Source organism: Streptomyces sp. NPDC045778, assembly GCF_056431945.1.
Map to the genome: position 1 here is coordinate 1 of NZ_JBWKJZ010000015.1, position 55,557 is coordinate 55,557.

Genomic DNA, 55,557 nt, shown 5'->3' on the forward strand with positions numbered 1-55,557 from the left:
CCGACCCAGTCCCAGAACTCGAACATGTTCGCCGTGTCGATCCCGAAGTCCGCCACCTTCTCGGCATTCGTCGACAGCGCCACGAAGTGCTTGGCGACCGCGCTCTGGTCGGCGCGCAGCTCGGTCAGGAGCCAGTCCCGCGCGGAGGTGGCATTGGTGATCGTCTCGATCGTGGTGAACGTCTTGGAGGCGATGACGAACAGCGTCTCCGCCGCGTCCAGGTCACGGACGGCCTCGTGCAGGTCGGCGCCGTCCACGTTCGACACGAAGCGGACCGTCAGGTCGCGGTCCGTATAGGCACGCAGCACCTCGTACGCCATGGCGGGGCCGAGGTCGGAACCGCCGATGCCGACGTTCACCACGTTCTTGATGCGCCGGCCCGTGTGGCCCGTCCATTCACCCGTACGGACCTTCTCCGCGAAGGCCGCCATCTTGCCGAGCACCGCGTGCACCTTCGGCACGACGTTCTCACCATCGACCTCGATCACGGCGTCGGCGGGCGCGCGCAGCGCGGTGTGCAGCACCGCGCGCCCCTCCGTGGTGTTGATCTTCTCACCGCGGAACATGGCGTCCCGCAGCCCGAAGACGTCGGTGGCGGCGGCCAGTTCCTGGAGGAGCGCGAGGGTCTCGTCGGTCACCAGGTGCTTGGAGTAGTCGATGTGCAGGTCGCCGACCTGGAGGGTGTACGCGGTGCCGCGCGCCGGGTCCGCGTCGAACAGCTCCCGAAGGCGTACCTCCCCCAGCTGCTCCCGGTGCTTGGCCAGGGCCGTCCACTCGGCCGTCCGGTTGAGCCTGGTGCGGCCACTTGCGTTCATCTGTACTTCCGCCCTCTCTCGTACAACGTGCGTGCGTACGCCCCACTGCGCTCCCAACCTAGTTGATCAGCGTGCGGCACGAGGTGCCTGTCCGCTGTCCGCCGGCTTGAGCGCGGGGGCCAGTACGGCGACCGAGAGCGCGAACAGGACGGCCGCGAGCAGCATCGGTGCGCTGGGCCCCAGGAGCGCGGCCACGGCCCCGCCGAGCATCGCCCCGAGCGGCGCCCCCGCGACACCCAGGGTCCGGAACGCCGCGCTGATGCGGCCGAGGGCGGCGGCGGGGGCGCGCTCCTGCATCAGGGTGTGGGTGCTGACGGTCCACACCATCCCCATGGCTCCGAACAGGGCCATGCTCGCGGTCAGGGCCGTGAGGTCGCGGACCGTGCCCATGGCCAGGAGCGCGGCGATCTGGGCCGTGCCGGCGGCGAGCGCCCCGCCCACGCGCCCGAGCCGCCGCGCGAGGCGCCCGGCGAGCGCCCCGCCCACGAGGCTTCCGGCGGCGTACGCGGTCATGGCCGCCGCGTATCCGCCGCTGCCCGCGTGCAGCCAGTCGGTGACGAGGACGACGAGGGTGGCGAGGAGCGCGCCTATGCCGACGTTGCCCACCGCGGTGGCCGCGCACAGACCACGCAGCACCCGGTCCCGCCCCAGGGCCCGCAGCCCGTGCGCGATGTCGGACCGCAGGGTGGCCCCGGCGGGTCTGGGCGGACGCTCGGGCGCGGGCACCCGCAGGGAGGCCACGAGCGCGGCCGCCACCAGGTACGTCACCGCGTCGGCCGCGTACGGAAGGCCGGGGCCCGCGGCGATCAGGAAGGGCACCACGGGTGCGGCGAGGAGGCCGCCGGCGAGCTGCTGGCCGGTCAGCAGTCGCGCGTTCGCACTGCCCAGGGCGTCGTGGGGCACCAGGGCGGGCAGCAGGGCCGTGGCGGCGTTGTCGAACAGCGTCTGGAGCGTCGTGAGCACCAGGGCGAGCGCGATGAGCAGGCCGATCGAGGCGTGGCCGAGCGCCACGGCGAGGGCGAAGGCCGCGACGAGCACACCGCGCGCCACGTCGACCCGCCACATGGCGCGCCGCTGGTCCACGCGGTCGGCCACGGCGCCGCCGAGCAGTCCGAAGGCGAGCCACGGCAGATAGCCGCAGGCGGTCACGGAGGCTATGAGCAGCGGATCGTCGGTGAGCGACGCGGCGAGGAGCGGCAGCGCCGCCTTGCGCAGCGAGTCCCCGAAGCTGGAGAGCACGGCGGCGCTCCACAGCCGCCCGAATCCCCCGCGCCAGACGAGGCTCCGCGCGCTGTCGGCGCCGGCCTCAGCGGTCTCCGCAGCCGTCACAACTCCCCCCGTCCGCCGCGTGGTTCACGATCGTCCACCACGGTAGGGGGCACCACTGACAACCGCCGGTGAAGACCGCGCTGACCTGCGTGTCCAGGGCCGACGGGGGGACGCGGCGGGGCGACGCCGAAACGGATCCGGCCGGACACCTCAGGGTGTCCGGCCGGTTCTCAACTTCTAGATCTCGCCCCGCAGTTTGGCCAGCGCCTCGGCGAGGATGGCCTCGCCGTCCGCGTCGCTGCGCCGCTCGCGCACATACGCGAGGTGGGTTTTGTACGGCTCGGTGCGCGGCGGGTCCGGGGGGTTGTCCCGGTCCTGACCTGCCGGAAAGCCGCAGCGAGGGCAGTCCCATGTGTCGGGGACCTGCGCGTCGCTGGCGAAGCTCGGCTGCGTCTCGTGCCCGTTGGAGCACCAGAAGGAGATGCGCAGTCGCGGCGCGGACTCACCGCGCTCGGCCTCGCCCATCGGCCCCGCCCCGACCCGACTGCCTCGGATCGCGTTGCCACTTGCCACGGTCGTAACTCCCTGCGTGATGGTGCTGCCTGTTCGAACGGCGGCTGCGCCGCGGGGTCGACTGCCGGCTCCGCTGCGGGCGCCTCAGTCTACGTAAGGCCCAACGCGCGTCCAGTGTTGGGAGTTACACCCCACCCCGACACGCAAGCCCCATGATAAGCCGCGCGCGCGGGCGCGTACGGAACATGGGGCTATGAGCGGGACTTCAGGGCGTGGCCGCCGTGGCGTGGCGAGCGGCCGGTGCCTGTTGTCAGTTGTTGACCTTCATCAGGATGCCGAGCACGACGATGCTCGCGAACCAGAGCAGACCGACCACGACGGTGATGCGGTCCAGGTTGCGCTCGGCGACCGAGGAGCCACCGACCGACGACTGCATTCCGCCACCGAACATGTCGGAAAGGCCGCCGCCCTTGCCCTTGTGCATCAGCACCAGCAGCATCAGCAGCGCGCTGAAGACGATCAGGGCGATCGAGAACCCCATAACCACGGCTGGACCAACTTCCTCGGATCTGAATCGACGACGGGGGCCGAAGCTTACTCCGCGAGCGTGTCCCGCTCACTTCTCAAGCCCCGACCCCCGCAAGGGTACGTCGTAACGGCGTTAGCGCATACTCACTGCTCGGTGAAGCGAACGATCTTGACGAACTCGTCCGTGTCCAGGCTCGCGCCGCCCACCAGGGCGCCGTCGATGTCGGGCTTCGCCATGATCTCCGCGACGTTGCCGGACTTCACGGAGCCGCCGTACTGGATGCGGACCTGGTCCGCCAGCTCCTGCGAGTACAGCTCGGCGAGCTTGCCGCGGATGGCCGCGCAGACCTCCTGCGCGTCGTCGGCGCCGCAGACCTTGCCGGTGCCGATGGCCCAGACGGGCTCGTACGCGATCACGATCGACTCGGCCTGCTCGGCCGGGACGTCCTTGAGGCCGCCCTCGACCTGGGCGAGCGTGTGCGCGACGGCGTTGCCCGCCTCACGGACCTCCAGCTCCTCGCCGACGCAGAGGATCGGCGTGATGCCGTGCTTGAAGGCCGCCTTCACCTTGGCGTTGCAGATCTCGTCGGTCTCGTTGTGGTACTGACGGCGCTCGGAGTGGCCCACGGCCACGTACGTGCACTTCAGCTTCGAGAGCATCGGGCCCGAGATCTCACCGGTGTACGCGCCGGAGTCGTACGCCGAGATGTCCTGGGCACCGTACTTGATCTTGAGCTTGTCCCCGTCGACCAGGGTCTGCACGGAGCGCAGATCGGTGAAGGGCGGCAGGACGGCGACCTCGACGGTCTCGTAGTCCTTGTCGGCGAGCGCGAACGCGAGCTTCTGGACGTGCGCGATGGCCTCGAGGTGGTTGAGGTTCATCTTCCAGTTGCCCGCCATCAGCGGCGTGCGCGTGCTCATTGAGGTCAGTCCTCCAGTGCGGCGAGGCCGGGGAGCGTCTTGCCCTCGAGGTATTCGAGGGAGGCGCCGCCACCGGTCGAGATGTGGCCGAATGCGGTTTCGTCGAAGCCCAGGTTACGGACGGCCGCGGCGGAGTCTCCGCCGCCCACCACCGTGAAGCCGTCGCAGTTGAGCAGCGCCCGGGCGACGGCGGCGGTGCCACCGGCGTAGTCGGGGTGCTCGGCGACGCCCACCGGTCCGTTCCAGAAGACCGTCTCGGCGTCGGCGATCTTCTCGGCGAACAGCTCGCGGGTCTTGGGGCCGATGTCCAGGCCCTCCTTGTCCGCCGGGATGCTGTCGGCGTCGACCGTCTCGAAGTCGGCCGGGGCCTTCGTCTTCAGGTCGGGGAAGTCGGCGGAGACCAGGACGTCCACGGGGAGCACCAGCTCGACGCCGTTCTTCTCGGCGCGCTCCATGTACTCGGTGACGACCGGGAGCTGGTCCTCCTGAAGGAGGGAGATCCCGACCTCGTGGCCCTTGGCCTTGAGGAAGGTGTACGCCATGCCGCCGCCGATCAGGAGGCGGTCGGCCTTGCCGAGCAGCTCGTCGATGACGGCGAGCTTGTCGGAGACCTTGGCGCCGCCGAGGATGACGGTGTAGGGGCGCTTGACGTCCTCGGTGAGCTTCTTCAGGACGCCGACCTCGGTGGCGATGAGGTAGCCCGCGTAGTGCGGCAGCTTGCCCGGCAGGTCGAAGACGGAGGCGTGCTTGCGGTGCACGGCGCCGAAGCCGTCGCCCACGTACACGTCGGCAAGCTCGGCGAGCTGCGCCGCGAAGGCGCCGCGCTCGGCGTCGTCCTTGGCCGTCTCGCCCGCGTTGAAGCGCAGGTTCTCCACGACGGCGACCTGGCCGTCGGCCAGGCCCGCGACGGTGGCCTTGGCGGAGTCGCCGACCGTGTCGGTGGCGAACCGCACGTCCGCGCCCAGGAGTTCACCGAGACGGGTGGCGGCGGGGGCAAGCGAGAAGGCGGGGTCCGGGGCGCCCTTGGGGCGGCCCAGGTGCGAGGCGACGACCACGCGGGCGCCCGCGCCGGCGAGGGCCTTGACGGTGGGCAGGACGGCGCGGATGCGGCCGTCGTCGGTGATCGTGGTGCCGTCGAGCGGCACGTTCAGGTCCGCGCGGACGAAGACCCGCTTGCCCGCGACACCGCCGGCGAGCAGTTCATCGATCGTCTTCATAGAGGGGGACTCCTTGAGAAGGGGCTCCGAAGAGGGCTTTGACATGCTGCAGGGTCCGGACGTTAACGGTCCGGACCCTGCTGCTCACATCTGGGTGCCTGCTCTAAGCGCGCTCGCGGCTCAGAGCTGACCGCCGACGAAGACCGTGAGGTCGACGAGGCGGTTGGAGTAGCCCCACTCGTTGTCGTACCAGCCGAGGATCTTCACCGACTTGCCCTCCTGGACCATGGTCAGGGAGGAGTCGAAGGTGCAGGAGGCCGGGTCGCTGACGATGTCGGACGACACGATCGGGTCCTCGGTGTAGAAGAGGATGCCCTTCAGGTCCCCGTCCTCGGCGGCCTTCTTGAACGCGGCGTTGACCTCGTCCTTGGTGACCTCGCGCTGCAACTCGACGACCAGGTCCGTGGCGGAGCCGGTGGGGACCGGGACGCGCATGGCGATGCCGTCCAGCTTGCCCTTGAGCTGCGGCAGGACCAGGGCGGTGGCCTTGGCGGCGCCGGTGGTGGTCGGGATGATGTTCTCGGCGGCGGCGCGGGCGCGGCGCAGGTCCGAGTGCGGGAAGTCCAGGATGCGCTGGTCGTTGGTGTACGCGTGGACCGTCGTCATCAGGCCCTTGACGATGCCGAAGTTCTCGTCGAGGACCTTGGCCATCGGCGCCACACAGTTGGTGGTGCAGGAGGCGTTGGAGATGACGTGGTGGTTGGCCGCGTCGTACTTGTCCTGGTTGACGCCCATCACGATGGTGATGTCCTCGTCCTTGGCCGGAGCCGAGATGAGGACCTTCTTCGCGCCACCGGCGATGTGCTTCTCGGCGTCGGCCTTCTTGGTGAAGATGCCGGTCGACTCGATGACGATGTCGACGCCCAGCTGGCCCCACGGGATGTCGGCGGGGTTGCGCTCGGACAGCACCTTGATGGTGTGGCCGTCGACGGTGATGGTGTCCTCGGTGTGGGACACCTCGGCCTTGAGGCGGCCGAGGATGGTGTCGTACTTCAGCAGGTGTGCGGTGGTCGCGGTGTCACCCAGGTCGTTGACAGCCACGATCTCGATGTCCGCACCCTGCTCAAGGAGCGCGCGGAAGTAGTTACGACCGATGCGGCCAAAGCCGTTGATGCCTACGCGGATCGTCACGAACCGATCTCCTCGTTGGTACGCCGGTCTGAGACGCCGGCGAGATGTATTGGGATGTCCCCGACCGCCTCCGACCCTACCTCTCCGAAGGCCTCCGGGTGACATCGAGAACCCCCCTCGAAGGCAATACCGTCCGGTAGTGAGAAGCACCACGCTCACCATGGCGCTCACCCGTTTCACCCCGCGCACGGGTGAGCGCAAAATCCGCGTTTCGGACGCTTCCGGAGGGCCCTTCGGTGGTCGTAGGGGCCCTCCGGCGGTCCCGCGTCAGACCGCGAGGTTGTCCGCCATCTCCTCGGCCATCTCCTCGGCCATCTCCTCGGTCAGATTGGACTCCGTGCCGGGGATGCCCAGGTCCTGGGCCCGCTTGTCGGCCATCGCGAGCAGGCGGCGGATGCGCCCCGCGACGGCGTCCTTGGTCAGCGGCGGGTCGGCGAGCGCGCCCAGCTCCTCCAGGGAGGCCTGCTTGTGCTCCATGCGCAGCCGGCCCGCGGCGGCGAGGTGCTCGGGGACCTCCTCGCCGAGAATCTCCAGGGCGCGCTGCACCCGGGCGCCCGCGGCGACGGCGGCACGGGCCGAGCGGCGCAGATTGGCGTCGTCGAAGTTGGCGAGGCGGTTGGCGGTGGCGCGCACCTCGCGCCGCATCCGCCGCTCCTCCCAGGCGAGCACGGACTCGTGGGCGCCCAGGCGCGTCAAAAGGGCGCCGATCGCGTCGCCGTCACGGACGACGACCCGGTCCACGCCGCGGACCTCACGGGCCTTCGCGGCGATCTGGAGCCGCCGGGCGGCGCCGACCAGGGCGAGGGCGGCCTCAGGGCCCGGGCAGGTCACCTCCAGGGAGGACGAGCGGCCGGGCTCGGTCAGCGAGCCGTGGGCGAGGAAGGCCCCGCGCCAGGCGGCCTCGGCGTCGCAGGTGGCCCCCGAGACCACCTGCGGCGGCAGGCCGCGGATGGGGCGGCCGCGGCCGTCCACCAGGCCGGTCTGGCGGGCCAGCTGATCGCCGCCGGCGACCACGCGGACCACGTAGCGCGAGCCGCGGCGCAGGCCGCCCGGGGCCATCACGATCAGCTCCGAGCCGTGCCCGAAGATCTCCAGGATGTCCCGCTTGAGCCGGCGGGCCGCCATCGCCGTGTCCAGCTCCGCCTCGATCACGATGCGGCCGCTGACCAGGTGCAGGCCGCCGGCGAACCGCAGGATCGCCGAGACCTCCGCCTTCCTGCAGCAGGTCCGGGTGACGGGGAGCCGGGAGATCTCGTCCTTCACCGCTGCCGTCATCGCCATGGGCCGATCCTTCCATGCATCCGAAAAATACGGTCGTACGCGGCGGCAAGCAGCTCCGGGTCGTGCTTGGGGCTGCCGTCCTCGCGGGCCACCGGCGCCAGCTCCACCGTGGCACCGAACCGCTTGGCGGCATCGGTCAGGGACCCACGGTCGGGCACGGCGGCCTCGTCGGCCAGCACCACGTCCAGGGCGAGTTTAGGGGCGTGTCGGGCCAAAACCTCCAAATGACGCTGCGGAGAGAAGCCTTCGGTTTCTCCGGGCTGCGGCGCGAGGTTGAGCGAGAGCACCCGGCGGGCCTTCGTCTCCGTGAGCGCGTCGAGCAGCTCGGGCACGAGCAGGTGCGGGATCACGGAGGAGAACCAGGAGCCGGGGCCGAGGACCACCCAGTCGGCGTCAAGGACGGCGGCGACGGCCTCCGGGACGGCGGGCGGGGCCTGCGGGACCAGGTGCACGGACTGCACCTCGCCGGGGGTGAGCGCCACGGTGGCCTGGCCGCGCACGGTGTCCACGTCGTCCGGGCGCTCCGGGTCGTGGCCCCTGACCAGCGCCTGGAGTTCCAGGGGCACGGCGGACATGGGCAGCACGCGCCCGTGCGCGCCGAGCAGCTTGCCGACCAGGTCGAGCGCCTGGACGTGGTCGCCGAGCTGCTCCCACAGGGCGACGATCAGGACGTTCCCGACCGCGTGCTCGTGCAGGTCGCCGCGGGACTGGAAGCGGTGCTGGATGACGCGGGCCCAGGTCTGGCCCCAGTCGTCGTCGCCGCACAGGGCGGCGAGCGCCTTGCGCAGGTCGCCGGGCGGCAGCACGCCCAGCTCCTGGCGCAGCCGGCCGCTGGAGCCGCCGTCGTCGGCGACGGTGACGACGGCGGTGAGGTCCCCGGTGATGCGGCGCAGGGCGGTGAGCGAGGCGGACAGGCCCATGCCGCCGCCGAGGGCGACGACCTTGGGCTGGGTGCCCCGCTTGCGGCCCAGGCGGTTCAGACGGAGTACCCGGCGGTTGGGCTTCATTCGCGCCCCATGTCCCGGTGGACGATGACCGTCTCGATGCCGGCGGACGACAGGCGCGCGGCGAGCTTCTCGGACGTGGCGACGGAGCGGTGCTTGCCGCCCGTACAGCCCACGGCGATGGTCACGTACCGCTTGCCCTCGCGGCGGTAGCCCGCGGCGATCAGCTGGAGCAGCTCGGTGTAGCGGTCGAGGAACTCCTTGGCGCCCGGCTGGTTGAAGACGTACGCCGACACCTCTTCGTTGAGCCCGGTGTAGGGCCGCAGCTCCGGGACCCAGTGCGGGTTGGGCAGGAAGCGCATGTCGACCACGAGGTCCGCGTCGACCGGCAGGCCGTACTTGAAGCCGAAGGACATCACCGTGGCCCGCAGCTCGGGCTCCTCGTCGCCCGCGAACTGGGCGTCCATCTTGGCGCGCAGCTCGTGCACGTTCAGGCTGGAGGTGTCGATGACCAGGTCGGCGTCACCGCGCAGCTCGCGCAGCAGCTCGCGCTCGGCCGCGATGCCGTCGACGATGCGGCCGTCGCCCTGGAGCGGGTGCGGGCGGCGGACGGACTCGAAGCGGCGCACCAGGGCGTCGTCTGAGGACTCCAGGAAGACGATGCGCCGGGTGACGTGCTTGGACTCCAGGTCCGCGAGGGACTCGCGGAGGTTGTCGAAGAAGCGGCGGCCGCGCACGTCGACGACGACCGCGATGCGGGCGACGTTGCCCTGCGAGCGGGCGCCCAGCTCGACCATGGTGGGGATCAGCGCGGGCGGCAGGTTGTCCACGACGAACCAGCCGAGGTCCTCCAGGCACTTGGCGGCGGTGCTGCGCCCCGCGCCGGACATGCCGGAGATGATCACCAGCTCCGGGATGGCCGCTTCGGCGGCCTCGCCCGGCTCTATGGTCGTGCCCGTACTCACCTGGGTGCCGCCTTCGTCGTGCTCGCTCATGTCTCCATCCCCCGTCGTCGTTCCGAGGCGCCCGCGTGCGGGAACGTCTCGCCTTCGCTCGGGGCCGCGGTCGGTGTGGGCCCCTTGCCGTTGACCGAGTCGCCCGCCGGGGCGGGCTCCTCTCCTTCGTCCGAGTCTCCCGCCCCCACGGGGTCCTCTTCTTCCATGATCTCCCCTGTGGCGGTGTTCACGGCGGGGGGTGCCGGGGCCGCCTGGGCGAAGGCCACGAGGACGGCCTCCGCCGTCTTGCGGCCGATGCCGGGGACTTCGCAGATCTGGTCGATGGTGGCGGACCTGAGCCGCTTGAGCGAGCCGAAATGCTTGATCAGTGTCTGCTTCCTGGACTCGCCCAGACCGGGCACGTCGTCCAGGGGGCTCGCTCTGAAGCGCTTGGTCCGCTTGGTCCGCTGATACCTGATCGCGAAACGGTGCGCCTCGTCTCGTACGCGCTGGAGGAGATACAGCCCCTCGCTGGTGCGCGGCAGGATCACGGGGTCGTCCTCGCCGGGCACCCAGACCTCTTCGAGGCGCTTGGCGAGGCCGCAGACCGCGATGTCGTCGATGCCCAGCTCGTCCAGGGCCCGCTGGGCGGCGGCGACCTGCGGCTGGCCGCCGTCCACGACGACGAGCTGCGGCGGATACGCGAACTTCTTGGGGCGTCCGTCCTGCTCGGTGAGGCCGTCCTGGGCCTCGTCCGGGGACCATTCGCCCGTCCTCTCCTTCTCGACGAGATAGCGCCGGAAGCGCCGCGTGATCACTTCGTGCATGGACCGGACGTCGTCCTGCCCCTCGAAGCCCTTGATCTGGAAGCGGCGGTACTCGCTCTTGCGGGCGAGCCCGTCCTCGAAGACGACCATGGAGGCGACCACGTCGTCGCCCTGGAGGTGGGAGATGTCGTAGCACTCGATGCGCAGCGGTGCGCTGTCCAGCTCCAGGGCCGCGGCGATCTCCTCCAGGGCCCGGGAGCGGGTGGTGAGGTCGGAGGCGCGCTTGGTCTTGTGCAGGACGAGCGACTGCTGGGCATTGCGCGCGACGGTCTCCATGAGGGCCTTCTTGTCGCCGCGCTGCGGGATGCGCAACGACACGTTCGACCCGCGGCGCTGGGTGAGCCACTCCTGGACAGGGGCCACGGGGTCGGGCAGCGCGGGGACGAGCACTTCCTTGGGTACGGCGTCGCCGCTCTCCTCGCCGTAGAGCTGCTGGAGGGCGTGCTCGACGAGGTCGGCGGTGGTGACGGCCTCCACCTTGTCGGTGACCCAGCCGCGCTGGCCGCGCACGCGGCCGCCGCGCACGTGGAAGATCTGGACGGCGGCCTCCAGCTCGTCCTCGGCGACGGCCATCAGGTCGGCGTCGGTGGCGTCGGCGAGGACGACCGCGCTCTTCTCCATCGCCTTCTTCAGGGCGTCTATGTCGTCGCGGAGGCGGGCCGCGCGCTCGTACTCCATCTCCTCGGCCGCGTCCGTCATCTGGCGCTCCAGGCGCCGGATGTAGGTGCCGGTGCGGCCGGTCATGAACTCGCAGAAGTCCTCGGCCAGTTCGCGGTGCTCCTCGGCCGATACGCGGTCCACGCAGGGCGCGGAGCACTTGCCGATGTAGCCGAGCAGGCAGGGGCGGCCGGTGCGGGCGGCGTTCTTGAACACGCCCGCCGAGCACGTCCGCACAGGGAACACGCGCAGCAGCAGGTCCACGGTGTCGCGGATGGCCCAGGCGTGGCCGTACGGACCGAAGTAGCGCACGCCTTTCTTCTTCTGGCCGCGCATCACCTGCACGCGCGGGAACTGCTCGTTCATCGTCACCGCGAGGTACGGATAGCTCTTGTCGTCGCGGTACTTGACGTTGAACCGCGGGTCGTACTCCTTGATCCAGGTGTACTCCAGCTGGAGCGCGGCGGTCTCCGTGGCGACGACGGTCCACTCCACGGAGGCCGCGGTCGTCACCATGGTGGCCGTGCGCGGGTGGAGGTTCGCCAGGTCCTGGAAGTAGCTGGCGAGGCGCTGGCGCAGACTCTTGGCCTTCCCGACGTAGATCACACGGCGGTGCTCGTCACGGAACTTGTAGACCCCGGGCGAGTCGGGGATCTGTCCCGGCTGGGGGCGGTAGCTGGAAGGGTCGGCCATGTCGGACAGCCTACTGGCGGGGTGTGACAGCGGCGTGGACCCGCCCGCCCCTCACGGGACGGGCGGGAGCGGTCCGGCCCGGGGCCGGTCCTGCTCAGCCGAGGCGGCGCGAGCGACGCCGGACGAGCGCGGCCCCGGACAGGCCGAGCGCGAGGGCGGCGCCGGCGGCGGCCACCGAGGAGACCACGGTCACCGGCCCGTCCGCGCCTTCCGCGGCGGAAGCGGTCCTGCCGGCGGAGCCGGGCGCGGGCGCGGCCTTGTCGTAGCCACCGGCCTTGCCGGACTTCGCGTACGCGGACCCCGGCAGCTTGTCCCCGTAGGCCTTGTGGACCCGCCGCTGGTAGGCAGCGGCCGTGGTGCCCTGCTTGCCGACGGCACGGATCGCGTCCCGGTCGAGCGGAAGGACCCGCTGGCCCTTCTGCACGTACCAGGCGTTGATCTGCGGTTCGAGGAAGACGGTGCCTCCGGGGAGCTTGTCGGCGCCCACGCGCGCGTAGTGCGTCTCATCGTTCCCGGTGGCGATGTTCACCACCTGCCAGGAGCCGGCCTGCCGGGCGGTCCACAGCGACGCCTTCTGGCCGTCGGAGGAGACCGCCTCGCTGGCGAGGAACTCCATGCGGGCGATCGGGGCGCCCCGTTTGCCCGCGACGAAGTCGGCCGACAGGTAGTAGACGGGTACGGCGTGCTCCCCCTTCACACGCGGCGCGGCCTTCGCCTTGCTGACGGCTCCGTCGCGGGCGAAGAACCGGGAGAGCGTGTCGAGGGTCTTCGGGGCCTGGGCGGCGTCGTGGGCGTCGGCCCGGGTGTCCGCGGCGGGCGCGGCGGGCGCGGCGGGCGCGGGGGGCACCGCCGGTCCCGAGCCGGCGGTGGCGTGCGGCGCCGCGAGCCCGAGCAGCAGCGCGGCGGCGGACCCGGCGAGCGTGGCCTTCAGGAGACGGCCACGGGCGTAACGGCTCTCTACGGAGACGTGGGGCAGGTGACGGGTCATCGCGCTCACGCCCCTATCCGGTACAGCGAGTGGGTCCAGGAGAAGGTGTTGTTGTTGACGTACCAGGAGTGCGACGCCCAGTTGTACCGGTCGTTCGACGGCCACGGGTCGCCCCAGTACACCCAGCTGTTGGCGGTGTCGTAGCCGTAGAGGGTGTGCATGTGGCCGCCGCCGTTGGACCACTGGATGCGGGTCTCGACGGGGCGGTTGGCGTTGATCTCGGCCTGCACGGTGTCGTAGCGCAGCCAGCCGGTGACGTACGAGCCGCGGTTGATGCCCATCCAGCCCAGGGCGTTCTGGACGTTGCCCAGGGTGGCCTGGTTGTTGGGGCACTCGGTGTTCTGGCTGCGGTTGAAGGCGGCGTTGCAGAACTGGTTCTGGGAGTAGTTCTTGCCCAGGTAGGTGGCGATGGTGTTGCCCGCCGCCGCCCAGCACCAGTTGCTCTTCTGCTGCGCCTGCATGGTGAGGTTCAGGCGCTTGGCGGCGAGGACGGACGGGCCGTCGGCCGCGGGGGACGACACGGAGGACGCCGCGGAGCGCGGCGCGGCGGTGTCGTGCGGGGCCGCCGCGGCCGTGGCCGTCGGCACGGACAGCAGGGCTGTCACGGCGACGGCGAGGGCGGAAAGCCGTCTCCGCCGACTGGAGTTGCTGGATCTGTGGTGCATCGCGGTCCTCCCGAGCGCAGTGGGGGTTTGAGGTGGAGGAACGCGTCCGGACGCTGGATTGAGCATCAAGCCTTGTTGACTTCCGGTCAACACGCTTCAATGCGGGGTTAATGGAACCGTGAACAAGAGCCCACCCCTGTGAACACCGGCCGTACGCTCACCTGGTCGCCCGCTCCGATCAGCGCGTACACACCCACGGTCTGTGTGAACGTTCACAGAAAGGATCCGCGGTGCGGCCCGCGCCCTCCCCCACGCATCCCCCCACCCGTCCGTCCGCCTCTCCCCTCGCGGACCCCGCCCCTACGGAGCTGGCCTCCGCCTTGCGTACCGGCCCCTTCCATGTCGCCCTGCGCGCGGCGATCGCCGCGCGCAGGCTGCCCCTGCAACGCGTGCGCCACCACCTCGCGCGCCACGGCGTCAGCGTCGGCGTGACCAGCCTCAGCTACTGGCAGCAGGGCGCGCGCCGCCCGCAGCGCGCCGAGTCGCTGCGGGCCGTCCGTGCGCTGGAGGAGATACTCGACCTCCCCGAGGAGTCACTGATCCGGCTGCTCGCCCGCGCCGACGAGCGCCCCGACGGCGAACGGCCCCCCGCCCGTTCGTACCGCTCGCTGATGGAGGCCGCCGACGTCCTGCAATCCCTCCTGGCCGAGTTGGGGTCCCCGCTCGACGGCGGCCTGCACACGGTGGGCCACCACGAGCGCGTCCGCATCGGCGCGGACCGTGAGCTGCTCGGCCGCGACTCGGAGCACATCGTGCGCGCCCACCGGGACGGCGTGGACCGCTACGTCGCCATCCACCACGGCGACCCCGGCTGCGCGCCCGAGCGCACCCGCGTCCTCGCCCTGGACAACTGCCGCACCGGGCGCGTCCGCTGGCACCACGACACCGGCGTCCTGGTCGCCGAGCTGCTCTTCGACACGCGCCTGCGCACGGGCGAAACGCATATGTTCCGCTACGCCTTCGAGGACGGCACGGCCGGGCCGAGCGGCGAGTACTTCCGCGCCTTCAGCTTCGCGGGCGGCCAGTACGCCCTCCAGGTCCGCTTCGCCAAGGGCGCCCTGCCGGTGCGCTGCCACCGCTTCACCCAGCACTCGGCGGCGGCGCCGCGCGCGGGCCGCCGGGAGCTGACGCTGAGCGGCAGCCACCGGTCGGTGCACCTCGTGGAGCCGCAGGTGCGGGCCGGGATCGTGGGGATCGAGTGGGACTGGGAGTGAGCACCCCGCACGCCCCCGCCGGCCCGCCCCGGCCCCCGGATCGGGACGCGGCCCCGGTCTCCGCCCGGAGGCTCGCCTCAGGCCCCGGGGCCCGCCACGATCTTGCCGCCCGCGACCTTCACCGGCAGCTCCTCCAGGGGAGCCACCGCGGGCTCGTGCAGCACCTTGCCGTCCCTCGCGTCGAACTGGCTGCCGTGGCACTGGCAGGTCAGCTTGCTGCCCTGGAGCTTGCGGATGGGGCACCTCGCGTGCGTGCAGATCGTGCTGAACGCCTTGTACTCGTCGTCCGCGATCCTGCTGACCACCACGTTGTGGTCGGTGTAGAGCTTCGAGCCGCCCACGGCCACCTCGTCGGCCGCGCCCAGGTCCACCGGCTCGGTCGGCGCCGAGCGGTTGCCCTTGCCGTCGCCGGACGAGCAGGCCGTCAGACCGAGCCCGGCGACCGGGACGAGCGCGGCCGCGCGCAGCACCGCGCGACGGGCGTGAGGGGTGCCGGACATGAGGTCTCCACAGGTCAGGAGGGTTTGGCGACAGGGCAGACCCTACCGTTACGGACCTTCGGGACCGCGCCCGGCACGGGTGTGACCGTGTCGGCCCGTGCCGTGCCCGAGTGCCGCCCGCCCCGGCCGGGGCCCCGGCGCAGGCTCTAGCCTGTCCGGAAGTGGAGCGCGGGAAAGGAACCATCAGTGATAGTCGCCGCAGGTGAAGCCCTCATCGACCTCGTTCCGCAGGCCGCGGGCGCGTCGGCGGACGCGGCCCTCGCCCCGCTCGCGCCCCGCCTCGGCGGTGGCCCCTTCAACACCGCGGTCGCGCTCGGCCGCCTCGGCTCCCCCGCCGGGTTCTGCTCCCGCGTCTCGCGCGACGCGTTCGGTGAGGCGCTGCTCGCGCGGCTGCGGGCGGCGGGCGTCGACGTCTCGCTGGTGCAGCGCGGCGCCGAGCCGACGACGCTGGCCCTGACCTCGATCGCCGCGGACGGCTCGGCCGGCTACTCCTTCTACGTCGACGGCACGGCCGACCGGCTCTTCGCCGCGCCCGCGCGCCTTCCCGACGGTGTACGGGCCATGGCGTTCGGGACCTGCTCCATGGTCCTGGAGCCCGGCGCGAGCGCGTACGAGGAGCTGATGCGGCACGCGGCCGCGGAAGGCGTGTTCACGGCCCTCGACCCCAACATCCGGGCCGGGCTCATCCCCGACGCGGACGCCTACCGCGCCCGCTTCAAGAGCTGGCTGCCGTCGGTGGCGCTCCTGAAGCTGTCGGAGGACGACGCGCGGTGGCTGGGCGGCACTCCCGAGGAGTGGCTGGCGTCCGGGCCCGCCGCCGTCGTGGTGACGCGGGGCGGCGCGGGCCTGTCGGTGCTCACGCGCGCGTGCGGCGAGGTGAGCGTGCCGGGCATCCCCGTGGACGTCGTGGACACGATCGGCGCGGGCGACACGGTCAACGCCGCGCTGCTGCACGGCCTGGCCGCCCGGGACGCGCTGTCGGCGGACGCCGTGGCCGGGCTCGGCGCGAAGGCGTGGGCGGATGTCCTGCGGTTCGCGGCACGCGCGGCGGCCGTGACCTGCTCACGGGCGGGCGCGGAGCCGCCGTACGCCGCGGAGGTGGACGCCTAGCGCGTGCCGACGCGGTGCCCGTGTGCGTGCCGTCTCAGCCGCTGACCGCGCGCAGGCCGCCCGGCTGGCGGCCGTTCAGCCGGTCGAGCGCGGCCGACGTGGCGTCGTCGGCCGGGAGGTGCACCAGGAGGCGCTGGCCGTCGACGTCGGGCATGGCGAGCGACTCGTACGCGAGGCGCAGGGTGCCCTCCTGTGGATGGGTGAGGCGCTGCACGCCACTGCGGCGCGGCACTCCGGGAACGGCGTGGACACGGTCGGCGAAGGGCGCTCCGGCGAGGACCGTCAACTCGTCCACCAGTTGCAGCACATGGGGGTCGATCATCGGCGATTCGCTTCTGAGGTACGCGATCTGCTCGTCGGCGACGCGCTCCCAGTCGGGGAAGGCGGTACGGGCCCGCTCGTCGGTGAAGACGAACCGCAGCAGGTTGGGCCGCTCGCCGTCGAGGAGCCCCAGGGGGCGGGCGACGCGTTCGTAGCCCGTCGTGTACGCGAGGACGTCGCTGAGCCGGTTGAGCAGGACGGCCGGGGTGGGCTCCAGGCGGTCGACGACGGCCCGCACGGTCGGGCGCACCTTGCGGGCCGGGGGCGGGGCCGCCGCGCAGCACGGGTCGTCGGCGCCGTTGCTGGCCTTTTCGAGGCGGCGCAGGTGGATGCGCTCCTCGATGGTCATGCGCAGCGCGTCCGCGAGCGCGCCGAGCACCTGCGCCGACGGGTTGTGGTCACGGCCCTGTTCGAGGCGGGTGAGGTACTCGACGCTGATGCCCGCGAGCGTGGCGACCTCGGAACGGCGAAGGCCGGGGGTCCGCCGGCGCGGCCCGCTCGGCAGGCCGACCTCGGTGGGAGTGACGGCTTCCCGGCGCGCACGCAGGAAGGCGCCCAACTCGTTGTCGCTCACCCCGCGAACGTACCAGGGCGACACGCCGGAGGCTGGCCCCGATCCTGGCCCTGCCACTACCAGTCTCAGCCCGGCCTTCCTCCGCCTCACGGGCCGCCCCACAGTGGTCGGCATGACCTTCGAAACCACTGACGCCGCCCTCGCCGCCGCCCCTCTTCCGCTGCCCGCGGGCCGCTGGACCCTCGATCCGCTGCACTCCGCGGTGAACTTCACGATCCGCCACCTGGGCATCTCCAAGGTGCGGGGCCGCTTCGCCGAGTTCGGCGCGGAACTCGTCGTGGGCGAGACCCTGGAGACCAGCTCCGTGACGGCCACGATCCAGCTGGCGTCGATCGACACCGGCAACGCGGACCGTGACGCGCACGTCCGCGCCTCCGACCTGCTCGATGTGGAGCGCCGTCCCACCATGGCCTTCCGCTCGACGCGTCTGCGGGGCGCGGGCGAGGAGTGGACGATGGAGGGCGAGCTGACCATCGGTGAGGTGACGCGTCCGGTGACGCTCGCCGTGGAGTTCGGCGGGCTCGGTGAGTTCGCCGACGTCCGGCACGCGGGCTTCGAGGCGACGGGCGAGATCCGCCGCAGCGAGTTCGGCCTGTCCTTCGCGCCCGGGATGCTCGGCGAGGTCGTCAAGATCCAGCTGGACATGCAGTTCCTGGAGCCCGGGAAGGGCGAGGCGTAGGGCGGGCCGCCCTTGTCGTTTCCGGTGTCGGTGTCGTTTTCGGTGTCGTTTTCGGTGTCGTTTTCGGTGTCGTTTTCGGTGTCGTTTTCGGTGTCGTTTTCGGTGTCGGTGTCGTTCAGCTGTCGCCGAAGGCGCCGTGCCGTCCCGCTCCCGCGGTGAAACGGGCGGCGCCCTCGGCCGCTTCGGCGAGTGCGTGCAGGCCGTGCCGCAACTCGCCCGCCAGCGCCCGCTGTTCGGGCAGGCCGTGCTGCTCCCGGGCGGAGAGCCGGTCGTGCCGCAGACAGGTCTGCGGGAACGCGGCGATCTCCGCGGCCAGCCGCTCGGCGGCGGCACGGGCGCCGCCCTTCGGGACGACGCGGTTGACGAGGCCCATCCCGAGGGCCTCGGCGGCGTCCACGGGGCGGCCGGTGAGGATCAGGTCCATGGCACGCCCCTCCCCGACGATCCGGGGCAGGCGTACCGTCCCGCCGTCGATGAGCGGCACGCCCCACCGGCGGCAGAACACGCCGAGCACGGCGTCGTCCTCGGCGACCCGCAGATCGCACCAGAGGGCCAGCTCCAGGCCGCCCGCGACGGCGTGCCCCGAGATCGCGGCGATGACGGGCTTGGTCAGCGCGAGCCGGGTGGGGCCCATCGGGCCGTCGTGCGCGCCGTCCACCTCGGCGACCTCGTTGCCGTCCGGGGTGCCCATGGCCTTGAGGTCCGCGCCGGCGCAGAAGGTGCCGCCTTCGCCCCACAGGACGGCGACAGACGCTTCCGGGTCGGCGTCGAAGGCACGGAAGGCTGCGGCCAGGGCGCGGGCGGTGGGCCTGTCGACGGCGTTGCGCACGTCCGGGCGGGAGAGGACCACGGTGGTGACGGGTCCCCTGCGCTCGCTGCGGACGGCGGGGGCTGCGGGCGTGGGCATGGCGTACGTCTCCCTGGTGGTCGTACGGGTCCCGGCACCGGGCACGGTCGGTCCTGGCCGCCCCAGCCGATCACGGGGGCGCGCCGCGCGACAAGCCAGGGGCGCGCCTTCCTCGCGGAGGACGCGCCCCTGGGGTGCGGTCGGGCGTGGTCAGGCCTTGCGGCTGCGCGTCGCCTTCTTCGCGGGTGCCTTCTTCGCAGGCGCCTTCTTGGCGGCCGCCTTCTTGGGGGTGGCCTTGTCGGCGGCGCCCTTGGCGGTGGCCGCCGTCTTCTTCGTGGCGGCGGCCTTGGTCGTCCTGGCCGTCGCCGTCTTCTTCGCGGGGGTGGAGGTGGCCGCCACGGCCGCCTTCTTCCTCGTGCGCCGCGCCGGGGACGGACTCGCGTCGCTGATGCGGTCGGCGGCGACGATGTCCCGCAGGAACTTGCCCGTGTGGCTCGCGGGAACTCCGGCGACCTGCTCGGGCGTGCCTTCGGCGACGACGAGGCCGCCGCCGCTGCCGCCCTCGGGGCCCATGTCGACGACCCAGTCGGCCGTCTTGATCACGTCGAGGTTGTGCTCGATGACGATGACCGTGTTGCCCTTGTCGACGAGGCCGGACAGGACCTTGATGAGCTTGCTGATGTCCTCGAAGTGCAGACCGGTGGTCGGCTCGTCCAGGACGTAGACCGTGCGGCCCGTGGAGCGCTTCTGCAGCTCGCTCGCCAGCTTGACGCGCTGTGCCTCGCCTCCGGAGAGCGTGGGCGCGGGCTGGCCGAGGCGGACGTACCCGAGGCCGACCTCGTGGAGGGTCTTCAGGTGGCGGGCGATGCCGGGGACGGCCTCGAAGAAGTCGAGCGCCTCCTCGATGGGCATGTCGAGGACCTCGGCGATGGACTTGCCCTTGTAGTGCACGTCCAGCGTCTCGCGGTTGTACCGCGCGCCGTGGCAGACCTCGCACGGGACGTACACGTCCGGGAGGAAGTTCATCTCGATCTTGATGGTGCCGTCGCCGGAGCAGTTCTCGCAGCGGCCGCCCTTCACGTTGAACGAGAAGCGGCCGGGGAGGTAGCCGCGGACCTTGGCCTCGGTGGTCTCCGCGAAGAGCTTGCGGACGTGGTCGAAGACTCCGGTGTACGTCGCCGGGTTCGACCGGGGGGTGCGGCCGATGGGCGACTGGTCGACGTGGACGACCTTGTCGACGAGGTCGTCGCCCTCCACGCGCGTGTGGCGGCCGGGGACGGACCTCGCGCCGTTCAGCTCGCGGGCCAGGTGCGTGTACAGGATGTCGTTCACGAGGGTCGACTTGCCGGAGCCGGAGACGCCCGTGACGGCCGTGAGCACGCCGAGGGGGAAGGAGACGTCGATGTCCTGGAGGTTGTTCTCCCGGGCGCCGTGGACCGTGAGCTGGCGGCTCGGGTCGGCCGGACGGCGCACGTCCGGGACGGGGATCGCCTTCTTGCCGGCCAGATACTGGCCCGTCATGGACTTGTCGTTGGCGAGCAGCTCCTTCAGGGAGCCGCTGTGCACGACCTTGCCGCCGTGCTCGCCCGCGCCGGGGCCGATGTCGACGACCCAGTCGGCGACCTTGATGGTGTCCTCGTCGTGCTCGACCACGATGAGGGTGTTGCCCATGTCGCGCAGCCGGACCAGGGTCTCGATGAGGCGGTGGTTGTCCCGCTGGTGCAGGCCGATGGAGGGCTCGTCGAGGACGTAGAGCACGCCGACCAGGCCGGAGCCGATCTGGGTGGCCAGGCGGATGCGCTGGGCCTCGCCGCCGGAGAGGGTGCCCGCGGCGCGGTTCAACGAGAGATAGTCGAGGCCTACGTCGACGAGGAAGCGCAGCCGCTCGTTGACCTCCTTGAGGACGCGCTCGGCGATCTTCTTGTCGCGGGCGGTCAGCTTCAGCTGGGCGAGGAAGTCCGCGCAGTCGCTGATCGACATCGCGGAGACCTCGGCGATGGACTTCCCCATCACCGTGACGGCGAGGACGATCGGCTTCAGGCGCGTGCCCTCACAGGTGGGGCAGGGCACCTCGCGCATATAGCCCTCGAAGCGCTCGCGGCTGGAGTCGCTCTCGGCCTCCGAGTGGCGCCGCTTGACGAAGGGGACGGCGCCTTCGAAGGCGGTGGTGTACACCCGCTCGCGGCCGTACCGGTTGCGGTAGCGGACTTCGATCTGGGTCTTGTGGCCGTACAGCAGGGCCTTCTTGGCGCGCTGCGGGAGGCCTGCCCAGGGCATGTCCATGGAGAAGCCGAGGGCGTCGGCGAGGGCTCCGACGAGACGGCCGAAGTAGTCCTTCGTGTGGCCGTGCGACCAGGGGTGGATGGCGCCCTCGTTGAGCGACTTCTCCTCGTCGGGGACGAGCAGCTCGGGGTCGACCTCCATGCGGGTGCCGATGCCGGTGCAGTCGGGGCAGGCGCCGAAGGGCGAGTTGAAGGAGAAGGAGCGGGGCTCCAGCTCCTCGAAGGACAGGTCGTCGTACGGGCAGTACAGGTGCTCCGAGTACATCCGCTCGCGCTCGGGGTCGTCCTCGGGGAGGTCGACGAAGTCGAGCACGACCATGCCGCCGGAGAGGCCGAGCGCGGTCTCCACGGAGTCGGTCAGGCGGCGCTTGGCGCTCTCCTTGACCGTGAGGCGGTCGACGACCACCTCGATGGTGTGCTTCTCCTGCTTCTTCAGCTTGGGCGGCTCGGAGAGCTGGATGGTGGCGCCGTCGACCCGCGCGCGGCTGTACCCCTTGGTCTGGAGATCGGCGAAGAGGTCGACGAACTCGCCCTTGCGCTCGCGCACCAGCGGCGACAGGACCTGGAAGCGGCTGCCCTCGGGCAGCTCGAGGACCTTGTCGACGATGGCCTGCGGCGACTGGCGGCTGATCGGGCGGCCGCACTCGGGGCAGTGCGGCTTGCCGATGCGCGCGAAGAGCAGGCGCAGATAGTCGTACACCTCGGTGATGGTGCCGACCGTGGAGCGCGGGTTGCGCGAGGTCGACTTCTGGTCGATGGAGACCGCGGGCGAGAGGCCCTCGATGAAGTCGACGTCCGGCTTGTCCATCTGGCCGAGGAACTGGCGCGCGTACGACGAGAGGGACTCGACATACCGGCGCTGGCCCTCGGCGAAGATCGTGTCGAACGCGAGCGAGGACTTGCCGGACCCGGACAGACCGGTGAAGACGATGAGGGAGTCACGCGGGAGGTCGAGCGAGACGTTCTTGAGATTGTGCTCGCGCGCGCCACGGACGATGAGACGGTCGGCCACGCCGGTCCGCACCTTTCTTGAGAGAAGTGACAGGGGCGGGGCCCCCGTCCTTCACAGACTAGGGCGACCCACTGACAACGCCGGGCCGGATGCTGTGGTTGGTGAGATGAAAGACGGCCAGACCACCAAGAGTGCCCGATGCTTCTCTCGAGCGTATAGCACGGACATTCGATTTGAGGGGGTGGTCCACCGCCTTCACCCGAACGTGTGGCGGAGCTATCGTCTGGCCCATGATTGATCATGTGCGCGACCTGGCGTCTGTACGTGACGCGACCGAAAGGCTGCTCAGCGCAGTCTCCGCATGGGACGACGCCGCGGCCGCCGAGCCGTCACGGCTTCCGGGCTGGAGCCGGGGCCACGTCCTCACCCACCTCGCCCGGAACGCCGACGCGCTGGTGAACGTCCTCGCAGGCCGTCCCATGTACACGAGCGCCGAGGCCCGCGACGGCGACATCGAGCGGGGCGCGCCGCGTCCCCTGGCCGAGCAGATCGAGGACCTGCGGCTCTCCGCGGCCCGCTTCCAGGACGAGGCCGACCGGCCCGCGGACTGGTCCCGGACGGTGGAGTTGCGCAACGGCGTCACGGACTCCGCGTCCCGGGTGCCGTTCCGGCGGTGGATCGAGATGGAGCTGCACCACGTGGACCTGGGTGTGGGCTACGAGTTGGAGGACCTGCCCGCCGACTTCGTGGAGCGCGAGATCGACTTCCTCGCGGACCGCTTCCTGGGGAAGGCCGACGTCCCCGCCACCCGGGTGACCGACGGCACGCGCGCGTGGAGCACGGGCCGCGCCCCCCGGAGCCCGGACAAGCCCGAGGTCACCGTCAGCGGCCCGGCGCCGGCCCTGCTCGGCTGGCTCGCGGGCCGCCGCGACCCGGCCGAGCTGGCCGCCGCCCTGACCGTCGAGGGCGGCCCGCTGCCCTCTCTGCCCCCGCTGTAGGACGGATTAGGCTGACTTCCATGACGTACAGCGGAGCGGTGAAGGTCGGCGGACCCGCGGATGTGCACGAGCTGCGGGACCTGATGATCTCGAAGGTCGCGGTCGGGCCGATGAACAACAACGCTTATCTGCTGCGCTGTCGGGCCACCGACGAGCAGCTCCTGATCGACGCGGCGAACGACCCGCGGACCCTGCTGACCCTGATCGGTGACGACGGCCTCGCGGCCGTCGTCACCACGCACCAGCACGGGGACCACTGGCAGGCCCTGGAGGAGGTCGTCGGGGCGACGGGCGCGCGGACGTACGCGGGGCGCGAGGACGCCGAGGGCATCCCGGTGCCGACGCGGGTCCTCGTGGACGACGGCGACACGATCACGTGCGGCCGGATCTCGCTCACCGCGCGCCACCTCGTGGGCCACACGCCGGGCTCGATCGCGCTCGTCTACGACGACCCGCACGGCCATCCGCACGTCTTCACGGGCGACTGCCTCTTCCCCGGGGGCGTGGGCAACACGTGGGAGGACCCGGAGCGCTTCGCGAGCCTCATCGACGACGTCGAGACGAAGATCTTCGGCACGCTTCCGGACGAGACCTGGGTCTACCCCGGGCACGGCGACGACACGACGCTCGGCGCGGAGCGCCCGCACCTGCCGGAGTGGCGCGAGCGCGGCTGGTGACCGGGCGGGCGGCGCCGGCCCCCGGCGCCGCCCTCAGCCCCGCGCGACGAGCGCGGCCACCCGCTCCACCCCGAACACGTACCCCTGCACCCCGCACCCCGCGATGACGCCGTCCGCGCGCCGCGAGACGTAGGAGTGGTGCCGGAAGGCCTCCCGCTGGTGGATGTTGGAGATGTGGACCTCCACCACCGGCATGCCGTCACAGGCGTTGAGCGCGTCCAGGATCGCCACGGACGTGTGGGAGTAGGCGGCGGGGTTGATGACGATGCCCACGTGGTTCTCGCGCGCCTCGTGGATCCAGTCCACCAGTTCGCCCTCGTGGTTGGACTGCCTGAGGTCGACCGTCCCCCCGTGCGCCGCGGCCGCCTCGGCGCACCGGGCCTCGACGTCGGCGAGCGTGTCGGTGCCGTAGATCTCCGGCTGCCGCTTGCCCAGGAGGTTCAGGTTGGGCCCGTTCAGGATCATGATCGGGGCGGTGGCGAGGGTGTGGGGCACAGGGACCTCCGTGCGTCGGGCTGCTGCTCCCAGACGGTCTATCACGGCGCCTCAGGGGCCGGTCGTCGCGGTGCGCGCGCCGGGCGCCCGACGTACGCTGCCGGGCGCGACGCCGCCCCTGGAGCCGTTGTTCCGCGCGCACCCGAAGCTGTCCTTCGGGTTCAGCGACAACACCGTCCTGCCCGCCTTCCTGTGGCGGACAGGCGTCGTCAGCTACCACGGCGCGTCCGTGATGTGCGAGCTGGGCCGCCCGGGGGCCATGGCTCGGCAGACCCGCGCATGACAGTCACGTACTGAGGCCCTTCCCGTAACCGCCCCGCACGGCGGGTGGTTGACGCACCGTGCACACCAGTGACTCTCCGCCAACCACCCGGTCCGGGGCCGCCCCGTCGCTGCCGCGGCTGGCCGCCGCGTCGCTCGCCGGGACCGCCATCGAGTTCTACGACTTCTTCGTCTACGGCACCGCGGCGGCGCTCGTCCTCGGGCCGCTGTTCTTCCCCACGTTCTCGCCCCTGGCGGGGACGCTCGCCGCGTTCGCGACGTTCGGGGTGGGCTTCGTCGCCCGGCCGCTGGGGTCGGTCCTCTTCGGGCACATCGGCGACCGGCACGGCCGACGGCCCGTCCTGGTCGTCTCGCTGCTCGTGACGGGCCTCGTCACCGTCGCCGTCGGCTGCGTGCCGACGTACGAGTCGATCGGTGTCGCCGCGCCCGTCCTGCTGCTCGTCCTGCGGTTCGTGCAGGGCGTGGGGCTCGGCGGCGAGTGGAGCGGGGCCGTGCTCCTGACAGCCGAGCACGCGCCCGCCGAGCGGCGCGGGTTGTGGGCGAGCTTCCCGCAGATCGGCCCTCCGGTCGGGTTCCTGTTCGCCAACGGCATCACCCTGGGGCTCTCGGTGACGCTCACGGAGGCGCAGTTCGCCTCCTGGGGATGGCGGATTCCGTTCTGGGTGGCGGGGCTGCTCGCGGCGGCCGGGCTCGCGTTGCGGGTGTCCCTGGAGGAGAGCCCGGACTTCCTCGGCGTACGCGAGCCCGCGCGCGTGCCGCTCGCCGAGGTGGTGCGCGGCCACTGGCGGCTCGTCCTGCTGACGGCCGGCGCCATCGCCGTCGGGTACGCGGTGTTCTACGCCGTGACGACGTGGTCGCTCGCCTACGGAGTGGAGCGGCTCGGCGTGAGCCGTCCGGTGATGCTGACGTGCGTGATGGCGGCCGTCGTGGCCATGGGGGCGCTGACGCCTGTGTCGGCGCACCTGGGGGACCGCTACGGGCGGCGGCCGCTGTGCCTGGTCGGGTGCGCGGCGACCGCCCTGTGGATGTTCCCGATGGTGGCGCTCCTGGCGACGGGACAGCCGCTGCTGATGTTCCTCGGCTTCCTGGTGGCCCTGGTCGCGTTCACGACGATGTTCGGGGTGGTCTCGGCCTATCTGCCGGAGCTGTACGAGCCGCGTGTGCGCTGCACGGGGGCCGCTGTGGGCTACAACCTCGCCGGGGTGCTCGGCGGCGCCCTCACCCCGCTCGTGGCCACGGCGACGGCACGCGGCGAGGGCCCGCCCTGGGGCGTGGCGGCGTATCTGACGGCGGTGGCGGTGCTGAGCCTCGGCTGCTTCGCGCTGCTGCCGGAGACGCGGCCCGCGGGCCGGGCGGTGCCGGTCACCGGGTGACGGCACCGCCCCGCTCTCACGGGTTCATGGCCAGTTCCAGATAGGCCGCGAAGAGCACCAGGTGGACGCCGCCCTGGAGGAGGGTGGCCCGGCCCGGCACGACGGTGAGCGTGCTGACGCCGACCGTGAGCAGGAGCAGCACCATGTGGGTCGAGCTGAGCCCGAGCACGAGCGGTCCGGTCAGCCACACGGACGCGATGGCGACGGCCGGGATGGTCAGGCCGATGCTGGCCATCGCCGAGCCGAGGGCCAGGTTCAGGCTGGTCTGCACGCGGTCGCGGCGGGCGGCGCGCACGGCCGCGATGGTCTCCGGGAGCAGCACAAGGAGCGCGATGATCACGCCGACGACGGCGTGCGGCAGGCCCGCCGACTCCACGCCCGACTCGATGGTCGGCGACACGCCCTTGGCGAGGCCGACGACGCCGACCAGGGCGAGCGCGAGCAGCCCGAGGCTGATCAGGGCGGTGCGCGACGAGGGCACCTCGGCGTGGTCGTCGGCGTCGCGGACCTCGCCCTCCTTGGTGACGGGCAGGAAGTAGTCGCGGTGGCGCACGGTCTGCGTCGCCACGAAGAGGCCGTACAGGACGAGCGAGGCCAGGGCCGCGAAGGTGAGCTGCGACGTGGAGAACTCCGGGCCCGGCTTGGACGTCGTGAACGTCGGCAGGACCAGGCTCAGCGTGGCCAGCGTGGCGACCGTCGCGAGGGCCGCTCCGGTGCCCTCGGGGTTGAAGACGGCGACCCGGTGCCGCAGGGCCGCGGTGAGCAGGCACAGACCGACTATGCCGTTGCAGGTGATCATCACGGCGGCGAAGACGGTGTCGCGCGCCAGGGTGGAGCTCTTGTCGCCGCCATCGGCCATCAGGGTGACGATCAGGGCCACCTCGATGATCGTCACGGCGACGGCGAGGACGAGCGAGCCGAACGGTTCGCCGACGCGGTGCGCGATGACCTCGGCGTGGTGCACCGCGGCGAGCACGGCTCCGGCGAGGACCACCGTCACCAGGGCGACGATGCCACCGGGCAGGTCCCGCCCCCAGGTGCAGGCGAGCAGGACGACTCCGAGGACGGGCACGGCGGTTGTCCACCGCGAGGCGAGGGCCCGGAGTCTTGGGATCATGCCTTCGATGCTGCCCCGCGCGCGGGTGGGCCGCGACTCCATACGTTCCTCTCTATGCGGAAGCGGTGCACAGTCGTGGACTGTGCACCGCTCCGGTGGTTCCTTTCGGCGGCACCCGCTCCCTACGGAGAGGGGCGCCTTCGTACTGCCTCTCTACGGAGAGGGCGATTACGCCTCGACGCTGTCCTTCGAGGCCTCGTCCTTGCCGGTCGCCGCGGCGGCCGCCTCGCGCTCCTGCTGCTTCTTGGAGGCCATGAGGCTGGTGATCGTCGTGATGATCAGGACACCGCAGATGACGCCGAGCGAGACCGGGATGGAGATCTCGGGGACGTGCACCCCGTTCTCGTGCAGGGCGTGCAGGACGAGCTTCACGCCGATGAAGCCGAGGATCACCGACAGGCCGTAGCTCAGGTGGACCAGCTTCTTCAGGAGGCCACCGATGAGGAAGTACAGCTGTCGCAGACCCATCAGGGCGAACGCGTTGGCGGTGAAGACGATGTACGGGTCCTGGGTGAGGCCGAAGATCGCGGGGATCGAGTCCATCGCGAACAGCACGTCGGTGGTGCCGATGGCGAGCATGACGACCATCAGGGGCGTCATGATCTTCTTGCCGTTCTTCCGGACGAACAGCTTCGTGCCCTCGTACCGGTCCGAGACGCCGAACTTCTTCTCGATGGACTTCAGGAGGCGGTTCTCCTCCCAGTCCTCTTCCTCCTCGTCGGCACGGGCCTCCTGGATGAGCTTCCAGGCGGTGTAGATCAGGAACGCGCCGAAGATGTAGAACACCCAGGAGAAGTTGGCGATGACCGCGGCGCCTGCGGCGATGAAGATCGCTCGCAGGATCAGGGCGATCAGCACGCCGAACAGCAGCACGCGCTGCTGGAGGTGCGAGGGCACCGAGAACTTCGCCATGATCAGGATGAAGACGAAGAGGTTGTCGACGCTCAGCGACTTCTCGGTGATGAAGCCGGCGAAGAACTCGCCCGATGCCTGGGTCTCGCCCGCGATCAGCAGGCCGAGCCCGAAGAGCCCGGCGAGCACGATCCAGACGACCGTCCAGATTCCGGCTTCCTTGATCGACACGTCATGGGGCTTGCGCCCGATGAAGAAGTCGACCGCGATCAGGGCACACAGACCGAGAACGGTCGCCACCCACAGGGTCATAGAAACGTCCACTGCGCCTCCGGCTTCGTACGGCTACTGATCAGCGTCGTCGCTGCCGGAGGTCTCTTCCACCCCGGCACTCTCGGTGCCTGGCGGGCCGACGCCCCGGGACCGATGGCGGTCCGTATTGACGGGCACGTCGCGTATGGGAGTACTCCCCTCCGCACGGAGAAGCCTACGCGAAAGACCAAGGTTTGGTAAAGGCCACGGCAAACGACCGCCAAGTAGCCAGGTCAGGACCTCGCATGGTCACTTAGTCGACATAGGGGTCACTCGTCAGGGGTGCCTCGCGCGCCGGCTCTGGGGCTCAGCGGCTGCCCGTGCGCCGGGCCGTGCCGACGCTCGCCAGGACGTGGTGGAGGACCTCGCTGCCGGACGGCGGCAGCGGCGGCTCATACGTCCACGCGTGGCCCACCCAGGGGTCGGCGAGGTGGTCGTCGGGCACCGGGGTCAGTCGCAGGAGCGCGCGCCACAGCGGGTCGAGCAGGGGGCCGTACTCCCGGGCGTCCTCGCGGTCGGCGACCATCATCAGGTGGACGCCGACGGCCGGCCCCTCGTCGGCCAGGTAGCGCAGCTGGGTCACGGCGCGGTCGTCGAAGCCGTGCGGGAAGTCGTTGACCACCAGGAGGTGCTCGCCCGTGTCGAGGTCCGGCGGCAGGGACGAGGAGACGCCACCGCGCACGGCCATCTGCAACAGGTCCACCCGCTGGGTGAGCTTGGTGAGGACGGCGCCGACGCCCGCGGGCCCGGAGGCGGGCGGCTCGTCGAGGACACCGGAGGTCACGAGCGGGGCGAGCGCGGCGGCGCCGGTGCCCGCCGCGTCGATGACGTGCACGGTGAACTCACCGGGCGGATAGGCGGCCAGCAGGCGTGCCGCGTGCGCGACGGCGCTGTCCAGGGCGAGGCGGCGCAGGGTGTCGGCGTCCGCGAGCGAGTCGGTGCCCGAGCGGCCGCTGTCGATCCACAGGCCCCGCTCAAGGGGCAGCCGCACCAGCATGGGGATGCGCAGATCAGGGCGCTCGGGCAGGCGGAGCCCGCCGAGGCGCACGGCCATGGGGATCTCCATGGGCACGCGGTAGGCGTGCCAGACAGGGCTCGACCAGTCGGCGTACGGCGGCGGCAGCGCGGGCTCCACGACCTCCGACTCGGCGGCGAGCTGGGCCAGGTCGCGGTCGAGCGCGGCCCTGGCCTGGTCGACGAGGTCGCCGTGCTTGGCGCGGGCGGTCTCGCGCGCGGCGTCGCCCGCGCCGCCGATGCGGCTGCGCGGGTCGGAGAGGACCTTGTCCAGCTCCTGCTCCATGCGCGAGTCGGCGAAGTCGACGGCACTGCGGTACGCCGCCGTGGTGCGGGCCAGGTCCTCGAACATGCCCCACACCTGGTTGTAGAGGCGCTCCTCCAGGGACCAGCCGGTGGCGTCGCCCGCGACGGGCTGGGCGGACTGTCCGGGCGGGGCCGCCGGTGCGGCGGGCGGGGGCGGCGGGGGCGCGCTGGTCTGGCGGCGCGGGTGGGTGTAGTCGACGGGGCCGCTGTCGCCGGGCTGGGCCGGGGCGCCGTCGCCCGGCGCGGGCGGGCCCGGCTGCGGCGGGGCGGGCTGCGGCGGGGCGGGGCGGGTGACGGCGGAGTCGCCCTGAGGGGCGGAGGGGCGCTGTCCCGGCGCCGTGTGGCCCTGGGCGGCGGCGCGCACCCGGGCTTCGTCCGCGGGGCGGGGCGGGGGCGCGGCGACGGAGCGGGCGAGGCCTTGGGCCACCGCTTCGTCGATGGTCGCGGCGAGGTCCTGAGCCTGGGGCAGGCCCTGGTCGGCGAGCATCTCGGCGAGGCCGCCCGCGTAGCCCTGGCCGACGGCGCGGACCTTCCAGGCGCCCTGCCTGCGGTACAGCTCCAGGGCGACGACGGCCGACTCGGCGGTGAGGTCCGTGAGGGTGTAGCTGGCGATCTCGGCGCCGTCGAGGCCGGTGACGGCGACGAACGGCGCCGCGACGGCACCGAAGCTGGCCGGGCCCGCGGCGCCGACGGGGAGCGCGAGCAGGACGTTGACCTGGTGGGCGTCGTCCGGCAGCGCGTCGAGGTCGATGGCGAGGCGGTGGTCGGCGGCGGCCTGCCGGGACACTTCGAGGCCCGGCAGGGTGGGGGCTCCGGGGTGGGCGACCCAGGAGACGCCGCGCACCTTGCGCTGGTCGTCGCTGAGCGTGGCGCCGGCGACGACCGGTTGGGCGGCCGACACCCGCACCTCTAGGCGGGTGCCGGGAAGCGGATGGTTCTGCCCCCTGACCAGCTCGGCCGTCATCGCGTTCGTTCCCCCTGTCGGCCCCGCTCGGGGCCTTCGTACGTACGGACCGCCGTCCGGGGACGGCCGAGTCGGGCCTTAGAGGTGCGGCAGGATCGCCGGCATCAGGTCCTGGAAGGTGCGGCCGTTGGCAGGGCTGCCGAGGGCCGTCATCTGCCAGCCGGTGCCCACGCGGTGGACCTTGGCCATGATCTGGGCGGTGTACTGGCCGCCGCCGTCCAGGGTGTAGCGGGCGAGTTCCTGGCCGTTGGTCTCGTCGACCAGGCGGCAGAAGGCGTTCTGCACCTCCTGGAACGTCTGGCCGGTGAAGGAGTTCACCGTGAAGATGATCTGGTCGATGTGGACCGGGACGCGCTGGAGGTCGACGAGGATCGCCTCGTCGTCGCCGCCCTGGCCGACGCCGCCGACCAGATTGTCACCGGTGTGCCGCACGGAGCCGTCGTCGCTGACGAGGTGGCGGAAGAAGACCACGTCCACGGGCTGCTTGTCGGCGAACAGGACGGCCGACGCGTCCAGGTCGACCTCGCGCGTCCGGGTGCCGAACAGGCCGCGCCGCGCGGCCGCCTTCCAGCCGAGGCCCATGCGCACCGCGGTCAGGGCGCCCCCGTCGTTCTTCTGCAGGCTGATGGCCTGGCCCTTGGTCATGTTGACCGTCACGCGCTGTCCCCTTCTCGAACTCCCCAGGGCGACCGCCACCTTCCGGCGGCCGCCCCATCACCCTATGCAGCGGTGTCCAGCGCGCCGCAGCTCGGTCCGCGGATTGTGTCGGTCTTGCAACACACCGCGACACCACGGGCGGTCCGCGCTACGCCAGGCCCGCCTCCTTCATCTGCCGCAGCTCCTTCTTCATCTCCGACACCTCGTCGCGCAGCCGGGCGGCGATCTCGAACTGGAGGTCCGCGGCGGCGGCGCGCATCCGCTCGGTCATCTCCTCGATCTGCGCGGCCAGCTCGGTGGCGGGCTTGTCCGTGGGCGCCTGCTTGTCCTTGGCGGACTTCTTCGCCTTGGCTGCTCCCCCGGCGGCCGCCTTGCCGAGCGAGGGCACGGGGGCCTTGGCGCCCTTGCCGTCCTTCGCCTTGCGGTAGTCCGTGCCGAGGAGCTGCTCGGTGTCGACCTCCTCGCGCGCGATCGCCGACACGATGTCGTTGATCTTCTTGCGGAGGGGCTGCGGGTCGATGCCCCGCTCCGTGTTGTACGCGATCTGCTTCTCGCGGCGGCGGTTGGTCTCGTCGATGGCCTTCGCCATCGCCGGGGTGATCTTGTCGGCGTACATGTGGACCTGACCGGAGACGTTGCGCGCGGCGCGGCCGATGGTCTGGATCAGCGAGGTGCCCGAGCGCAGGAAGCCTTCCTTGTCGGCGTCCAGGATCGCCACCAGGGAGACCTCGGGCAGGTCGAGTCCCTCCCGCAGGAGGTTGATGCCGACCAGGACGTCGAACTCGCCGGCCCGCAGCTCGCGCAGCAGCTCGACGCGGCGCAGGGTGTCGACGTCGCTGTGCAGATAGCGGACCTGGATGCCCAGTTCGAGGAAGTAGTCCGTGAGGTCCTCGGCCATCTTCTTGGTGAGCGTGGTGACGAGGACGCGCTCGTCCTTCTCGGTGCGCTTGCGGATCTCGTGCACCAGGTCGTCGATCTGCCCCTCGGTGGACTTCACGACGACCTCCGGGTCGACGAGTCCGGTGGGGCGGATGATCTGCTCGACGTGCCCGTCCGAACGGGACAGCTCGTACGCGCCCGGGGTCGCCGACAGATAGACGGTCTGCCCGATGCGCTCCTGGAACTCCTCCCACTTCAAGGGGCGGTTGTCGAGCGCGGAGGGGAGCCGGAAGCCGTGGTCGACGAGGGTGCGCTTGCGGGAGGCGTCGCCCTCGTACATGGCGCCGATCTGGGGGACGGTGACGTGCGACTCGTCGAGGACGAGCAGGAAGTCGTCCGGGAAGTAGTCGAGCAGGGTGTGCGGCGGGGTGCCGGGGGCGCGGTCGTCGAAGTGCATCGAGTAGTTCTCGACGCCGGAGCAGGAGCCGATCTGGCGGAGCATCTCCAGGTCGTACGTGGTGCGCATGCGCAGGCGCTGGGCCTCCAGCATCTTGCCCTGCTTCTCCAGCTCCGCGAGGCGCTCGGTCAGCTCCTTCTCGATGCCGTTGACCGCCTTCTCCATGCGCTCCGGGCCCGCCACGTAGTGCGACGCCGGGAAGACGTAGAGGTGGTCGTCGTCGCTGATGACCTCGCCGGTGAGCGGGTGGAGCGTGGACAGCGCCTCGATCTCGTCGCCGAACATCTCGATGCGCACGGCCAGCTCCTCGTAGACCGGGAAGATCTCGATGGTGTCGCCGCGGACGCGGAACGTGCCCCGGGTGAAGGCGAGGTCGTTGCGCGTGTACTGGATGTCGACGAAGCGGCGCAGGAGCTGGTCGCGGTCGATCTCGTCGCCGACCTTGAGCGGCACCATGCGGTCCACGTACTCCTGCGGGGTGCCGAGGCCGTAGATGCAGGAAACGGAGGCGACCACGATGACGTCACGGCGGGTGAGCAGCGAATTCGTCGCGGAGTGGCGCAGGCGCTCCACCTCCTCGTTGATCGAGGAGTCCTTCTCGATGTACGTGTCCGACTGCGGGACGTACGCCTCGGGCTGGTAGTAGTCGTAGTACGAGACGAAGTATTCCACCGCGTTGTTCGGCAGGAGCTCTCGGAACTCGTTCGCCAGCTGGGCGGCCAGGGTTTTGTTCGGCGCCATGACGAGCGTCGGGCGCTGGAGCTTCTCGATCATCCACGCGGTGGTGGCCGACTTGCCGGTGCCGGTCGCGCCGAGCAGGACGACATCCTTCTCACCTGCGCGGATGCGCTTCTCCAGCTCGGCGATGGCGGCCGGCTGGTCGCCACTGGGCTGAAACGGGCTGACGACCTCGAAAGGCGCCACCGTGCGTTCGATCTTCGATACGGGCCGCATGGGATCCACCGTACGACTCCGCACTGACAACGCCGCCCCGCTCGCCGCCGGCCGCCGGCGCGCTCACCACTTCTGCGGGGCGCGCACGCCCGGCCTGCGGCGGCTCCTGCGGCCCGGCCGCGCCGGTGCCCTGCGGCCGACGTGCCCGTAGAGGCGGTCGCCGGAGCGCGGCACGGGGGAGGCGGGGGTGCGTGGCCGCGCGGCGGCCTTCAGGTCGGCCTTGCCGAGGATCATCAGGGGGTCGACCATCACGATCACGCCCGAGAGCAGCAGGAAGGCCAGCGGACCGATCATGAGGGGCGCCAGCAGCTCGGCCGACGAGCCCCCGGACGACGGGCTCGGGGTGCTGTGCAGGTGGACGCTGACGGCGGCCATGCCGGTGTAGTGCATGCCGCTGACGGCGAGGCCCATGACCAGGCTGGCGCCGAGGCTCCACAGGAAGCCCCTGACCTGTCCGGCGGCCCACAGCGCGGCGATGGCGGCGACGACGGCGATCACCACGGAGGCGGCGACGGTCACGGTGTTGTACTGGAGCCTGCCGCCAAGGCGCATACCGGCCATTCCCAGGTAGTGCATCGACGCGATGCCAAGGCCTGTGATGGTGCCCCCGGTGAACAGGGCCGTTCCCTTGGCGCCCCGGTAGCCGACGATGAAGATCCCGACGCCGACCATGACGATGGCGACGGCGAGGCTCGCGAAGGTCGTCAGCCGGTCGTAGGTGATGGGGGTCTCCTTGACGGTGAATCCCATCATGGCGATGAAGTGCATGGTCCAGATGCCGGAGCCGATCGCGGCCGAGCCGAGGGCGAGCCAGCCCGGCCGCCAGGAGTGCGCGACGAGCAGCGACCGGGTGGTGCAGCGCAGGCCGAGCGCCCCGCCGAGACAGGCCATGAGGTACGCGACCACGGGTGTGACGAGCCCGTAGCTGAAGCCGTCGACCGTGCCCTCCATGAGCGCTAGCCCTTCCGCCTGTCGTACCCGAATGTCCCGGAACACCCCGTCCACCCCCGGGCGACCGCCGGGTGACGGAGCGTCGGCTGAGGCGAGGGTAGGGCCCATCCAGGAACGTACGAACGATTTTCCGGCAAAGAAACACGGCTTCCGCGCGCGGGGTCCCCACATGGGGGGCTGGTGTTCAGCCTGTGGCCATCCTGCACCTGTCTGTAGTTGGCAGGGCACTGTCACGCTCGCGGGGTCCCCCTGATCTCCGACGCGAGGAGAAGCCGTGCCCGCACGCGCCGCCGCCACGACCGCCGCCCTTCTGGGGGCGGGTGCCCTGGTGCTCCCCTCCACCGCCGCCGCCGAGACGCCCGCCCCGGAGAGCCGCGTCCACGCGGCCGCCGGGCATGACAGACCGCTGGTCGTCGCCCACCGCGGGGCCTCCGCCTACGCCCCCGAGAACACGCTCGCCGCCATCGACAAGGCCGACGAGCTGGGCTTCCGCTGGGTCGAGAACGACGTGCAGCGCACCAAGGACGGCGTGCTCGTCATCGTGCACGACGACAACCTGAAGCGGACGACGAACGTCGAGGAGGTCTTCCCCGACCGCGCCCCCTGGAAGGTCAAGGACTTCACCATCAAGGAGATCGCGAAGCTCGACGCGGGCAGCTGGTTCAGCGCCAAGTACAAGGGCGCGCGCGTGCCGACCCTCACGCAATACATGAACCGCGTCTCGGAGAACGGGCAGCGGCTCGTCCTGGAGATCAAGAAGCCGGAGCTGTACCCCGGCATCGAGCGCGACACCCTGCGCGTGCTGCGCCGGACGGGCTGGCTCGACCGCCACCACGTGAAGCACGAGCTGGTCGTCCAGAGCTTCAGCGCGGACAGCGTGCGACAGGTGCGCGCGCTGCGGCCCGACGTCAAGACCGGCTTCCTGGGGACGCCCGCCGTCAGCCAGCTGCCGGAGTACGCGAAGTTCGCCGACCAGATCAACTCCACGCACACCTCCATCTCCGAGGGTTACGTCGCCGCGATCCAGGCCCTCAAGGGCCCGCACGGCAAGCCGCTGGAGATCTTCACCTGGACCATCGACGAGGCCGCGGCGGCGCGGCGGGTCGCGGACTTCGGGGTGAACGGCATCATCACCAACAAGCCCGACGTGGTGCGCGCGGCGATCCGCGACTACTGACGGGCGCGGCGGGCCCGCCGCCCGGCCGCCCCGGCCACCCCAGCCCGGCGGCGTTGTCAGTGCCCGCCCGTACGGTGGTGTCCATGAACGCCACGGGGCACACCCAGCAGGAGCAGCAGCGGGCCGGGCGGCCGGGCCCGGTGTGGGCCGTCGTCGCCAGCGACATCGGTCCCCTGCTGCTCGCCGCGACCGGGACCGGCCTGGTCAACGTCGTCTTCCACGCCACCGACGACGTGCGGGACAAGGCCGTCGAGCGGCTCGGCTCCCGGCTCGGCGCGGAGCCGGTCGAGGCGCCCTCCTCCCCGCTGCTCGCGGAGCCCATAGGCCAGCTGGAGGCCTATTTCGCCGGCCGTCGGCGCGACTTCGAGCTGCCGCTCGACTGGTCGCTGATCTCCGGCTTCAACCGCCAGGTGCTGCGCGAGCTGGCGACGGGCGTGCCGTTCGGCGCGGTCGTGGGCTATGGGGACCTCGCCCGCCGCCTCGGCCAGCCCGGAGCGGCTCAGGCCGTGGGCATGGCGATGGGCGCCAACCCCCTGCCCGTCGTGGTGCCCTGCCACCGCGTGGTCGAGAGCGACGGCGGCATAGGCGGCTTCGGCGGCGGCCTGGAGACCAAGCGGCGGCTGCTGGCTCTGGAGGGGGTTCTGCCCGAGCCGCTGTTCTGAGGGCTGGGGGTTGGGGGCTGGGGGTTGGGGGCGGTCGGCTGGGGCGGGGCCAGGAGGGGCCCTTTCCGGCTTACGGGGCCCCTTGGAGCGCGGGGAGAGCCATGCCGGTCTGTCCGTGCGTGCTGGCACACTGCGCGCGTGACCGCATCCTCCATATCCCCGTGTCCCCCGCCTCTCCCGAGACGGGTGCCGCATCCGGCCCAGCCATCGCGCGCAGGCGTCCCGACGGCGTCGTTCCGTACGGACATCCCGTCGGCGTCGGCGTCCCGTAGAGGCGGCCCGTGGGCGTCATCCCGTAGAGGCGGCCCGTGGGCGTCATCCCGTAGAGGCACCCCGTCGGCCGAGGCCACGGCAGGCGGGCGGTGACCGCGACCGAGCGGGCGGGCGTCGGGCCCGTCGGTGTGAGGGACCTGCCCGCCCTGCGCCGCCGTGTCACCGCGGTCCTGGTCGTCAGCCAGATCCTCGGCGGGCTCGGCGTCGCCACCGGCGTCGCGCTCGCCGCCGTACTCGCGAAGGAGGTCAGCGGCACCGAGTCGCTGTCCGGGCTCGCGCCCACCGCGACCGTCGTGGGGACCGCCGTCCTCTCGGTGCCCCTGGCCGCCCTGATGGCGGCGTGGGGCCGCCGCCCCGGCCTCGTACTGGCCTATCTGATCGGCGCGGCGGGCGCGGCGGTCGTCGTCGTGGCCGCGGCCCTGGGGAACTTCCCGCTGCTGCTCGTCGGCATGGCCGGGTTCGGCGCGGCCTCGTCGGCGAACCTCCAGGCGCGGTTCGCGGCCGCCGACCTGGCCGAGCCGGGCGCCCGGGCCCGGGCCATCTCGAACGTCGTGTGGGCCACGACGGTCGGCGCGGTGCTAGGCCCGAACATCGCGGCGCCCGCCGGCCGCAGCGTCTCCGCGCTCGGCATCCCCAAGGCCTCGGGGGCGTTCGTGTGGGCGGCCGGGGTGTTCCTGCTCTCGGCGGTCGTCGTGGCGGTGCTCCTGCGCCCCGACCCGCTCCTGACCGCCCGCGCCCTGGAGCCCGACGCGGACACCTCGGCGGCCGGCGGGTCGCTGCGGGCCGGGGTCGCCGCCGTGGCCGCGTCGGGGAAGGCCAGACTGGCCCTGGTGACGGTCACCATCGCCCACACCGCGATGGTCTCGATCATGTCGATGACACCGGTCGACCTCGGCCACCACGGGGCGAGCATCGATCTGATCGGCCTGGTGATCAGCGGGCACATCGCGGGCATGTACGCGTTCTCACCGGTGATGGGGCGGCTCGCGGACCGGCTCGGACGGCTCAGCGTCATCGGCCTGTGCGTGGGACTGCTCGCCGTCTCCGCGCTGCTCGCGGGCACCGCGGGCGGCAACCACGCGCAGACGGCGGCGGGCCTGTTCCTGCTCGGCCTCGGCTGGTCGGCGGGCCTGGTGTCCGGCTCCGCGCTGCTCACCGACTCCGTGCCGCCGGCCGCGCGCGCAGCCGCGCAGGGCCTGTCGGACCTGACGATGAACGCGGCGGCGGGCGTCGGCGGCGCGGTCGCGGGACTGGTGGTCGCGCGGGCGAGCTACGGCTGGCTCAACCTCGGGGCGGCGCTGCTGCTCCTGCCCCTCGCGGCCCTGGGCCTGCTCACGCGGGGGCCACGGGCCGCTGAGCCCACGGCGTGAGGCCCAGCGGAACCCGGCGCTCCGGGGGCCTCCCGACAGCCCTCTGCCCGAGAGCCCCGCGCCCGGCGGCCCGGCAGCCCATGACCGGTGCCCCGGCCCTCGCGGAGCCCTAGTCGCCCAGCGTGATGTGGTACGCCTTGCGCAGCGTCTCGTGCACCGTCCACGTCGTGCGGTCCCCCTCGCGCAGCACGGCCGCGTCGCCGGGGCCGACCTCGATGACGTCGCCGCCTTCCACCTCGATGGTGGCGCGCCCGCTGACGACCACGAACAGTTCGTCGGCCTCGGTGTCGGTCACCACGCCCGGCGTGATCTGCCAGATGCCGCGCAGCTGCTTGCCGTCGGCGGACTCCCACAGGACCTTGCCGGTGACCACCGGGGTGCCGGAGACGATCTGCTCCGGGTCCAGCGGCTCCTCATCGAGGTCGACATCCGGAATGTGCACGGCAAATGAGGCAACGCTCTGATCATTTGTGGTCATGGCCGGTCACCCTAATGGGTTTGCCGCGGCACGCCGCCCGCCAGGGATGAACCCAGGAGCGAAGGTGGTCCGACTGGCAGGAGGCAGACCCGTGTTGGTGGTTTCCGACGAGGTACAGGCGGCTCTCGCGCGGCGGCGGCCGGTCGTGGCCCTGGAGTCCACGATCATCGCGCACGGACTGCCGCGCCCGCGCAATCTGCGCGTGGCGCTCGAACTGGAGGAGGCCGTACGCGAGGAGGGCGCCGTCCCGGCGACGATCGCCGTCCTGGACGGCCGCCCTCATGTCGGCCTGGACAAGGAGCAGCTGGAACGGGTCGCAGGGCAGGACGGCATCCGCAAGCTGGGCCACCGCGATCTGGCCCTGGCCGTCGCCACGGGTGCCTGCGGGGCCACGACGGTGTCGGCGACCGCGCTGCTCGCCGCCCGCGCGGGCCTGCGGGTGTTCGCCACGGGCGGGCTCGGCGGGGTGCACCGGGAGTGGACGGTGACACAGGACGAGTCCGCCGACCTCGGGCTGCTCGCGCGGACGCGGATCACGGTGGTGTGCGCAGGAGTGAAGTCGATCCTGGACGTGGCGGCCACGCTCCAGCGCCTGGAGACGCTCGGCGTCGCAGTCGCCGGATACCGTACGGAGCGCTTCCCCGGCTTCTACCTCACCGACTCCGGGCACCCCGTGGACTGGACGCTAGGTACGCCGGACGAGGTGGCGGGCGTGATGCGGGCCCAGGACGCGCTGGCCGGGCCGGAGTCGGCGCTCGTCGTGGCGAACCCCGTGCCCGAGGCGGAGCAGCTCGATCCCGCCCTCCACGCGCGCGTACTCGATCAGGCGCTGCGGGAGTGCGACGCGCGGGGCGTGACGGGGCAGGCGGTGACGCCGTTCCTCCTCGACCACTTGGTGCGGCACACCGAAGGGGCCTCCCTGGAGGCGAACCTCGCGGCGGTACGGGGCAACGTACGCCTTGCGGCACGGATCGCGGCCGCGTGGGCGGAGGGATGAGCCGCCCCCAGGGCCTGCTGGTCGTCGGTGACGTCGTCACGGACATCGTCGCCCGGCACGGCACCCCTTTGGTGCCCGGCACCGACACGGAGGCCGCGATCCGCACGGTGCCGGGTGGCGCGGGTGCCAACGTCGCGTGCTGGGCGGCCTGTTGGGGGCACCAGGACGTGCGCTTCCTGGGGCGCGTCGGCGCCGACGCGGCGGCCTGGCACGAGGAGAACCTGGTCCGGGCGGCCGTGCTCCCCCACCTCGTCGTCGACCCCGACGCCCCCACCGGCACCGTGATCAGCCTGGTCGACACGGCCGACGGCACGGCGGAGCGGACCTTCCTCACGGACAGCGGCGCCGTGTTGCGCCTCGATCCGGACGACTGGACACCGTCGCTGCTCGACGGCGTGGGCTGGCTGCACCTGTCCGGCTACTTGTTCTTCGCCGAGCCCAGCCGGGCCCTCGCGCGGGTGGCTCTCGGCGCGGCGCGGGCCCGAGGGGTGACGGTGAGCGTGGACCCGGCGTCGGCGGGCTTCCTGGCGCGGCACGGCCCGGACCGCTTCCTGGCGTGGTCGGGCGGCACGGACGTGCTGCTGCCGAGCCGGGACGAGGCGGAGCTGCTCTCGGGCCTGCCGCGGGCGGCGGACGCGGCACGGGCACTGAACCGCCACTTCCCCACGGTGGTGGTCAAGTCGGGCCGCGAGGGCGCGCTGGCCGCGCGGGACGGCGAGGTGCGGGTGCGCGTGCCCGCGGAGCGTGCGGAGGCGCGGGACTCCACGGGCGCGGGCGATGCCTTCACCGGTGCGTTCATCGCCTCACGGCTCGCGGGCGCGAAGCTGTGCGAGGCGGTGACGGAGGGCTGCTGGGCCGGAGCGCGAGCGGTGACGCGGGTGGGGGCGCGCCCCGCGCCGAGGGATTCACGGTCCGATGACGAGGAGGCACGACGGTGACCTACGCCAAGGGCACCGCGGCCCGGTGACGGGCAGGCGCGGGGGCCGCGCCCGCCGGGGGTTTCCCGGCCCGGGGAAGGGCAGGCGTAGCGGCGGCACGGACCGGAATCGTCCGTTCCCACAGGCTCAAACGCGGTGGGGGCCGGACTGGCAGACTGGTTCATCAAGTCCAGCGCGAGGAGCCGCACATGTCGATGGGGAGCAACTTGCGGAAGGTGAGCAGCCTCCGCAAGGTCGGGAACCTGAAGGGCGTTCGCGGCCTCCAGAAGGTGGCGCGCCTGACCCGGCGCAGCCCGCGCGTCGACCTGAGCCACCCCGCCCGCTCCCCCCTGGGCTCCTCTGTGGTGAAGTGCGTGACGTATCGCAAGGGGGTGCGGCAGACCGCGGCCCGTGACGACGACCTCGTCGAGGCCGTGGCCCAGGTCCGCAAGGACGCCGACGGTTTCGTCTGGCTCGGCCTGCACGAGCCGACGGAGCCGGAGTTCTCCGACATCGCCGAGTTGTTCGGCCTGCATCCGCTGGCGGTCGAGGACGCGGTCCACGCCCACCAGCGGCCGAAGGTGGAGCGCTATGACCAGACACTGTTCGCCGTGTTCAAGACGGTCTGCTACGTCGAGCACGCCGAGCTGACCGCGACCAGCGAGGTGGTGGACACCGGCGAGATCATGGTTTTCGTCGGCCGTGAGTTCGTGATCACCGTGCGGCACGGCAGGCACGGCTCCCTCGGCCCGCTGCGCGAGCAGCTCGAGTCGACCCCCGAGCAGCTCGCCCAGGGACCGGCCGCGGTGCTGCACGCGATCGCGGACCACGTCGTCGACGACTACCTCGACGTGGCGGAGGCGGTGCAGGCCGACATCGACGAGGTCGAGTCGGAGGTGTTCTCCTCCACCGGGGCGCGCACCGCCGACCCCGGCCGCATCTATCAGCTCAAGCGCGAGCTGCTGGAGCTGAAGCGCGCGGTGGTGCCCCTCGGCCGCCCCCTCCAGGTGCTCGCCACCCAGCCGATACGCGTCATCGCCCCCGAGATACAGGCGTACTTCCGCGACGTCGACGACCACCTCAAGCGGGTCGCCGAGCAGATAGCCGCCTTCGACGAACTGCTGAACTCGATCCTCCAGGCCCACCTCGCCCAGGTGACCGTCGCGCAGAACGACGCCACCCGGAAGATCACGGCCTGGGCCGCCATAGTGGCCGTCCCGACGATGGTGTGCGGCATCTACGGCATGAACTTCGACCACATGCCGGAGCTGCACTGGCGGTACGGCTACGCACTCGTGATGGGGGTGATCGCCACGGGGTGCGTCGTGCTGTACCGGGGCTTCCGGCGCAACGGCTGGCTGTGACCGCACCCGCCGGCAGGGCGGTTCAGGCCAGCCCTCCCCAGGGACCAGCCCTTCCCGCGGGCCGGCTCAGCCCTTGGCGTAGACGCTCTCGCACCAGCCGGCGAGTTGCTCCTCCGTCAGGTGCTTGGTGAGGTCGGCCTCGCTGATCATCCCGACGAGGCGCTTGTTCTCGATCACGGGCAGCCTGCGGATCTGGTGGCCCTGCATCTCCTCGAGGACGGCGTCGACGCCGGCGTCCGATGCGATCCAGCGCGGGGTGCCCTGAGCGAGTTCACCCGCGGTGACCTTGGCCGGGTCGTGCCCCATGGCCACGCAGCGGACGACGATGTCGCGGTCGGTGAGGATGCCGCAAAGCCGCTCGTTCTCGTCGCTGATGGGCAGGGCGCCCACGTCCAGCTGGCGCATCAGCTGCGCGGCGCGGTCCAGGGTCTCGTGGGCGGGGATCCATTGGGCCCCGCGGTGCATGATGTCTCCGGCGGTGGTCATGACGTGCCTCCCGATGCCGGACGGCGGGCGCGGCGCGGGGGCACCGCTGGTCCCGACGACCTCGTTCCGTCCCGACGACCTCATTGTCACCGCCTCGCCGGACGGCTGCACCCGCACCTGGTCAGCACGGGGCGACCGCGCCTCAGCGGGTCGGCACCCCGGTAAGCCGGCACCCGGCGGGCCGGCGCCCCGGCCGACCGGCGGCGCGGCGGGTCAGCCGTTCCACGCGGGATGCCGGGGGTCGTCGGCCCGTACGACCACGTCGGCCGTGGCGGTGGGGTCCCGCTCGGCCTCGTAGCGCTCGAAGGCCGGGAGCGTCCACTGCTCATCGGGGGCCGTGCGCCTGCGCAGGGCGCCCGGGGAGAGCCGTACGTGCACCGTCAGATCGAAGGGGAACCATTGACCGAGCAGCAGAGGGCCGTGCAGCAACAACAGCCCTCCCGGAGGGAGCTGGACGTACGGGCTGCGTGTGGCGCGGTCGGCCACCGGGTCCCACAGGTCGGGCAGGACCCGGCCGGAGCCGCCGGGGCCCAGGGGCCCGAAGACCTCACGCCAGAGGGCTCCGGTGTCGAACCAGCCGCCGTAGTAGGCCTCGACGTCCTCGTGGCCGTACTCGAACCGCAGCGAGGCGGGGCGCAGAAAGCCCTGGGCGCCGACGACGAGCGCGGACCGCCCGCGCACGCGCAGCGCGTCGGCGACCCGCTCGGCGAGGTCACCGGGCCGGGCGGCGGGCGCGCCGTCGAAGGCGACGCGCGGCCAGTCGCCGCCGTCCGAGGGCGGTAGTTCCAGGAGCCGGTCGGCGAGGGTGTCCGTGAGCCGTTCCCAGGTGATCGCTTCGAGTCGCACGGGGCCATGATGCCCCGACGCCCCAGGCGCGGGGCGCCGCGGGTGGGCACGGGGGCGGGCTCCGCGTACGGCGCGCGGTCCGGCGGGAAGATACCCACCATGCCGCTGCCCCGCTCCGCAACTGCCGCCGCCGACACCGGCCTTGTGGTCTTCATGACTCTCAAGAACAAGCACAAGCGCTGTGCGGAGTGCGGGGTCGGGCCGTTGGCGCTGCTCGTCCTGGAGGAGGGCAGGCCGGGCTGTCTGGACTGCGCGGACCTCGGGCACCTCGTGTATCTCCCGCGCGGCGACACCGCGCTCACCAGGAGGTCGCGGGAGGGCAGCGGCCTCTCGGCGGTGGTGGTCCGCTTCAACCGGCGCAAGAGCCGGTATGAGCGCCAGGGCGTCCTGGTCGAGGAGGCCGCGCTCGCGCTGGCCGAGGAGCGGTGCCTGGCGGACGCGGAGGCACGGGCGCGGCGGCGCGCGCGGGACGCCGTGCGCCGGGCGGCACGGGACGAGCGGTTCGCCGCGGCGTTCGCGGAGGAGATCCTGCGCCTGTTCCCGCGGTGCCCGCCGGAGCGGGCCCGGCGGATCGCCGCGCACGCCTCGGTGCGGGGCAGCGGCCGGGTGGGCCGCAGCGCGGCCGGGCAGGCCCTCACCCCGCGCGCGGTGACGGCGGCCGTGATCGCGGCGGTGCGTCACACGGAGACGGAGTACGACACCCTGCTGATGAGCGGTGTCCCCCGCGGCGAGGCCAGGCGCCGCATCGCGCGGGTGGTGGAGGAGACGCTGCGCGCCTGGGGCGACGGCACGAGGTGAGCACGGCCCGGACAGGGTCGGAAAGGGGGGCGCGCGCCGGTAGCGAGACGGTGGAGCATGGAGGTGCGGGAACGGCGTATGGCCGGGGGCGCGTCGTGGCATTTGACTTGTCGTAGACACACCGCCTTGTCGTAGACACACCACACCGTGCAGGATCTTGCGCGGCGCGCCGACCGCCCCAGGCCCGGTCCCCCGTGGAAAGCACTCCGCGGGAGCCGATCGTCCAGAGGCCGGACCCATTCAGGGAGTTGCCATGATCACGGGACCCTACTTCGTGCTCACCGTCCTCGGCGCGGTCTCCTGCGGCCTGGTCGCGGGGGTGTTCATCGGCTTCTCCACGTTCGTGATGAAGGGCCTGGCCGCGCTGCCCCCGGCCCAGGGCATCGCCGCGATGAACGCGATCAACGTCACGGCGGTCACGCCGGCGTTCATGGCCGTGTTCATGGGGGCGACCGGCGTGTGCGCGGTGCTCGCCGTGGTCACGTTCGTGCTGTGGCCGGACGAGGGCACGGTGGAGCTGCTCCTCGGCTGCACGCTGTATCTGGTGGGCTGCTTCGGCGTCACCGTGGCGGCGAACGTGCCGCGTAACGACGCGCTGGCGAAGGTCGACGCGGGTTCGGAGCGCGGGGCCGCGTACTGGCGCACGTACGTGGCGGAGTGGACGGTGTGGAACCACGTCCGCACGGCGGCGGCCACCGCGGCCTCGGTGTGCTTCGTCCTCGGCCTGACCTGACCGGCCCGAGCCCTCCCGGGCCAGGGCTCCGGGCCCAGGCCACGGCAGCCCGGTCAGGGACGGACCGGGGCGCCCCGCTCCCGGCATGCCCGCCCCGCCCCCGCGACGTACCGTGACTCGAAGGAGGCGTATCGCGGGGAGGGGAGACGTAGGGAGACGGCCATGGCCGACCCCAAGGGGTTCCTCAGGGTGGCGCGCGAGGAGTGGCCGCGGCGGGCGGTCGGCGACCGGGTCAAGGACTGGGGCGAGGTGTACGAGCCGGGCGCGCTGCTGCCGCTCGTGGAGCGGCAGGCGGACCGGTGCATGGACTGCGGCGTGCCGTTCTGCCACGAGGCGTGCCCGCTGGGGAACCTCGTCCCGGAGTGGAACGAGCTGGTGTCGCGCGCCGACTGGCACGCGGCGGCCGAGCGGCTGCACGCCACGAACAACTTCCCCGAGTTCACCGGGCGGTTGTGCCCCGCCCCGTGCGAGGCGGGCTGCGTGCTCGCGATCAACCAGCCCGCGGTGACGATCAAGAACGTCGAGGCCGCCATCGCCGACCGCGTCTGGGCGGACGGCCTGGCGCCGCCCCGGCCGCCGGATCGGCTGAGCGGCAAGAGCGTCGGCGTCGTCGGTTCGGGTCCGGCGGGCCTCGCGGCGGCGCAGCAGCTCACGCGTGCGGGGCACACGGTCGTGGTGTACGAGCGCGAGGACCGCGCGGGCGGGCTGCTGCGGTACGGGATCCCCGCGTTCAAGATGGAGAAGCGGCATCTGGAGCGGCGGCTCGCGCAGTTGTCCGCGGAGGGCACGAGGTTCCGTACGTCGACGCACGTCGGGCGGGACGTGGGGGCGGCGGCGCTGCGCGCCCGGCACGACGCGGTGGTCCTCGCGGTGGGGGCCACGGCGTGGCGGGACCTGCCGGTACCGGGGCGGGAGCTGGCCGGGGTCCGGCAGGCGATGGAGTATCTGCCGCTCGCCAACCGCGTGTGCGAGGGGGACCTCGACGCGTCGCCGCTGTCGGCGGCCGGGAAGCACGTGGTGATCGTGGGCGGCGGCGACACCGGCGCGGACTGCCTGGGCACGGCGGTGCGCGAGGGCGCGGCGTCGGTGACGCAGGTGGACATCCGGCCGCTGCCGGGCGCCGAACGGGACCGGGCGGCCGAGCCCTGGCCGACGTACCCGCACGTGTACCGCGTGTCGCCCGCGCACGAGGAGGCAGGGGAGCTGGGGTTCGGGCAGCGCCCCGACGCGGACGCGCGGCTCTTCGCCGCGGCCACGCTGCGGTTCACCGGGGACGCGGCGGGGCGGGTGCGGGCCGTCCGGCTGACCGGTGTCGACGAGGGGCGGCGGCCGGTGCCCGGCGCGGAGCGGGTGTTGCGCGCCGACCTGGTGCTGCTCGCGCTGGGGTTCCAGGGGCCTGAGGTGACGGGCGGCGCGGTCGGGGAACTGGGCGTGTCCGTGGCGCCGGGCGGGGCCGTGGCCCGCGACGACGCGTACGCGACGGACGTCCCGGGGGTGTTCGTCGCCGGGGACGCGGGCCGTGGCCAGTCCTTGGTGGTGTGGGCGATCGCGGAGGGCCGGGCCGCGGCGGCGGCCGTGGACCGCTGGCTGATGGGCAGTACGCGGCTGCCGTCACCGGTGGGCGCCCACGACCGCCCGCTCACGGCGTGACACCGCCTCGCTCAAGAGCGGCCTCGCGCGAAGGCCTCGCACAAAGGCCTCGCTCAAGAGCGGCCCTGCACCAAGGCCCCGCACCAAGACCTCGCCCAAGAGCGGCCCCGCGCCAAGGCCCCGCGCCAAGGCCCCGCACAAAGGCCTCGCCCAAGAACGGCCCGTGGCAGCCGCGGCCGCTACGCGCGTCACGACAGCAGGAAGTCGGCCTCTCCGGCCTTCGCTCCCTGTATGAACGCCCTGATCTCGCCATCCGTGTAGATGAGCGCGGGGCCGTCCGGGTCGGAGGACTGGCGCACGGCGACACGCCCGTCGTCCAGCTTCATGGCTTCCAGGCAGTTGCCGCCGTTGCCGCCGCTCCACGGCTTGTGCCAGCCCTCGCTGCCGAGTTCACGGGCGGGCATGCCGTTGTAGATCCGGGAGGATCCGGGGGGCCGGGAATCGGCGCGGGTGTCGGGCCGTGACGAGGGGCCCGTGCCCGCTCGGTGTCGATCTCGGTCCATTCACAGCTCCTTGCGGACATCCCGGAGGATCTCCTTCGTGCGTTGTGCGGTCGCGGCCTGGGCCGCCATGCGGTCCATGACCTCCAGATGCGTCGCCACCTCGGCGCGCGCGTCCAGATAGACGGCACCGGTGAGGTACTCGCTGTAGACCATGTCCGGCAGCTCCGCCATGGCGAAGCGGAAGAGCACGAACGGTCCGAACGTGCCCGGGTGCGGGCCCGCCGCGAACGGCGCGACCTGCAACGTCACACGAGGCATTTCGGTGGCCTCAAGCAACCGGTCGATCTGCGCACGCATCACGTCCGGTCCGCCGACCGGGCGGCGCAGCGCGGTCTCGTCCATCACGACCCACAAACGCGGCGCGTCCTCGCGACTGAGCAGCGTCTGGCGCTCCATGCGCAGGGCGACGTAGCGCTCGATGTCCTCGGGCCGGGTCTGGCCGATGGCTCCGGAGAGCAGGACCCCGCGCGCGTAGTCCTCGGTCTGCAACAGACCGGGCATGAAGTGCGGTTCGTACGACCTGATGAGGCTCGCGGCGCCCTCCAGGCTGACGTACATGCTGAACCAGCCCGGCAGGATGTCGTGGAAGCGCTGCCACCAGCCCGGCTTGTTCGCCTCCTCGGCGAGGACGATGAAGGCCTCGGCCTCTTCGTCGGCGATGCCGTACGCCTTGAGGAGCAGCTGGAGGTACGGGATCTTCAGCGCGACCTCGGCGGTCTCCATGCGGCGCACCGTGGCCGGGGCCACGCGCAGGATCCGCGCGGCCTCGTCGCGCTTGAGCCCCGCGCGCTCACGCAGGTCCTGTAGGCGACGACCGAGAACGACCTGTCCGACGGTCGGCGCCGACCGCGGTTCGCTCACGTCTTACCTCCACCCACTACGCGTCACTCTCTGCATCGCATCTTGCCACTTCGCGTCACTCTGTGTAGTCACGCGGCGCACCAACCCACGCCGCACGGTGAGGCGTTGCGAGAAGTGTGCCATGCGGCGTCTCAAAGGAACATGTCACTGTGCACTTTTCAGAGTGGCCCTTGCCAAGGTGTTCGCGCCGGGGCGATAGTGGAGAGCGTGACTCCGCCCGCATCGTTAGGAACTGAAGCCTCCGATCCCCGACTTGGCGTGTGTGCCGAGGTCCGGGCGGCGGCCGCCGAGCCCTGCGTCACCTTCACCCTGGCCGCGCTGCCGAGTTCCGTCGGCCGCGCCAGGCGGTTGACGCGTGACCGGCTCAGTTCCCTCGCGGTCGGCGACGACGCCTGCGACACGGCAGCGCTCGTCGTATCGGAGCTGGTCACCAACGCCATCGTGCACACCGCTAGCCGGACCGTCGTCTGCGAGATCCGCACGGAAGCCGACACCGTGCGGATAGCCATACGCGACGAGGGCTGTGGTTCGGGGGTTCCACGCCCGACCGGCCTGCGCGGGCCTGACGAGGAGCACGGGAGGGGGTTGCTTCTCGTGAGCGCCGTGAGCAACGCATGGGGTGTCCAGGATTCCGGAGCCGGCCTTTCGGTGTGGGCGGAGCTACCGATCGGCCGCGACCGCGCCGGACCGGCCTTCGGCGCCGGCGCGTTCGGCGGCATGGGGCTGGATTTGGACAACTTCGACGACTACGGCGACGTCGTCACGGACGGCCACGGCAGGGGCCTGACCGGCGACACCCGCCACCGGACCAACCAGAGCGCCACCGGCGGCCTTTAGGCCGACGTGACGGGGATGCGAGTGCGACAGCGATGCGGTCGGGGGATATGTGAGCGCGGGGACATCACGACTGTTCGGCCTTGACACCTTGGTACGGCTCTCGCGTGAGCGGGAGCGGGCGGTCGGACGGCGAGCCGTGAGTGTGCAGCCAGTGGCACGGCTCGCCGTCCCCGCCGGAATGGGGCAGCCCCTCGGCTGCGACGCGGTCGCCATGCCCGCGGAGTTCGGTCCGCGGCTGCTCGACCGGCTGCCCCGGGTGGGATGTGTGTACGAGGACGGACCGCGCTGGTGGTGGATCGTGCCCGCGGATTCCGATGTGGCCCTGGAGTGGCCGCCCGCGGCGTTCTACTCGCCCGGCGCGCTGGTGCCGGACACCGCGCGGGAGCCCGTCCTCGTCCACCGCCCGGAGGGGGCGGTCCCCTATACGCCACCCATTCCGCTGTACTTGGCCCTGTGCCGGATGTCCGGGGCCGTGCCCGCGTGGGCCGGAGCGGTCCGCGCCTGAGCGCCCGGCGTCGCCCCTGTCCCGGGGGACGCCGGCAGGACTTCACCGGGCCGAGGGCGCTCCGCCCCCGGCCCGGGCCCGGGCCCCGCTCAGGCGGCGGGCTCCAGTTCCTCCCGCACGATCACCAGGAAGGCGTCGGTCGCCAGGTCCATCACGACCTCGGCGAGCTGCCCCTCGCTGCGCCGTGCCCGCGCGAACTCCTCCGCGGGCCACGATCCGCGGGGCCCGCCCGCGGGGAAGCTTTCCAGCACCACTCGTTCGTTCATCATGTCCTTGTTCCCCCGTGTGCTCGATGCAGCGCGATGACTCTGCACTGAGAACAACGCGCGGAGCACCCCCGAGGACTCGCGACGTGACCGATCTGACACCGAGTTGGGGCACTCGGGTCACCGCTGTCGACGGCTCAGTACGCGCATGCGCCGTATTCGTCACATTCGCCGTATTCACCGTATTCGCCGTATTCGTCGTGGTAGCGCACGCGTGCGCTCCCCGCGGGCGCGCCGAGTTCGGACGCGCGCCCCTTGGGTTCCTCCCACTCCTCCTGGCGGCCGAGTGCGGTGAGGTCGAGCAGGCTCGTCGTGGAACCGAGGCCGTCGAGGCCGCGGTCGAACGTCGAGTACGTGTGGAAGACGCGCTCGCCGTCCCGCAGGAAGCAGCTGATGCCGGGGCGGTCCAGGAGGCGCCCGGTCCGATCGGCGTACGTCGCGGTGAAGTCGCGGTTGAACCCCGGGCCGCACGTGGAGTACCAGGGCACCACCCAGCCCATGCGGGCCTTGAACGGCAGGATGCGGGTGAAGGGGGCGCGCGAGGCCGCGACGAACGTCGTGCCCCGGGCGCGCAGGTGGGCCAGGTGCCCGATCTGGTCGATGAAGGCCGAGCAGCTGCGGCAGCCCGCGTCCCACTCGGGGGCGAACATGAAGTGGTAGACGATGAGCTGGGCGCGTCCGGCGAACAGGTCGAGCAGCGTCACCTTGCCGTCGGCGCCGTCGAACACGTACTCCTTGTCGATCTCCACCATCGGGAGCCTGCGCCGCTCGGCGTTCAGCGCGTCACGCGCGCGCGTGGCGGCCTTCTCCCGGGCGAGCAGCTCCTCGCGCGCGGCCTGCCACTCCGCGCGCGTGACGATGTGCGGAAGTCCCATGGCGCTTTCCTCCGGTCGCGATCCACGGTTCTCGGGCGTTCTCAGGAGGGTGGACCGGGCGGCCCGGCGGAACTCATCGGTCACGGGCGGGATTTCTGGAATTCCTCCGGATGCCAGCACACGACGGGGAGTTCGAGCAGGCCACGGGCGCGCATCGAGGGGCGCCTGCGCAGCTCCTCCTCCGGTACGGCGAGCGCGAGGCCGGGGAAGCGCTCGATGAGCGCGGCGAGCGCCGTGACCGTCTCCATGCGGGCGAGCGGGGCGCCCAGGCAGTAGTGGATGCCGTGGCCGAGCGCGAGGTGGCCGCTCGCGTCGCGCGTGACGTCGAGCCGGTCGGGGTCGGCGAACCGGTCGGGGTCGCGGCCCGCCGAGCCCGTGGAGAGCAGCACGGTCTCCCCCTTGGGCACGCGGACGCCGCCGATCGTGACGTCCTCCAGGGGGAAGCGGCGGATGGCGAGAAGCACGGGGCCCTCGTGGCGCATGAACTCCTCGACGGCGCCGGGCAGCAGGGCCGGGTCGGCGCGCACCGCGGCGAGCTGTTCGGGGTGGCGCAGCAGGCCGAGGACGGCGTTGCCGATGAGCTGCACCACGTTCTCGTACCCGGCGAACAGGATCAGGAAGGCGAGCGACATCAGCTCGTCCTCGCTGAGCCTCCCGCCGCCGTCGCCACCGTCACAGCCCCCATCCCCGTCCCCGTCGCGCTCGCTGTCGTCGTCGCGCACCGCGATCAGATCGGACAGCAGGTCGTCGCCGGGCTGTTCGCGCTTCTCCGCGATGAGCGCGGTGAAGTAGCCGAGCAGCCCGGCGACCGCTTCCTTGGCGAGGTGGGGCCGCGCCGGGTCGGGCGCGACGAGGGCGTCGGTCCAGGCCCGGAAGTCGGGCCTGCCGGCGGCGGGGACGCCGAGGAGGTCGCAGATGACGGTGACCGGGAGCGGGGCGGCGTACGCGGCCACGAGGTCGCCGCCGCCCGCCTCTTCGAGGGCGTCCAGGAGTTCGTCGGCGGCGCGCCGCACCGGCTCGCGCAGGCGTTCCGTCCGGCCGGGCGTGAACGCCTTGGCGACCAGGCGCCGGACGCGGGTGTGGTCCGGCGGGTCCATGTTCAGGAGGTTGGCGTCCAGGGCGGGCGGAAGGGCGAAGCCGCCGTAGTTGCCCGGCAGGGCGTGTGCCTTGTCCAGGGAGAGGCGCGGGTCGGCGAGGGCCTCGCGGACGTCGGCGTAGCGGGTGACGAGCCAGGCGGCGTTGCCGTCGGTGCCGGTGACGCGCCGCACGGGCGCGCTCTCGCGCAGGAGGGCGTACGTGGCGTACGGGTCGTCGATGAGGCCGTCGAGCGCTTCGGGGGTCGCGGGGGTCGCGGGGGTCGCCATGGTTCTCACCCTAAGGAGTGCCGGTCGGCGGGTGCGCGGCGGGCCGTCACGCGCCGGGGGGCGGGCCCGTCAGGCGTCGTACTCCTGGATCCGCTTGCCGTGCCCGCGGGCGACGAGGGCGGGCAGCCGTGCGGCCAACTCGCGCGTCACCGCGGGGACGTCGACGGTGAGCAGCTCCCGGTCGCGCATCAGGATCCGCCCGTCGACGATCGTCGTGCGGACGTCGCCGGAGCGGGCGCTGTGCACCAGGGTCGCGGCGAGGTCGTGCACGGGCTGGGTGTGCGGCCCGGTGAGGTCGACGAGGACGATGTCGGCCCGGCGCCCCGGGGCGAGGCTGCCGATCCGCTCGCCGAGCCCGACGGCCCGAGCGCTCTGGAGCGTGGCGTGGTGCAGCGCTTGACGGGAGGTCAGCCACCGGGGGTCGCCGGTGGCGGACTTCTGGACGAGCGCGGTGAGCGCCATGGACTCCCACACGTCCAGGGAGTTGTTGGACGCCGCGCCGTCGGTGGCCAGGCCCACCGGGATGCCGAGGTCCGCGAGCAGCCGTACGGGCGTGGGGTCCCAGGCGAACCTCAGGTAGCCGCGCGGCGCGCTGGCGACGGCGGCGCGGCCGGTGGCGGCGCGCAAGGCAGCGGTGTCGCGGTCCAGGATGCCGGTGCCGTGGGCGATGAGGACGTCGGCGTCGAGCAACCCCGCGCGGTGCAGGACCTCGATGGGCGTGACGCCGTGCCGGGCGAGGCTGTGCTCGGTCTGGGCGCGGCTCTCGGCCGCGTGCAGGTGCACCAGGAGGCCGTGGTCCCGCGCGAGCGCGGCGGTCGTGGCGAGGTCGGCGTCGTCGACGGTGTACGGGGCGTGCGGGGCGAGGCAGGTGGTGATGCGCCCTCCGGCGTCGCCCGCGCGGCGGAGCGCGAAGTCGAGGGACGCCTCGCGCCCCCCGGGGCCCTGCGAGGAGAAGTACGCCTGGCCGAGCAGGGCGCGCAGGCCGGTCCCGGCGACGACGTCGGCGACGGTGTCCATGGCGAAGTAGTGGTCGGCGAAGGTGGTGACGCCGCCGCGGATCAGCTCGGCGCAGGCGAGCAGCGCGCCCAGCTCCACGTCGCGCTCGTGGAGGTTGGACTCGATGGGCCACACGTAGTCGTTGAACCACTCCTCCACCGGCACGTCCTCGGCGATGCCGCGCAGGGCCACCATCGGGGCGTGCGTATGGCAGTTGATCAGGCCGGGCAGGGCGGCCTGGCCGCGCGCGTCGAGGCGTTCGGCGGCGTCGAGGCCCGCCGCCGCCGCGGCGGTGGTGATCTCGGCGATCACCCCGTCGCGGACGACGATCGCGGCGTCGTCGGCGAACCCGATCCGCTCCGCGGGGTCGTGGACGAGGGCCGTGCAGCCGGTGATGACGAGGTCGGCGGGACGGGGCGCGGGACGCGTGGTCATCCGCTCACGGTACGGCGCGTCTCAGCCGCGCGGCACCACGGTCGAGAGCACCCGCGGCAGCGGGTACCAGTCCGCCGACACGACGCTGGCGTGCCGCCCCGCCAGCAGCGCGACCCGGTCGCGGGCCTGGGGCTCCGTCGGCCGGGTGCCGTCGATGGCGGGCGGCACCCGGTGGGCGTCGGTCATGACGACCAGGTAGCCCCGGTCCGCGTACCACTGGGTGTCGACGGAGCCGCCCGCGTAGACCGAGGCGTCGCCGTCGAAGAGCACGAACCACGGCCGGATCGAGGCGTCGGCGTACCGGGTGCGCGGGTCGCCGGACGCCGCGCCCAGCACGGCGGGGAAGGCGGCGGCGTCGCCGAGCCTGCCCGCGGCGGCGAGGTCCCGCAGGTGCGTGGCGTACTCGCGGTCGGTCCACAGGGTGTCGGCGGGGTTGTTCTGCTCGACGGTGCCGGGGATCAGCTCGACGACGAACTTCCCGGCGAGCGCGGACCGCGCGGGCCAGCCCTTCGCCCGCACGGCCTCGTCGAGCGTGGCCGCGCCGGCCGCGAGGTCACCGGGCCGGTACAGGGCGTCCCCGAGCTTGGCCTTGAGGAGCGCGTCGAGGTCGGCGGGCCCGCGCCCGCCCCGCGCCTGGAAGCCGTCCTTCAGCTCGACCTTGAGGAGCACGGGCCGGTGCCCGGGGTGGGCGTCGTGCCAGGCCTTCAGGTCGGCGAGGCAGCCGTCGAGGCGCTGGTCGCGCGCCTTGGTGCGCAGTTCCTCAGGGCTCTGCGCGTTCTCGCAGTTGTTGTCGTTGCCGATCGGGTTGCCGTGCGAGACGCGCCAGCCGCGGCCGACGACGTTGGTCCACACGTCGAGTTCGAGCATGGCCGCGCCGGAGTCGAGCGCGTCGGCGAAGTAGGGGTACTTCGCCTTCTCGTACGCGTTGTGGACGCCGACACCGGTGGTGGCGCCGTACGAGGCGTCGTTCCCGGTGGCCGTGGGCTCCGTGGCCGCGGCCGTCCCCGCGAGCGAGGCCGCGACGACGACGCTCCCCACCACCATCCCGCGTATCGCCTTTCGCACCGCCACCACGCGCACCGCCCGTCCCCTTCCACCGCACTGATCAAGTCCGGTGCAACGTACGGGATTGACGTGACGTCACGGAAGACGGCGACTTACGGCCACACCTCGCGCCGTCGCCTCGGCGCGCGTCCCGGGCCCCTACTGTGGTCGACCGTCGAAGATCGGGCCCAGCGGTCACGCCGGGCCCGCCCACCCGCCACGAAAGGCACCCTCACATGGCGCTCACCCTCACGCTCACCGGCCCCCGCCTGGCCGTGGCCGCGGCGGCCGCGGTCCTCGCGATCGGCGCGCCCACGGCGTACGCGGCCCTGGACGGCGACCCCTCGCAGGCGCCCGCCGCGTCGACGGCGGCGGAGCGCGGCAAGCCGTTCGTCGAGACCCATCTGTTCTTCGGCACCGAACGCCCCGACGGGGGCCCTGCGGTGACGGACAAGCAGTTCATGAAGTTCATCGACACCGAGGTGACGCCCGGCTTCCCCGACGGCCTGACCATCCAGCGGGGCCGCGGCCAGTGGAAGGACAGCAACGGCAAGATCGAGCGCGAACGCAGCTACGAGCTGATCCTGCTGTACCCGACGGCCGAGGCGAAGAAGCGCGACAAGCTGATCGAGGAGATCCGCTCCGACTACGAGAAGAAGTTCGCCCAGGACTCGGTGGGCCGCCTGGAGGACCGGGCACGGGTCGACTTCTGAGCGGCAGGGGCCGCGGGCTGCCGGGTGTCGGGGCCCCCGGCACCGTCGGCGCCCCGTCGCCGCCCCGTCGGCGTCTACCCGAGGTGCACGTCCCCCACGGTGTGGGCCTGGATCACGTTGCCTCGCTGCACGCCGCCGCTGATGGTGTTGTGCACGACCCCGCCCCGGCCGTCGCCGTCGTGGCCCAGCTCGTCGAGGAGCAGGCGCAGCTCCGCCGCCGCCTCCGGGTCTGCCCGGAGCGCCCGCCGCATCCGGTTGCGCCACTCGGCCCGCGCGTCGGCCTCGGCGTCGGCGTCGCCCGCGCTCCGGGCGGCCAGCAGCTCGTCCCGCGTCTCGTCGAGCAGGCCCGCCGCCTGGCCCTCGTCCGTCCCGCGCCGCCGCGCGAGGAAGGCCACGACCCGCCCCCGCGTCGCGGCCCACCCGTCCCCCACCATCGCCTGCACGAGCGCGGTGGCCCCGGCCCCGGCCAGGGCGGCCAGCTCTGCGTCCATCGGGTCTCCTTCGTGACGGTCCTCGGGCACGCTCCTTCACGTACGGGGTCAACGGTAGCCGGGGGCACGGGAGTTGGCCGTCCTCGCGCCCTCCCCATCCGGTAGGAAACTTTCCTAACAATTCCCTGTCCGCAATATTGACGCGCACATGTTCACCTCGCCACCATTCCTGGCACGGCCCCTCCCGCACCCCCCACTCGCCAGGAGACGGACATGCCGCAGACACCCCATGCCGAAAACAGCGACAACAACCGGAACGACCGCGACCGGCGCTCCGGCCGCCGCGCCGGCCGAGCCCGCTGGCTCGTCCCCGCAGCCGCCACCACCGCCCTCGCCGCCACCGGCGGCCTGCTGCTCTGGTCCCCCGCCGGGGCGGCCGAGAACGACGGCATCGGGCGGGCCGCGTTCTCCGCCGTCGCCGTGGGTGACATCGCCGAGCAGTGCACCAAGAGCGACAGCAAGTGCGCGCACCCCAAGACGGCCGCGCTCGTGCAGCGCCTCAACCCGGACTTCGTGATGACCATGGGCGACAACCAGTACGACGACGCCCGCCTCAAGGACTTCCAGAAGTACTACGCGACCACCTGGGGCGCCTTCAAGAACAAGACGAAGCCGGTGCCCGGCAACCACGAGACGTACGACCCGGCGGGCGCCCTCAAGGGCTACAAGTCCTACTTCGGATCCGTCGCCTACCCCGACGGCAAGAGCTACTACAGCTTCGACCAGGGCAACTGGCATTTCGTCGCCCTGGACTCCAACAGCTTC

The 55,557-nt window shown here is 72.2% G+C and carries 55 protein-coding genes (1 of these 55 only partly in view); 20 read left to right on the forward strand and 35 right to left on the reverse strand.

Features of this window, described 5'->3' with window-relative positions:
- The 13 genes from AC07GB_RS20300 to AC07GB_RS20360 form a co-directional block, all read right to left on the reverse strand.
- Window positions 1-815: glucose-6-phosphate isomerase (locus AC07GB_RS20300; RefSeq protein ID WP_478847314.1), on the reverse strand; the 815-nt coding region annotated here is incomplete at its 3' end.
- Window positions 816-881: 66 nt separating this feature from the next.
- On the reverse strand, window positions 882-2,144 hold the full coding sequence (locus AC07GB_RS20305; protein ID WP_478847315.1) for an MFS transporter: 1,263 nt from the start codon (window positions 2,142-2,144) through the stop codon (window positions 882-884).
- A gap of 177 nt (window positions 2,145-2,321) precedes the next feature.
- Window positions 2,322-2,657, reverse strand: a complete 336-nt coding sequence (locus tag AC07GB_RS20310) for an RNA polymerase-binding protein RbpA (RefSeq protein ID WP_003957010.1) — start codon at window positions 2,655-2,657, stop codon at window positions 2,322-2,324.
- A gap of 250 nt (window positions 2,658-2,907) precedes the next feature.
- Window positions 2,908-3,138, reverse strand: coding sequence for a preprotein translocase subunit SecG (gene secG / locus AC07GB_RS20315; protein ID WP_030687882.1), 231 nt, complete (start codon window positions 3,136-3,138; stop codon window positions 2,908-2,910).
- Window positions 3,139-3,269: 131 nt separating this feature from the next.
- Window positions 3,270-4,046 carry a triose-phosphate isomerase gene (tpiA, locus tag AC07GB_RS20320; protein WP_478847317.1) on the reverse strand — a complete coding sequence of 259 codons (777 nt, stop codon included), beginning with the start codon at window positions 4,044-4,046 and terminating at the stop codon, window positions 3,270-3,272.
- A gap of 5 nt (window positions 4,047-4,051) precedes the next feature.
- Window positions 4,052-5,263: a phosphoglycerate kinase gene (locus AC07GB_RS20325; RefSeq protein WP_478847319.1), complete on the reverse strand. Its 1,212-nt coding sequence runs from the start codon at window positions 5,261-5,263 to the stop codon at window positions 4,052-4,054.
- Between the two features lie 120 nt (window positions 5,264-5,383).
- Complete coding sequence (gene gap / locus AC07GB_RS20330) at window positions 5,384-6,394, reverse strand: type I glyceraldehyde-3-phosphate dehydrogenase (RefSeq protein WP_478847321.1); 1,011 nt, start codon at window positions 6,392-6,394, stop codon at window positions 5,384-5,386.
- A 267-nt stretch (window positions 6,395-6,661) separates the two neighbouring features.
- Entirely contained in the window at window positions 6,662-7,675 is a 1,014-nt protein-coding gene (gene whiA, locus AC07GB_RS20335; protein ID WP_478847323.1) for a DNA-binding protein WhiA, read from the reverse strand.
- Window positions 7,666-8,682 (reverse strand): gluconeogenesis factor YvcK family protein, encoded by a 1,017-nt coding sequence (locus AC07GB_RS20340; protein ID WP_478847325.1) that lies wholly within the window; start codon window positions 8,680-8,682, stop codon window positions 7,666-7,668. Before AC07GB_RS20340 ends, whiA begins: the two co-directional genes overlap by 10 nt.
- Window positions 8,679-9,614, reverse strand: coding sequence for an RNase adapter RapZ (rapZ, locus tag AC07GB_RS20345; RefSeq protein ID WP_478847327.1), 936 nt, complete (start codon window positions 9,612-9,614; stop codon window positions 8,679-8,681). Before rapZ ends, AC07GB_RS20340 begins: the two co-directional genes overlap by 4 nt.
- Window positions 9,611-11,731, reverse strand: a complete 2,121-nt coding sequence (uvrC, locus tag AC07GB_RS20350) for an excinuclease ABC subunit UvrC (RefSeq protein WP_478847329.1) — start codon at window positions 11,729-11,731, stop codon at window positions 9,611-9,613. Before uvrC ends, rapZ begins: the two co-directional genes overlap by 4 nt.
- Before the next feature lie 94 nt (window positions 11,732-11,825).
- Window positions 11,826-12,719: a hypothetical protein gene (locus AC07GB_RS20355; RefSeq protein ID WP_478847331.1), complete on the reverse strand. Its 894-nt coding sequence runs from the start codon at window positions 12,717-12,719 to the stop codon at window positions 11,826-11,828.
- A 5-nt stretch (window positions 12,720-12,724) separates the two neighbouring features.
- Window positions 12,725-13,384 (reverse strand): papain-like cysteine protease family protein, encoded by a 660-nt coding sequence (locus AC07GB_RS20360; RefSeq protein WP_478847332.1) that lies wholly within the window; start codon window positions 13,382-13,384, stop codon window positions 12,725-12,727.
- Window positions 13,385-13,704: 320 nt separating this feature from the next.
- On the opposite strand from AC07GB_RS20360, the gene AC07GB_RS20365 reads away from it, so the two are divergent.
- Window positions 13,705-14,598, forward strand: coding sequence for a hypothetical protein (locus AC07GB_RS20365; protein ID WP_478847334.1), 894 nt, complete (start codon window positions 13,705-13,707; stop codon window positions 14,596-14,598).
- 77 nt (window positions 14,599-14,675) lie between these two features.
- Here the strand turns inward: AC07GB_RS20365 and AC07GB_RS20370 are convergent, their stop codons facing one another.
- Window positions 14,676-15,098, reverse strand: coding sequence for a Rieske (2Fe-2S) protein (locus AC07GB_RS20370; RefSeq protein ID WP_478847336.1), 423 nt, complete (start codon window positions 15,096-15,098; stop codon window positions 14,676-14,678).
- A 186-nt stretch (window positions 15,099-15,284) separates the two neighbouring features.
- Between AC07GB_RS20370 and AC07GB_RS20375 the strand changes: the two genes are divergently transcribed.
- Window positions 15,285-16,208: a carbohydrate kinase family protein gene (locus AC07GB_RS20375; protein WP_478847338.1), complete on the forward strand. Its 924-nt coding sequence runs from the start codon at window positions 15,285-15,287 to the stop codon at window positions 16,206-16,208.
- Between the two features lie 34 nt (window positions 16,209-16,242).
- Here AC07GB_RS20375 and AC07GB_RS20380 read toward each other — a convergent pair whose 3' ends face one another.
- Window positions 16,243-17,103, reverse strand: a complete 861-nt coding sequence (locus tag AC07GB_RS20380; RefSeq protein WP_478847340.1) for a helix-turn-helix domain-containing protein — start codon at window positions 17,101-17,103, stop codon at window positions 16,243-16,245.
- A gap of 112 nt (window positions 17,104-17,215) precedes the next feature.
- On the opposite strand from AC07GB_RS20380, the gene AC07GB_RS20385 reads away from it, so the two are divergent.
- Window positions 17,216-17,782 carry a YceI family protein gene (locus AC07GB_RS20385; protein WP_478847342.1) on the forward strand — a complete coding sequence of 189 codons (567 nt, stop codon included), beginning with the start codon at window positions 17,216-17,218 and terminating at the stop codon, window positions 17,780-17,782.
- A gap of 115 nt (window positions 17,783-17,897) precedes the next feature.
- Here AC07GB_RS20385 and AC07GB_RS20390 read toward each other — a convergent pair whose 3' ends face one another.
- Together AC07GB_RS20390 and uvrA are read right to left on the reverse strand one after the other, a co-directional pair.
- A complete protein-coding gene (locus AC07GB_RS20390) occupies window positions 17,898-18,689 on the reverse strand; it encodes a crotonase/enoyl-CoA hydratase family protein (protein ID WP_478847344.1) in 792 nt (263 codons plus the stop codon).
- Between the two features lie 150 nt (window positions 18,690-18,839).
- Window positions 18,840-21,923, reverse strand: coding sequence for an excinuclease ABC subunit UvrA (uvrA, locus tag AC07GB_RS20395; RefSeq protein ID WP_478847346.1), 3,084 nt, complete (start codon window positions 21,921-21,923; stop codon window positions 18,840-18,842).
- A 230-nt stretch (window positions 21,924-22,153) separates the two neighbouring features.
- On the opposite strand from uvrA, the gene AC07GB_RS20400 reads away from it, so the two are divergent.
- Together AC07GB_RS20400 and AC07GB_RS20405 are read left to right on the forward strand one after the other, a co-directional pair.
- On the forward strand, window positions 22,154-22,861 hold the full coding sequence (locus tag AC07GB_RS20400) for a maleylpyruvate isomerase family mycothiol-dependent enzyme (RefSeq protein ID WP_478847348.1): 708 nt from the start codon (window positions 22,154-22,156) through the stop codon (window positions 22,859-22,861).
- A 20-nt stretch (window positions 22,862-22,881) separates the two neighbouring features.
- Window positions 22,882-23,538, forward strand: coding sequence for an MBL fold metallo-hydrolase (locus AC07GB_RS20405; protein WP_478847350.1), 657 nt, complete (start codon window positions 22,882-22,884; stop codon window positions 23,536-23,538).
- A 33-nt stretch (window positions 23,539-23,571) separates the two neighbouring features.
- Here AC07GB_RS20405 and aroQ read toward each other — a convergent pair whose 3' ends face one another.
- The gene (aroQ, locus tag AC07GB_RS20410) at window positions 23,572-24,033 is read right to left on the reverse strand and encodes a type II 3-dehydroquinate dehydratase (RefSeq protein WP_478847352.1); all 462 of its coding nucleotides are present in this window, start codon (window positions 24,031-24,033) and stop codon (window positions 23,572-23,574) included.
- Window positions 24,034-24,103: 70 nt separating this feature from the next.
- On the opposite strand from aroQ, the gene AC07GB_RS20415 reads away from it, so the two are divergent.
- Both AC07GB_RS20415 and AC07GB_RS20420 read left to right on the forward strand, forming a co-directional pair.
- Window positions 24,104-24,316 (forward strand): LD-carboxypeptidase, encoded by a 213-nt coding sequence (locus AC07GB_RS20415; RefSeq protein ID WP_478847354.1) that lies wholly within the window; start codon window positions 24,104-24,106, stop codon window positions 24,314-24,316.
- Between the two features lie 58 nt (window positions 24,317-24,374).
- Window positions 24,375-25,688 carry an MFS transporter gene (locus tag AC07GB_RS20420; protein ID WP_478847356.1) on the forward strand — a complete coding sequence of 438 codons (1,314 nt, stop codon included), beginning with the start codon at window positions 24,375-24,377 and terminating at the stop codon, window positions 25,686-25,688.
- A 16-nt stretch (window positions 25,689-25,704) separates the two neighbouring features.
- On the opposite strand, the gene AC07GB_RS20425 is transcribed toward AC07GB_RS20420, so the two are convergent.
- From AC07GB_RS20425 to AC07GB_RS20450, 6 genes are all read right to left on the reverse strand, one after another.
- Window positions 25,705-26,805 (reverse strand): calcium:cation antiporter, encoded by a 1,101-nt coding sequence (locus AC07GB_RS20425; protein ID WP_478847358.1) that lies wholly within the window; start codon window positions 26,803-26,805, stop codon window positions 25,705-25,707.
- A gap of 168 nt (window positions 26,806-26,973) precedes the next feature.
- On the reverse strand, window positions 26,974-27,981 hold the full coding sequence (locus AC07GB_RS20430) for a TerC family protein (RefSeq protein WP_478847360.1): 1,008 nt from the start codon (window positions 27,979-27,981) through the stop codon (window positions 26,974-26,976).
- Between the two features lie 295 nt (window positions 27,982-28,276).
- Complete coding sequence (locus tag AC07GB_RS20435; RefSeq protein WP_478847362.1) at window positions 28,277-30,253, reverse strand: TerD family protein; 1,977 nt, start codon at window positions 30,251-30,253, stop codon at window positions 28,277-28,279.
- A 78-nt stretch (window positions 30,254-30,331) separates the two neighbouring features.
- On the reverse strand, window positions 30,332-30,910 hold the full coding sequence (locus AC07GB_RS20440; RefSeq protein WP_478847364.1) for a TerD family protein: 579 nt from the start codon (window positions 30,908-30,910) through the stop codon (window positions 30,332-30,334).
- Between the two features lie 148 nt (window positions 30,911-31,058).
- Entirely contained in the window at window positions 31,059-33,200 is a 2,142-nt protein-coding gene (gene uvrB / locus AC07GB_RS20445; RefSeq protein WP_478847366.1) for an excinuclease ABC subunit UvrB, read from the reverse strand.
- Between the two features lie 63 nt (window positions 33,201-33,263).
- Window positions 33,264-34,151 (reverse strand): MHYT domain-containing protein, encoded by an 888-nt coding sequence (locus tag AC07GB_RS20450; protein WP_478847368.1) that lies wholly within the window; start codon window positions 34,149-34,151, stop codon window positions 33,264-33,266.
- Between the two features lie 274 nt (window positions 34,152-34,425).
- Here AC07GB_RS20450 and AC07GB_RS20455 point away from each other — a divergent pair, with 274 nt between their 5' ends.
- The 3 genes from AC07GB_RS20455 to AC07GB_RS20465 all read left to right on the forward strand — a co-directional run bounded on the left by AC07GB_RS20455 (window position 34,426) and on the right by AC07GB_RS20465 (window position 37,633).
- The gene (locus tag AC07GB_RS20455; RefSeq protein ID WP_478847370.1) at window positions 34,426-35,328 is read left to right on the forward strand and encodes a glycerophosphodiester phosphodiesterase; all 903 of its coding nucleotides are present in this window, start codon (window positions 34,426-34,428) and stop codon (window positions 35,326-35,328) included.
- Window positions 35,329-35,411: 83 nt separating this feature from the next.
- The gene (locus AC07GB_RS20460) at window positions 35,412-35,990 is read left to right on the forward strand and encodes a methylated-DNA--[protein]-cysteine S-methyltransferase (protein ID WP_478847372.1); all 579 of its coding nucleotides are present in this window, start codon (window positions 35,412-35,414) and stop codon (window positions 35,988-35,990) included.
- A gap of 362 nt (window positions 35,991-36,352) precedes the next feature.
- Entirely contained in the window at window positions 36,353-37,633 is a 1,281-nt protein-coding gene (locus AC07GB_RS20465) for an MFS transporter (RefSeq protein ID WP_478847374.1), read from the forward strand.
- Between the two features lie 109 nt (window positions 37,634-37,742).
- Here AC07GB_RS20465 and AC07GB_RS20470 read toward each other — a convergent pair whose 3' ends face one another.
- A complete protein-coding gene (locus AC07GB_RS20470) occupies window positions 37,743-38,111 on the reverse strand; it encodes a cupin domain-containing protein (protein WP_478847376.1) in 369 nt (122 codons plus the stop codon).
- 46 nt (window positions 38,112-38,157) lie between these two features.
- On the opposite strand from AC07GB_RS20470, the gene AC07GB_RS20475 reads away from it, so the two are divergent.
- The 3 genes from AC07GB_RS20475 (at window position 38,158) to corA (ending at window position 41,389) form a co-directional block, all read left to right on the forward strand.
- The gene (locus tag AC07GB_RS20475) at window positions 38,158-39,108 is read left to right on the forward strand and encodes a pseudouridine-5'-phosphate glycosidase (RefSeq protein ID WP_478847378.1); all 951 of its coding nucleotides are present in this window, start codon (window positions 38,158-38,160) and stop codon (window positions 39,106-39,108) included.
- Window positions 39,105-40,046: a carbohydrate kinase family protein gene (locus tag AC07GB_RS20480; protein ID WP_478847380.1), complete on the forward strand. Its 942-nt coding sequence runs from the start codon at window positions 39,105-39,107 to the stop codon at window positions 40,044-40,046. The genes AC07GB_RS20475 and AC07GB_RS20480 overlap by 4 nt, the downstream gene beginning before the upstream one ends.
- A 188-nt stretch (window positions 40,047-40,234) precedes the next feature.
- Window positions 40,235-41,389, forward strand: coding sequence for a magnesium/cobalt transporter CorA (gene corA / locus AC07GB_RS20485; RefSeq protein ID WP_478847382.1), 1,155 nt, complete (start codon window positions 40,235-40,237; stop codon window positions 41,387-41,389).
- Window positions 41,390-41,455: 66 nt separating this feature from the next.
- Here corA and AC07GB_RS20490 read toward each other — a convergent pair whose 3' ends face one another.
- Both AC07GB_RS20490 and AC07GB_RS20495 read right to left on the reverse strand, forming a co-directional pair.
- Window positions 41,456-41,875 carry a CBS domain-containing protein gene (locus tag AC07GB_RS20490; protein WP_478847384.1) on the reverse strand — a complete coding sequence of 140 codons (420 nt, stop codon included), beginning with the start codon at window positions 41,873-41,875 and terminating at the stop codon, window positions 41,456-41,458.
- Between the two features lie 213 nt (window positions 41,876-42,088).
- Complete coding sequence (locus AC07GB_RS20495; protein ID WP_478847386.1) at window positions 42,089-42,721, reverse strand: nucleoside/nucleotide kinase family protein; 633 nt, start codon at window positions 42,719-42,721, stop codon at window positions 42,089-42,091.
- A 153-nt stretch (window positions 42,722-42,874) separates the two neighbouring features.
- Between AC07GB_RS20495 and AC07GB_RS20500 the strand changes: the two genes are divergently transcribed.
- The 3 genes from AC07GB_RS20500 to AC07GB_RS20510 all read left to right on the forward strand — a co-directional run bounded on the left by AC07GB_RS20500 (window position 42,875) and on the right by AC07GB_RS20510 (window position 45,902).
- Window positions 42,875-43,519: a DUF2293 domain-containing protein gene (locus AC07GB_RS20500; protein ID WP_478847651.1), complete on the forward strand. Its 645-nt coding sequence runs from the start codon at window positions 42,875-42,877 to the stop codon at window positions 43,517-43,519.
- Between the two features lie 253 nt (window positions 43,520-43,772).
- The gene (locus AC07GB_RS20505; protein WP_478847388.1) at window positions 43,773-44,252 is read left to right on the forward strand and encodes an anthrone oxygenase family protein; all 480 of its coding nucleotides are present in this window, start codon (window positions 43,773-43,775) and stop codon (window positions 44,250-44,252) included.
- A 162-nt stretch (window positions 44,253-44,414) separates the two neighbouring features.
- On the forward strand, window positions 44,415-45,902 hold the full coding sequence (locus tag AC07GB_RS20510) for a glutamate synthase subunit beta (RefSeq protein WP_478847390.1): 1,488 nt from the start codon (window positions 44,415-44,417) through the stop codon (window positions 45,900-45,902).
- A 188-nt stretch (window positions 45,903-46,090) separates the two neighbouring features.
- Here the strand turns inward: AC07GB_RS20510 and AC07GB_RS20515 are convergent, their stop codons facing one another.
- A complete protein-coding gene (locus AC07GB_RS20515; RefSeq protein WP_051855567.1) occupies window positions 46,091-46,306 on the reverse strand; it encodes a DUF397 domain-containing protein in 216 nt (71 codons plus the stop codon).
- Window positions 46,307-46,405: 99 nt separating this feature from the next.
- Window positions 46,406-47,266: a helix-turn-helix domain-containing protein gene (locus AC07GB_RS20520; RefSeq protein ID WP_478847392.1), complete on the reverse strand. Its 861-nt coding sequence runs from the start codon at window positions 47,264-47,266 to the stop codon at window positions 46,406-46,408.
- A gap of 207 nt (window positions 47,267-47,473) precedes the next feature.
- Between AC07GB_RS20520 and AC07GB_RS20525 the strand changes: the two genes are divergently transcribed.
- On the forward strand, window positions 47,474-48,103 hold the full coding sequence (locus AC07GB_RS20525) for an ATP-binding protein (RefSeq protein WP_478847394.1): 630 nt from the start codon (window positions 47,474-47,476) through the stop codon (window positions 48,101-48,103).
- A gap of 136 nt (window positions 48,104-48,239) precedes the next feature.
- Complete coding sequence (locus AC07GB_RS20530) at window positions 48,240-48,608, forward strand: hypothetical protein (RefSeq protein WP_478847395.1); 369 nt, start codon at window positions 48,240-48,242, stop codon at window positions 48,606-48,608.
- Between the two features lie 89 nt (window positions 48,609-48,697).
- Here the strand turns inward: AC07GB_RS20530 and AC07GB_RS20535 are convergent, their stop codons facing one another.
- The 5 genes from AC07GB_RS20535 to AC07GB_RS20555 all read right to left on the reverse strand — a co-directional run bounded on the left by AC07GB_RS20535 (window position 48,698) and on the right by AC07GB_RS20555 (window position 53,588).
- The gene (locus tag AC07GB_RS20535; RefSeq protein ID WP_478847661.1) at window positions 48,698-48,877 is read right to left on the reverse strand and encodes a hypothetical protein; all 180 of its coding nucleotides are present in this window, start codon (window positions 48,875-48,877) and stop codon (window positions 48,698-48,700) included.
- Window positions 48,878-49,011: 134 nt separating this feature from the next.
- Window positions 49,012-49,749 carry a DUF899 domain-containing protein gene (locus AC07GB_RS20540; RefSeq protein WP_478847396.1) on the reverse strand — a complete coding sequence of 246 codons (738 nt, stop codon included), beginning with the start codon at window positions 49,747-49,749 and terminating at the stop codon, window positions 49,012-49,014.
- 80 nt (window positions 49,750-49,829) lie between these two features.
- On the reverse strand, window positions 49,830-51,113 hold the full coding sequence (locus tag AC07GB_RS20545; protein WP_478847397.1) for a cytochrome P450 family protein: 1,284 nt from the start codon (window positions 51,111-51,113) through the stop codon (window positions 49,830-49,832).
- A 69-nt stretch (window positions 51,114-51,182) separates the two neighbouring features.
- The gene (locus AC07GB_RS20550; RefSeq protein ID WP_478847398.1) at window positions 51,183-52,544 is read right to left on the reverse strand and encodes an amidohydrolase; all 1,362 of its coding nucleotides are present in this window, start codon (window positions 52,542-52,544) and stop codon (window positions 51,183-51,185) included.
- A 21-nt stretch (window positions 52,545-52,565) separates the two neighbouring features.
- Window positions 52,566-53,588, reverse strand: coding sequence for a phosphatidylinositol-specific phospholipase C domain-containing protein (locus tag AC07GB_RS20555; RefSeq protein ID WP_478847399.1), 1,023 nt, complete (start codon window positions 53,586-53,588; stop codon window positions 52,566-52,568).
- A 236-nt stretch (window positions 53,589-53,824) separates the two neighbouring features.
- Here AC07GB_RS20555 and AC07GB_RS20560 point away from each other — a divergent pair, with 236 nt between their 5' ends.
- On the forward strand, window positions 53,825-54,301 hold the full coding sequence (locus AC07GB_RS20560; RefSeq protein ID WP_478847401.1) for a DUF3574 domain-containing protein: 477 nt from the start codon (window positions 53,825-53,827) through the stop codon (window positions 54,299-54,301).
- A 74-nt stretch (window positions 54,302-54,375) separates the two neighbouring features.
- Here the strand turns inward: AC07GB_RS20560 and AC07GB_RS20565 are convergent, their stop codons facing one another.
- Entirely contained in the window at window positions 54,376-54,792 is a 417-nt protein-coding gene (locus AC07GB_RS20565) for a hypothetical protein (protein WP_478847403.1), read from the reverse strand.
- Window positions 54,793-55,005: 213 nt separating this feature from the next.
- On the opposite strand from AC07GB_RS20565, the gene AC07GB_RS20570 reads away from it, so the two are divergent.
- Window positions 55,006-55,557, forward strand: the 5' portion of a protein-coding gene (locus AC07GB_RS20570) for a metallophosphoesterase family protein (protein ID WP_478847405.1). Its footprint extends 438 nt past the window's final position; 552 of the gene's 990 nt are visible here — the first part of the coding sequence; its start codon is at window positions 55,006-55,008; its stop codon lies beyond the right edge, outside the window.

Bases quoted from the DNA above. Each gene is read 5' to 3' on its own strand.
- AC07GB_RS20555 (WP_478847399.1), bottom strand. From the start codon at position 53,588: ATGGTGGTGGGGAGCGTCGTCGTCGCGGCCTCGCTCGCGGGGACGGCC.
- AC07GB_RS20460 (WP_478847372.1), top strand. From the start codon at position 35,412: ATGAACGCCACGGGGCACACCCAGCAGGAGCAGCAGCGGGCCGGGCGG.
- AC07GB_RS20505 (WP_478847388.1), top strand. From the start codon at position 43,773: ATGATCACGGGACCCTACTTCGTGCTCACCGTCCTCGGCGCGGTCTCC.
- AC07GB_RS20515 (WP_051855567.1), bottom strand. From the start codon at position 46,306: ATGCCCGCCCGTGAACTCGGCAGCGAGGGCTGGCACAAGCCGTGGAGC.
- whiA (WP_478847323.1), bottom strand. From the start codon at position 7,675: ATGGCGATGACGGCAGCGGTGAAGGACGAGATCTCCCGGCTCCCCGTC.
- AC07GB_RS20405 (WP_478847350.1), top strand. From the start codon at position 22,882: ATGACGTACAGCGGAGCGGTGAAGGTCGGCGGACCCGCGGATGTGCAC.
- AC07GB_RS20385 (WP_478847342.1), top strand. From the start codon at position 17,216: ATGACCTTCGAAACCACTGACGCCGCCCTCGCCGCCGCCCCTCTTCCG.
- uvrB (WP_478847366.1), bottom strand. From the start codon at position 33,200: ATGCGGCCCGTATCGAAGATCGAACGCACGGTGGCGCCTTTCGAGGTC.
- AC07GB_RS20500 (WP_478847651.1), top strand. From the start codon at position 42,875: ATGACTCTCAAGAACAAGCACAAGCGCTGTGCGGAGTGCGGGGTCGGG.
- AC07GB_RS20550 (WP_478847398.1), bottom strand. From the start codon at position 52,544: ATGACCACGCGTCCCGCGCCCCGTCCCGCCGACCTCGTCATCACCGGC.
- AC07GB_RS20565 (WP_478847403.1), bottom strand. From the start codon at position 54,792: ATGGACGCAGAGCTGGCCGCCCTGGCCGGGGCCGGGGCCACCGCGCTC.
- AC07GB_RS20390 (WP_478847344.1), bottom strand. From the start codon at position 18,689: ATGCCCACGCCCGCAGCCCCCGCCGTCCGCAGCGAGCGCAGGGGACCC.
- AC07GB_RS20510 (WP_478847390.1), top strand. From the start codon at position 44,415: ATGGCCGACCCCAAGGGGTTCCTCAGGGTGGCGCGCGAGGAGTGGCCG.
- uvrC (WP_478847329.1), bottom strand. From the start codon at position 11,731: ATGGCCGACCCTTCCAGCTACCGCCCCCAGCCGGGACAGATCCCCGAC.
- AC07GB_RS20400 (WP_478847348.1), top strand. From the start codon at position 22,154: ATGATTGATCATGTGCGCGACCTGGCGTCTGTACGTGACGCGACCGAA.
- corA (WP_478847382.1), top strand. From the start codon at position 40,235: ATGTCGATGGGGAGCAACTTGCGGAAGGTGAGCAGCCTCCGCAAGGTC.
- AC07GB_RS20490 (WP_478847384.1), bottom strand. From the start codon at position 41,875: ATGACCACCGCCGGAGACATCATGCACCGCGGGGCCCAATGGATCCCC.
- AC07GB_RS20355 (WP_478847331.1), bottom strand. From the start codon at position 12,719: ATGACCCGTCACCTGCCCCACGTCTCCGTAGAGAGCCGTTACGCCCGT.
- AC07GB_RS20370 (WP_478847336.1), bottom strand. From the start codon at position 15,098: ATGTCCGGCACCCCTCACGCCCGTCGCGCGGTGCTGCGCGCGGCCGCG.
- AC07GB_RS20360 (WP_478847332.1), bottom strand. From the start codon at position 13,384: ATGCACCACAGATCCAGCAACTCCAGTCGGCGGAGACGGCTTTCCGCC.
- AC07GB_RS20480 (WP_478847380.1), top strand. From the start codon at position 39,105: ATGAGCCGCCCCCAGGGCCTGCTGGTCGTCGGTGACGTCGTCACGGAC.
- AC07GB_RS20435 (WP_478847362.1), bottom strand. From the start codon at position 30,253: ATGACGGCCGAGCTGGTCAGGGGGCAGAACCATCCGCTTCCCGGCACC.
- AC07GB_RS20470 (WP_478847376.1), bottom strand. From the start codon at position 38,111: ATGACCACAAATGATCAGAGCGTTGCCTCATTTGCCGTGCACATTCCG.
- AC07GB_RS20540 (WP_478847396.1), bottom strand. From the start codon at position 49,749: ATGGGACTTCCGCACATCGTCACGCGCGCGGAGTGGCAGGCCGCGCGC.
- AC07GB_RS20535 (WP_478847661.1), bottom strand. From the start codon at position 48,877: ATGATGAACGAACGAGTGGTGCTGGAAAGCTTCCCCGCGGGCGGGCCC.
- AC07GB_RS20560 (WP_478847401.1), top strand. From the start codon at position 53,825: ATGGCGCTCACCCTCACGCTCACCGGCCCCCGCCTGGCCGTGGCCGCG.
- AC07GB_RS20545 (WP_478847397.1), bottom strand. From the start codon at position 51,113: ATGGCGACCCCCGCGACCCCCGCGACCCCCGAAGCGCTCGACGGCCTC.
- AC07GB_RS20325 (WP_478847319.1), bottom strand. From the start codon at position 5,263: ATGAAGACGATCGATGAACTGCTCGCCGGCGGTGTCGCGGGCAAGCGG.
- AC07GB_RS20450 (WP_478847368.1), bottom strand. From the start codon at position 34,151: ATGGAGGGCACGGTCGACGGCTTCAGCTACGGGCTCGTCACACCCGTG.
- rapZ (WP_478847327.1), bottom strand. From the start codon at position 9,614: ATGAGCGAGCACGACGAAGGCGGCACCCAGGTGAGTACGGGCACGACC.
- AC07GB_RS20475 (WP_478847378.1), top strand. From the start codon at position 38,158: ATGAACCCAGGAGCGAAGGTGGTCCGACTGGCAGGAGGCAGACCCGTG.
- tpiA (WP_478847317.1), bottom strand. From the start codon at position 4,046: ATGAGCACGCGCACGCCGCTGATGGCGGGCAACTGGAAGATGAACCTC.
- secG (WP_030687882.1), bottom strand. From the start codon at position 3,138: ATGGGGTTCTCGATCGCCCTGATCGTCTTCAGCGCGCTGCTGATGCTG.
- AC07GB_RS20340 (WP_478847325.1), bottom strand. From the start codon at position 8,682: ATGAAGCCCAACCGCCGGGTACTCCGTCTGAACCGCCTGGGCCGCAAG.
- AC07GB_RS20425 (WP_478847358.1), bottom strand. From the start codon at position 26,805: ATGATCCCAAGACTCCGGGCCCTCGCCTCGCGGTGGACAACCGCCGTG.